This is a genomic window from Rhodohalobacter sp. 614A (assembly GCF_021462415.1).
Classification (GTDB): domain Bacteria; phylum Bacteroidota; class Rhodothermia; order Balneolales; family Balneolaceae; genus Rhodohalobacter.
Map to the genome: position 1 here is coordinate 57,672 of NZ_JAKEDS010000005.1, position 57,671 is coordinate 115,342.

Below are 57,671 nucleotides of genomic sequence, written 5' to 3' on the forward strand. Positions count from 1 at the left end.
CTTATAATGGAGACGTGAATTATTACATCGTTGATGAGCAAGATCCGGTTCTGAAAGTTTACCGGGAAATTTTTCCCGACCTGTTTAAACCGTTGAACGAGCTGCCTTCCGGAATGGAAAATCATTTCCGTTATCCACAGGATCTGTTTGAAATCCAGATTGAAACCTTTTCACGTTATCACATGACACAGCCGCAGGTCTTCTATAACCAAGAGGATCTCTGGACGCGCCCGAATGAAAAATACGGCGGACAGCAATTGACGATGGAACCCTATTATGTTCTTGCGAGGCTGCCTGAAGAAGAGAAACTGGAATTTATGCTCATCAGTCCGCTCACACCCGAAAATCGTGATAACATGATTTCATGGATGACGGCAAAATCGGATGCGGAAAATTATGGTGACCTGCTTGTCTACAAACTTCCGAAGGAACGCCTGATCTATGGCCCGGCACAAATCGAAGCCCGGATTGACCAGGACCCGGAAATTTCGCGGCAAATTGCGCTTTGGGATCAAAGGGGATCTCGCGTCATCCGCGGAAACCTGATGGTTATTCCCATCGAAAATTCCTTTTTATATGTTGAACCGGTTTTTCTCCTGGCTGAGGGAGTTGATATTCCACAGCTTCAGCGGGTCATTGTTGCCGTGGGGGATGACATATCCATGCAACCAACCATTGAACAGGCTATTTTTGACCTCTTCGGTGGAGATGCCGATTTCATTGTCCCGGAAACAGCTACGGAAATGGCACAACGCCAGCTTGCCGCCCAAACTCCCGGCGACAGCTTGGTTGTTGATCCTCAAATTCGTCAACAACTAAACGAAATCCGATCTATTTGGAGTGATTTGAGATCTGCTCTCGAAGAAGGTGATTATGCCCGATACGGTGAGCTATTAAACGAGCTGGATGAATTGATTAATAATGAGTAGTGAGGTTTGAAACTGCCTGTGCTAAAATTAAATTAATGCAGGTAGATACCAATACAGAGTAGAATAAACTGTGAATCCGTCACTGCGAGAAGGAGTAGAATAACGACACACAATCTCCAATCGTAAAGAAAAGCTCAATCGAAATAATGGTTGGAGATTGCCACACTTCACTCCCGCTGTTTGTTACATTCGCAATGACCAACTCTGACTCAAATCTCAAACTTAGTGACTCAACTCGGACACCACATCCTTCGCTACCTGCATCCCGATGGCAATTCCCATGCCGCTTAAACCGGCTGCGGCCCAAACATCTTTCTCGACTTCTTTGATGATCGGTTCTTTGTTCTCAGTCATTCCCATAATCCCGCTCCACTCCATATCAATTTCCCATCCGGATGGCACTTTTAAAACGTTCTCTGCAAAATCGATGAGGTAGTTTTTGATTTTTGGATTGATCCTGAACTCATCACTGGTCTCCTCCTCAATCGCCTGATCCCGGCCGCCTCCCAATAACAACCGGTCTCCAACATTTCGGAAATAGACATATCCTTCATTGTGATGAAAAATAGCCTTCCATTTGAAGTCAGGGATCGGTTTCGTGATAAACACATATCCCCGGGCAGGCTTAACAGGAATCTCTGCAAGTTTCGAGACAAAACCATTTACTGCCAGTACAACTTTTTTAGGATTCACTTCAACCGAATCAGTCAAAATAACCTGATTTGATTTTACCCTAGAAACCGGGCAATTCCACCAAACACGTACGCCGGCTTTCATCAGCTTTTCGTGAAGATACCTCATCAATTTACCACTGTTGATGGCACCTTCTACCCTGTTTTTGATGGCCGGATATCCCTGGAAAGTCGTTGAGGAATAAACGCCTTCAACCCCAATTCGATCTTTAAGAATTTGATTCATCCACGCAATCTTCTCTCTTGACCGATCAAACTTCTCTTCATCCGTAAAAATTTCAAATCCGCCTGTGTGGTGGTAATCCATATTTTCATCACCAACAGTTTTTCTGAGGAGTTGCAAACCTTTCCATCGGCGCTCAATCCGGTTTAAAACCGTTTCCTCACCGGCTTTTTTGATATCAGCCAAATGCTCGGAAATGGACCCAATGCATGCAAACCCGGCGTTTCGGGTACTGGCTCCATAAGGTGCAAAACCACGATCCGTAACCACGACGTCATGATCCGGGAATCGTTCTTTATAAAACAGTGCTGTTGAGGCACCGACAATTCCGGCCCCAACAATAAACAGGTCAGGTGATTTGAGCCACTCTTCGCGTTCCCAAAAAGAGAATTCAGGCATAATTTGTTTTATGATTTGAATTTGAAGATTGTCCAATACTTTTCAGAAGTTCTTACTCAAACAACTCAATTGCAATCTTGAGATAATCGATCACACCAAGCGTATGTGGATAACTTTGTGGAAAAGTTGTGGGAAAATAGTTGGGTTTGAGTATTGACAACAATTCCGGAATTGTGCTAATTACAATTGAACACACATGACGAGAACACTACGGTGGGACCGTCATTAGGTCGAAATAATAGTCCGCGGCCTTTTTGTGAAACTCTTCCAACTCGGAAGGTGATCAGATGTGTTCCGGGCGATTTTTTAATTTGCCCTCCAATCAGTTCCCTCCCCCATTCCAAATCTTTTACACGTTCCAAAAAACCGCCTTGGAAAAAAGGAATTGAAACGGAATTTCAGAAATGCAATCCAACAGGAACCTTTGGATTTAGAAAGTCATTGCGAACAACGCGAAGCAATCTCATGGTTAACTCCACGGAAGTAAATTGCCACACTCCATTCACTTCGCTCATTCCTATTAAAGAACTAATTCATTCCACCTTCAAAGGGAATTTACTTCAACTCAAAATATACTCTTCAGGAATTTTCACCATTTCGCCGGTTTTGGTTGCCTGTTCGGCGAGAAGTGTCCAGATGCCGGCGTTATATCCTTCTTGGGTAAGTTTTTCGGGCGCACTTCCTTTTTTAATGAAGTTTACAAATCCTTCCAAATAAAGGAGTGTGTCATTCATATCATATCCCGGAGAAATGAATTCACCTCCCATTCGAACCGGAGAATTAAGAACCCAGGTTGCCCCGCCAATCGGAATTGCTTCATTCTTATTTTGCTCAATACACTCAACCAATTTTTGCATAGCCGGTGGTTCGGGTGGATTTTCCTGGAATTCCATGTTCGACTCCAATTCCAGTGTTCCGTCATTTCCCATTACTTGTACCTGCACACCATTGTGTTTATTGCTGGTAATACAGTCATATATAAAATGAACTTTCTCGGGATACCGGAAAATTAAACCAAAATTATCGTATACCTCGCGGCCGTCATCAAAAAAGTTAATACTTCCGCTTCCCATTACCGATTCTGGCGGCGAGCCCAGTACCCAGTTTGCCACTTGAATATGATGTGAACCCAGTTCGGAAATCATTCCCGCCGACAAATCATCATAAAAACGCCAGTTGAGTTTACGGTCGAGTTCCGTCCCGCGTCCGCCGGTATTTTCATAAAATACCCAATCCGTATTTCGGGTCCACCAACCACGCATCATAACAATTGGCCCCAACTCCCCTTTCTTGATTTTTTCCAGCGATTGCAGATAAACCGGGTTGAACAGACGCTGGTGGCCTATCAACAAAATCTTGTCCTCTTCCAAATGTGTGTCGTACATCGCTTTCACATCCTCAAGGCGACGCGCCATCGATTTTTCGCAATATACATGCAGGCCGGCTTTTAAGACATCAATCGTAATATGAGCGTGTTCATACAAAGGTGTGGCAATCACAACTCCGTCCAGCTCCACTTCGTCAATCATCTTGCGATAGTCATAGAATGCCTTGGCTTTTCCACCGGTCAGTTCAATTGCACGCTCATAATGAGGTTCATAATTATCACAAACGGCGGCAATTTCCATGTTCATCGTTTTTTCCAGTTCCTGGAGATTTTGAACAAGCCCGGTTCCTCTCGATCCTACCCCAATAATTCCCAGCCTGACTCTGTCTGAAGCGCCGGTACCATTTGGCGCCGGATTATTAAAAATGGAAAACCAAGGCATGGTCGTTGTCATTACTGATGAGCCGGCAAGGGCCGCCGTCATCTCCAAAAATTGTTTTCGATTAATAGTCATTGGATTGTGCTATAGATTATACTTGGAATTGTAATTGTCATTACGAGGAAGTTTGCGTCCGTCGCAATCTTCGGCGATTGTTTCGCTGTACTTGCAATGACTTAATTTTCATTTTTGAACAAAATCACTTCAGGTTCATCCGGTTCGTAATCAACCTTTATCACTTCAATATCTTCATATTTTTTGACCAGATTATGAATTTTTTCATCCGGCAAAATCAAACAGGCTGTAGATAGTATTTCTGCCAAAACGGGAGATTCTGCCGCTACACTAACCGCCGTAAACTCTTCATGAATATGACCTGTTTTTGGATTAATAACATGTCTGTGATTTTGCAACTCGCCGTCATCATTCAAAAAGAAGTTGCTGGATGTAGAAACCGAACCGTTCGATAATTCAAATTCGTGAACGGACTTGCCGGGATTTTTATAATTGTTGATTCCGATTTTCCAATCACCTCCGGCCGGATGCTCACCCATTGCCAAAACGGAACTCTCGCCAAAACTGATGAACGCACTTTTTGCAGATGAACTTTCCAGTATCTGTTTTACTTTTTCGAGAGCGTATCCTTTCCCAAAACCACCCAAGTCCAGACTCATTGTTTCATTCTTAAAATGAACCGTTTGGTTCTCATCATCCAATTCCATGTATTGTATGCCTACAGAATCACTGAGCTTTTGAAAGTCATCTTCTGAATAATTTTCCGGGTGTTTCCAATATTCCATCAGCGGACGGAGAGTAATATCAAATGCACCGTTTGTTAATTCCCAACCGTAAGTACAGGCTTTGAGGATATCAAAAATTTCCTCGTCAGTTTTTACACCCAACTGAAATGCCTGCTGATTAATTTTCGAAATCTCACTCTCTTTAATAAACCGGCTCAGACGGGATTCAACCCGGCTAACTTCTCCTTTTATCTTCTGAAAAAGTTCATCACCTACCGCATCTTCCAAGCCGGGAAGCAGTGCATAAAACCGGGTAGCCATTGCATAAAATCCGTTCTTGTACAGGCTGAGAGCGTTAGACATTATTCAGGTTGACGAACTTTTGGACAATTGAAATTCTTCCGAAATATATGTGGATGGATTGATGGCAGAATGTTTTCTGCAGGAATCGTAAATAGCCTCAACGGCTGCCAGAGATTGCAATGCCTCCATCCCCGAAACCGGCGGCTGTTCATTATTCAAAATGGCATCAACAATTTCTCTGAACTGTTTGGTGTGAAAATTCACTTCATCTTTTTTGGCATTTTCTGAATACTCTTCTTCATCAAACGAGAGCATGAATTCATTTCCTTTTAATAAAGCTGTTCCCTTGCTGCCATTAATTTCAATGGTTCTGGGCTGTGCCGGGATGATGGAGGTAGACGCCTCAAACAAACCAAGTGCCCCATTCTCAAACTTCAGGGAGGCAACAAGATTGTCTTCCGCTTCAATGCCCGGATGTGTAACGGTGGCTTTCAAACCAAAAACGGTCATTAAATCACCAAGAATCCACGTGAGAAGATCAAGAGTATGAATGGATTGATTAATCAATGCTCCGCCTCCATCCAAATCCAGCGTTCCGCGCCAGCCGGAGTTCATATAATAACCCTGATCGCGATACCACTTCACGCTTCCGCGGGCCATCACCGGCTTGCCGATTTTTCCGGAATGCACCGCATCCTTTAATTTCAAAACAGCATTGGAATATCGGTTTTGATAGATCACGGCCAACTTTACGTTGTTCTTTTCACAAGCTTCCACAAGTTTCTGTCCCCGTTCAACGGAAACGTCTATCGGCTTCTCTACGATAACATGCTTGCCCGCTTCCGCCGCTTTAATGCCGTATTCAAGATGGGTTCCGCTTGGTGTGCAAATGCTTACAGCCTGGAGGCCATCCCGCTTCAGCATTTCACCATATTCTGCATGCATCGGGATTTTAAACCGTTTTGAAAATTTCTTTCGGTTCTTCTCCGTACGGCTGCTCGCCGCGATCAGTTTGGCATTTTCCGTATCCAAAATTGACTGTGCATGCTGATAGGAAATCACACCGCATCCAACAATTCCGATACCTAATTTTTCTGATTTTTGACTCATGTACGATTTCTCAATTCCCTTTATGATGAGAAATTATAAGGACTCAATCCAGTTTTGTGCCTCAACACTCCCTTCTTCGGGCGACCATTCCGCAAATGTCTTGTCTGTCTGAGCATTATAGGGTCCTTTTTTACACTCGAATAAAATGGTGTCGTCTTCCAGAACGATGAATGAATGCCACACCCGCGGCTCTATATCCAAAACTCCGGGCACCGGTTTTGAGCTGATTTCATTTTTAGAAAGAACAGTTCCGTTTTCATCAAAAGTAAAAAACCGGATACTTCCATTGATCAGGATTAACGACTCTGAAGCGTGTGCCAATGGATGTTTATGCGGACGAATATAAGTTCCGGGCTGAAGAAAATTGATCATTCGCTGAACCTCGGCATCCTGCTTTCGATGAATGGGAAGTATAATTCGTTTCCGGTCACTTTCCCGTGAAGCTTGTATGCCCTCTTTTATCATCCCTTCAGTCAGTTCAAACAGATCACCGGAAACGTTATCGAATGCCAATTTCGACATGATTACGATTCCAAAGCAAGCCCTGCCATCAGAGCACAGCCGGTTTTTAAACCTTGTTCGTCAATGTTATATCGCGGATGGTGCCAGCTCCATTGTGAATCAGCCTCTTCGCTACCGGTTCCCAAAAAGAAAAAAGTTCCGGGAAATTCCTGTTGATAAAAAGCAAAGTCTTCGCCGGCCATTACCGGTTTTTTGAGATTGATGACGTTCTCTTCTCCTAAAATTTTCCGGGCCGCCTGAACTACATTTTGGGTACATTTTTCATCGTTGATCACGGCAGGATATCCCTCCGTAAAATCAAATTTATAGGTGGCTCCGGCCGCTTCTGTTGCGCCTTTAATCACATCTTCCATTCGTTTTTTCATGAACCGTACGGTTTCGAGTGAAAAAGCGCGGACGGTTCCCATCATATGGGCGTTTTCAGGAATCACGTTAAACGCCGATCCGGCCTCAATTTTTCCAACGGTAATCACGGCCGGTTCCGTCGGATCAATAGAACGGCTCACAATGGTTTGAAACTGGGTGATAATTTGCGAAGCCAGCACAATCGGATCCACAGTGGTATGAGGAGCCGCAGCATGTCCGCCTTTTCCGAGAATTTCAACTTCGAACTCCACCGTGCAAGCCATTAACGGACCTGATTTCACAGCTACCTGGCCTGGTGCAAAATATGGATTGGAGTGAAGTCCGTAAACCTGCTGAACGCCAAGATCCTGCAATGCGCCTGTTTGAATCAGCAGATTCCCACCGCCCGGTAATTTTTCCTCACCGGGTTGAAAGATGAGAACAATCGTGCCGTCAATCTGGTCTTTCAGGTCGGTTAATATTTTTGCCGTGCCCAAAAGGTTGGCGGTATGGCCGTCGTGTCCGCAGCAGTGAGCCGCCCCGGCACGCTCAGAAAGAAAGTTCGCTTTTGCCTCGCCTTCTTCTTCCATTGGGAGAGCATCAATATCTGAACGGAGGCCAATCACACGGTCGGAGTCTTTTCCTTTAATAATTCCCAAACAGCCGGTTTCCATGGGCCGCCGGGTTTCGATTTTCATCTTCTTCAGTTCATGGAGGATGTAATCGGTAGTATCAAACTCCTGGAAACTTACTTCGGGATTCTTATGCAGATGCCGCCGGATCTGCACCATGTATTCAAAATATTCGTCTGCTTTTTTTTGTATCGTCTTCTGTAAATCGGTAGTCATAGATATAATTTACCTTCAATTTCTAATGCCTGTAAAATGGTGGGAAAATTAATGATCTGCAACGACTATTGAATTTTCCAGAGAAAAAATGAATGATTCCAATTATCTTGTTTTCAAGCTTTGAAACACAAATATATAAAGCATTCAGCAACCAGCCGTTAGAAAAACTGATAGCTGAATGTTGACAGCCGATAGCCAATAATATGCACTATCTATTAATCTACGATTTAGCGCCTGATTATCTTGAACGCCGTGGCGAATTCCGGGATGAGCATCTGAAAATGGCATGGGACTCTCATCAAAATAACGAACTGGTTTTAGGCGGGGCGTTGCAGGATCCCTCGGATAAAGCGTATCTTCTGTTCGAATGTGATTCGCCGGAATCTGCAGAAGAATTTGCACGGAATGATCCCTATGTAAAAAACGGGATCGTGAAGAGCTGGGAAGTTCGTCCGTGGATGACTGTGGTGGGAAAAGACGCGGCGAATCCGGTTCGGTAATATTTGATAACAAAATTATACTTCAACTACGTCATCCTGAACTTGATTCAGGATCTCACGGCTTAACTACATTTCATAAAATAAAATCCTGAGATACGCTCAGGATTATGATTCAAGCACTTATTTTTACACATGACGATGAAATCATCAAAACCCATCATCAAGAAAACCGGTGACGGATCAACGTCTCTCTATTCGCCGAAATACGACCAACTGTACCACAATCCGCATGGTGCGGTAACGGAGAGCCGGCATGTTTTTTTCGAAACCAATGATCTTCTAAAGGCCCTGAAAGAGAAAAAATCCGTCAATATTTTTGAGGTTGGATTTGGAACCGGACTGAATCTTCTTTTAACTCTCGACTATCTTCGGCAAAACGATCTTCAAACGACTATCAATTTCTACAGTGTAGAAGCTTTCCCTATCGATCCGGAAATTACCGAAGAATTTGAGTTTAAGAATGAACCGGGACTTCGAAAATCTCTCCTGATTCTACAATCCATCCTTCAGGATTTAACTCCGGGCATGAACCGCATTCAGCTAACTGACCACCTCTCGCTGCACCTCTGGTTTGGCTTTTTTGATGAACTGTTTGAAGAACCTTCAAACACTTCTCTCATCACTCATAAAATCGATTTTATTTTCCAGGATGCATTCTCACCCGAAGTAAACGAAGAGCTGTGGACTCCCGATACGTTCAAAAAACTCGCCTCCATTTCGAATGATGACGCTGTTCTTTCTACCTACTGCGCGGCATCATCCGCCCGGGCGGCAATGGCTGTTGCCGGATGGAAAGTGGCCCGTGCTCCGGGCGCCGTCGGCAAACGCGAAATGACCCTCGCCTCTCTTGATACGGACAAACTTGAAGCCTTCAAACGCGTCAACGAAAATCGCCTCGCTGAGCGGTTTGAGCGGGGAGATTTTGATGAGTAGAATTTAACCGCAGAGGCGCAGAGAAAGTTTTGCCTGTTCTGAGAACCTTCGGTGAGAGAACTGCATTCATCAAGCAGAATACGAATCATTTGGATGTGACAGTTCGTTTTTGAGATCTCTCATTCAGAGCGATCGCCTGTTCTCGTTTTACGAAGTGGAAATCTCTCCTAAATTTCCACTGGCACCTCTCCCTAACTCTTCTCATTTTGTCGAGTGAGAATTATCATATTGATACTACACACATGCAGGAATTTGATGGTTTAGCGAAATCACTTCAGCCGCATTATTCTCAGTTTAATGTAGCCAACCGGTTGCTGTTTACCGGTCACTCGCACCAGGCCTGGCCGGATGCGGCGTTTGAAGGGATGCAGGAATATATGCGGGTTGTAGCGGAACAAGTTGGCAATAAATGGAATTTCGGTTTCGAAAAAACGGAGATCATGCGTGACTACCTGCGTAATTATTATGATGATCCCCACGGAAGGTACTGCCGTGAGCAGAATACTCACGTGCTGTTGGTTTCCTGGCTTTCCTCGCTGGACTTAAAGAACAAACCAAAAATCATCACCACAACCGGCGAGTTTCATTCCATGTATCGTCAGCTTCGCCGGCTGGAAGAGGAAGGATTGGAAATTGTGTATCTGCCTCATGAAAATGATGAAAAATTGCTGGAAACCGTCCGCCAAAACCTGGATGAGCGAACCGCTGCCGTGATGCTCTCTCGTGTTTATTTTAGAACATCAGAAATCAATACCAGGATTTCCGAAATTTCTGACGCAGCAAAACAAGCGGAGGTGCCCATTCTGATTGATGATTATCACGGCACGAACGTTGTTCCGCTCTCACTTCAGGAAAAAAATATGGAGCATGTGTATCTGCTTGTCGGCGGATATAAATATATGCAGTGGGGCGAAGGAAATTGCTTTTTGCGCTTTCCGGAGAATTGTGAATTTAGGCCCGTCATTACCGGATGGTTTTCTGCGTTTAAGCAGTTGGATCATACAAGAGATAATCAGCCCGTTTCGTTTGATGATGGTGACCAGAAGTTTGCCACCGCAACTTACGATCCGATTTCCCAATTTCGTTCGGCCGCTGTCACGCAGTTTTTCCAAAAACAGGGACTCACGCCTGAGGTTCTTAGAAATCAGTATTCATCGCAACTAAAATATCTCCGGGAATTGTTCGATGAGCAAAATTTTGAGGGATCAGAAATTGAACATGCAAATACAAGACCGGTGGAAGAATCCGGAGGATTTTTGGCATTGCGATCAGAGAATGCAAGAAAACTGCAAGCGATGTTATTAGAGAAAAATATTTTCACTGATGCACGGGATGATATCTTGCGAATTGGTCCGGCTCCGTATACAACGTCGGAGCAGTGTGAGAAGGTGATAGATGCACTTTTTGAGTGTATAAAACAGAAAAACTGACTAACCGATAACTGTTAAAGTTATGCGGAACTGAATGTTTGCCGTGATAAAAACGCTTTATCATTTTTCAGTTTCACGGTTGCCCTGTTTCTCTGTTCAAAACTATTTCTGTAAGGGTTTTAATTTTCTTGGTTCCTATAAATGTAGGATTAAAAAGGAATGCAGTGAATTAATTGCGATCTTTGTGAAAAGTATTCAAATGGCGAAGAGAAGTGGCAAAACAGATCAACGGAAAAACTTACTAACCGATTAACTGTTAAAGTTACGCGGAACTGAATGTTTGCCATGATAAAAACACTTTATCATTTTTCGGTTTCACGGTTGATCTGTTTCACGGTTTTTCGGGTGGTCTGTTCTTCTGTTTGAATCTTTTTTTTTGTAAGGAATCACGAAAATTTGGTTCATACATATAATGCACATATATTTCAATTATCTTGTTATTGAATAATATCCGATAGATTTTGTGCAATTGATAAAAGTGGAAAACAGGGATGACATGAAGTTGACACTCACCCTTTGTACTTTATCATTAAATAAATTGTAAACACGTAAACTGAACATTATGGCATCATCCAAAGACGACAGAAAAAAGGCAATTGATATTGCCATCGGGCAAATCGAGAAACAGCATGGAAAGGGAACCATCATGCGTTTGGGAGATCACACAGAAAACGATGTCCCCACTATTTCTACCGGTTCCATCATGGTGGATTATGCCCTGGGAGTCAAAGGAATTCCAAGAGGGAGAATCACAGAAATTTATGGCCCTGAAGCAAGTGGTAAAACCACCCTTGCCTTGCAGGTGATTGCACAAGCGCAGAAAGCCGGCGGATATGCCGCTTTTGTGGATGCCGAGCACGCTTTTGATCCCAAGTACGCCCGAAATCTTGGAATCAATACCGATGAACTTTTGGTTTCACAACCCGACAGCGGAGAACAGGCTCTTGAGATTACCGAAACATTGATTCGTTCCGGCGCGCTTGATGTGATTGTTGTTGACTCTGTGGCCGCCCTGGTCCCCCGCGCAGAACTCGAAGGCGAAATGGGCGATTCCCACATGGGGCTCCAGGCCCGGTTAATGTCACAGGCATTGAGAAAAATCACCGGTGTTGTGAGCAAAACACGTACGGCATGTGTTTTCATTAACCAGGTTCGTGAAAAAATTGGTGTCATGTTTGGAAACCCGGAAACGACAACCGGTGGACGCGCACTGAAGTTCTATTCCTCTGTTCGAATTGATATCCGAAGAATCGGCTCCATCAAAAAAGGAGATGAAGTGATGGGGAACCGAACCAAAGTAAAAATTGCCAAGAACAAAGTGGCTCCTCCATTCAAAGTTGTAGAGTTCAATATTCTCTACGGACAAGGTATTTCGCGAATCTCGGAAGTATTGGATCTTGCCGTTGAGTACGACATCATTGAAAAACGCGGAAGCTGGTATAGATACGATGGAGAACCTATTGGCCAGGGAACCGATGCGGCGATGCAATTCCTTGAAGAAGACGAGGAACTTTGCAACAAGATTGAAAAAACGGTCCGTGAAAAACTGATGCCATCGGAACAAAAAGAAGAAGCGAAGGACGAAGAGAAGAAAGAGAAAGAACCGGCCGAGCAGGATGAATAAAATAGAACGGGCTTCAGAAAATGCGGATTCAGATTCTATTGAAAGGAAACTGCCGCTGCCCGTTACAAAAATCACGGTTCAAAAAAAGAATCAGGACCGGTATTCGCTGTTCCATGACAAACTGTTTCTGATTGGAATTAGTCGCAAAACCCGGAATGATTTTTCCATCGAAGAAGGCGTCGAATTGACGCCTTCTTTGTATCGCCAATTGAATGATGCGGAAGACCTCGTAGCCATTCGAGACGCCTGTTTTCGATATTTATCAAGAAGAGACCACTCTTCCTTTGAGCTCAAACAAAAGGTTGGAAAAAAGGGATTTAAAACGAGTGATATTGAACAGGTTATCCAGAACCTATCCGATAGCGGATATCTGGATGATGAGACATTTGCAGCAAAATTTGTTGAGGAAAAGACTGAATTAAATCAGTGGGGACCAAAGAAAATCAAGTCTCATCTTTATAAAAAAGGCATTGACCGGAAAATTATTGATAAAGTTCTTACCCACAAAACTGATGATTTACAGCTACAACAGATTTGTGTAGATTTAGTAATGAAACGGAAGCGTCATTTTTTGAGAGAAAATGACGATTATAAAAGAAAGCAAAAGATTTACCGTTACCTTGCAGGACGCGGATTTTCAGGTTCTGTAATAAAAAAATCATTACCTCGCATTACCGAAAAACTACATGCTTAGAAATCTCACATTAGAAAAGGTTGTAAAATCCATCCTCTTTACAGCGGGTGTTTTGATTATTGGGCTGATTTTGTACAACTACAGCAGCCTGGCGATATACGCAATCATTGCACTTATTTTTAGTTATCTGCTTGAACCCTTGGTTAATAGAATGCAGGCTGCCGGTATCCCCCGAACGCTTTCTATTATCGTTACACTTACCACCGTACTTCTTATTGTAATTTGGATTTCAACCAGCATTATTCCCATTGTAGCGAATAGAATGGCAATTCTGACGAGACAACTTCAAAGTGAAAACCTGATTGTAATTGCCCAACAGGTAGAAACTCATCTCAGAAATTATTTCGATTTCATTCCTCCCGGATATCTTGAACAGAATGTTGCCGGCTTTATCGATGACATTTTTAATTTTGGACGGGTATCAAATGTAGTGGGTAATGTGATAGCTATTTTCACAAATCTCTTCGCCGCATTTCTGGTAATTCCATTTGCTACTTTTTTCTTTTTGAAAGACGGTTATAAAATCCGGCGAGATTTAATGACCCTCATCCCAAATAAATATTTTGAAACTACGCTGAGTTTGATTGACAAAATTGAGAGTCGCCTCGGCTATTATTTCAGGAGTGTGTTATTACAGTGTAGCCTTGTTGGAGTAGCATCGTGGCTGGCACTGAGCATTGCCGGACTGAACAATGCAGCCACGGTTGGAATCATCATCGGTGTGGCAAACACCATTCCCTATTTTGGCCCTGTGATGGGTTACGTGATTTCGATCCTTGTTTCCATCATCGAAACGGGTGATTTTACACTGGTAATTCCATGTATTCTGGCTGTAATGTTTGCCCAAATTTTGGATAACATCATCCTTCAGCCCCTTATCTTTTCAAAATCGGCAGATATGCACCCGGTGGCTATCCTGTTTATCATTTTGATTGGAGCCCAAACGGCCGGAGTTCTGGGAATGCTTGTAGCCATTCCTATTGCCACCATTGTAAAAATTACCGTAAACCAGATTATTTGGTCCTTTAATAATTACCAAGTGTTCAAGAAAAACAGGCGATCACTCGAACAGATTGTTCCGAAATCGGATGTATCGGAGATTCAGCCCTGAAAAACATCGGGCAGTCAAATCCTGTTAAATTTGCTGTTTAAAGAGATTAGTAATTCTCTCAAGGGATTTTTTCCAAACCGGCCTGCCATTCCATCGGTGTCCGTCAATTCTCTCACAAAATTCAAGATCACTTTCGAAATGGGTGTTAAGAAGAGTGGCCAGATCGTCATCAATCACTACCATATTCACTTCATCGTCTTTCAACATTGAACGGTGATTAAAATTGGCCGAACCAATACAGCTTACTTTATCATCGATGGTGATAACTTTGGAGTGAAGCATGGTTTTCTGGTAATACCAAAGTTTTACACCTCCTTCAAGAAGGCTATCGAAAGCATCTTCGCCCGCCAGCCTGGCTACTTGTTTATCGATGTATTTACCAGGCATCATGATATTTACTTCAACTCCCCGCTCAACAGCTTCCGTTAGCAGTTGGATAATATTCGAATTTGGATTGAAATAGGCTGTAGTGATGTAAATATTCTTTTGAGCAACTCGTATCAGGGTTTGATAAAGCATAATAATATCACTCCACCGGACAGATGCAGCTGTACGTAAACACTGGATAAGCGTATCACCTTTTCCATCGGAGGATGGCAACACATGATCATTCTCCCAATCAGGATCGATTGGGAGAAATCCCATCGTTTCAATCCAGTTCTCCATAAAAGCAGCCTGCAGGCCGCTTACTGCTTCTCCCCTGATTCTGAAATGAGTATCCCTCCATTCAGATGGGTTCCTCGCATCGCCTTCCCACTCTTTGGCAATTCCCACTCCGCCCGTAAAAGCGACTTCTTTGTCACAGATTAGTACTTTACGATGGGTACGGTTATCCGTTTTCCAGATTTTCCACCGGGCCAGAGGACGAAACCATTTCAGATCAACCCCTTTTTTTTCCATCAGCTTAGGAAGTTCAGGGGGCATGAAGTGAGCGCCATAGCAATCGAGAATAACCCTCACTTTTACACCTTGTTCTGCTTTTCGTGCAAGAGCTTTTGCAAATTTCACAGCCACATCTCCTGACCAATAGACAAATGTCAAAAAATCAATTTGTCTTTCGGCCTGCTCAATGGCATGAAGCATTGCGGGAAAAATCTCGTCTCCGTTAACCAATACATCAATATTATTGTTTCTGCTAAAAGGAATACCGAGGGCATTCTCTAAAACATTTTTGTATTGATTACTTTCTTTAGGCAAACCTTCAGTTAGTTACGATGAGAGTTAATGCTTTCTCTGCATCATAAATATAAAAGAACTCCTCATATTTAAAACCGGATTTGATTGATTTTCAAACTCTGGTTCTTCTGCCAAAAATTAATGAAATGACAAACAACACAAGGAACAGGTAAAACAAAATTTCAGCAATACCTGCTGCGGCGCCTGCCAGTCCGCCAAATCCAAAAATGGCTGCAATAATTGCGATAATCAAAAAAGTAATGCTCCATCTTAACATAATAGTCTTCCTCTTCTTTGTTTTATTTTAGGTTAATCTAGTCTTTTGTTCTCAGCAGGATTACTCCTATTACCAGTACAAATGCCGAAATTATCATGGGGATCGGATCTCCCTTGCTTACCACTACATCAGCTCCAAGAAAACCAAAACTTTCAGTGTCGTTGATGTAATTAATTCCAGTATATATAAGGGCAATTAATCCACCTATCGTAAATATTGATCCAATAGTTTTTTTCATTTGCCTTTGAACTTTTGTTGATTTTAGTTACTAGTTAAGACAGTAAAATCATACATTTGTTCCCTAACTTTTCTAAGTGCAAGGCTCGTAGCCTTTCAGACAGATCGAGTTACAGGAATGATCGCTGGCAATATTCTCCTCTCTGCAAGCCCAAAAAAATGATTACCACAGAGAACTTTAAGAAACATGAATCACAATGATCAGAAATGTCAAAACCTCAGATGCAGAACAAATCTGTGCCATTTACAACAATTATATAACCCGTACGCAGGTAACATTTGAGGAGGAACCGCTCGCTGTTGGCGATATTATTTCCAGGATAAATTCAGTCACTCAAAATTATCCCTGGCTTGTTTATGAAGAAGATGAAACGGTACTTGGATATACATATGCAAATCAATGGAAAGAGAGGTCGGCGTATCGAAATACTGTAGAGACAGGAATTTATCTTGATTCAGATCTTCTGGGAAAAGGCATTGGCTCAGAATTAAAAGCCGTAATGATTGATGAGCTAAAAGCACGGGGCTTTCATTCTGTGATTTCCGGTATCGCCTTGCCGAATCCGGCCAGCATTGCTATGTGTGAAAAATTTGGGTTCAAAAAAATAGCACACTTCAAAGAGGTTGGATACAAATTTGGCGAATGGATTGATGTAGCATATTGGCAACTGATTTTAGATGAAAATTCATAGAATTCCTTCAAATAATCCGCTTCATATTCATTATCTTTCCCGCGACAAAAAGGAAATTCCTAAAACAACCATTTGTGAAAAAACTGGTTATTTTTGCGTCCGGGTCGGGCACAAACATGCAGGCTATTATTGATGAGATTGAAGGAGAACGCATACAGGCGGAAATTGTCGGGCTCATCACAAATAAGAATCACATTCAAGCCATCGAACGGGCAAAAAAATTTAGCATTCCGGTTTGTGTTATTACAGAAACGGATGAAAAAGTCTATGCCTCAACACTTGAAAAACAACTCTCGGAATGGCGGCCAGACTTGATTGTACTTGCAGGATTTTTAAAAAAGATACCTGATTCAATCATCAGAACGCACAAAAACAAAATCATCAATATCCATCCGGCTCTGTTACCAAAATATGGCGGAAAAGGATTTTACGGAATCAATGTTCACAAAGCTGTTTTGGAATCCGGCGACAAGGAAACCGGTTGCACCGTTCATTTCGTGAATGAAGAGTACGACAAAGGCCCGATCATAAGCCAGGCTAAAGTAAGAGTTTTTCCTTCGGATACACCGGAAATTTTAGCAAAACGTGTTTTAAAAGCGGAACATGAATTGCTTCCTTCAGTCATAAAAAAACTAATTAATCAAAAATAATCGTAACCAACTGTGTCTCTACAACCTCTCTCTTCTTTGCCCCAGAATTCTTTAAAAATTAAACGTGCCCTGCTTTCTGTTTCCGATAAAACAGGTATTGCAGAATTGGCAAAAGCACTACACGAAGCCGGTGTGGAAATTGTAAGTACGGGTGGAACTGCTAAAGCCATTCGTGAAAAAGATATTCCGGTAACGGATGTAAGCGACATCACTGATTTTCCCGAATGCCTTGATGGGCGCGTGAAAACATTGCACCCGAAAATTCACGGCGGCATTTTGGCGAGAACAAGCCACCAGCCTGATAATGACGAGATTGACGAACTTGGTATTTCGCCTTTTGAATTGGTTGTTGTAAATCTCTATCCATTTAAAGACGTTGTAAAAGATGGAGATATCACCCCTGCGGTTGCAACCGAAAATATTGATATCGGCGGCCCTACCATGGTACGTGCGGCGGCAAAAAACTTTGCTCATGTTTGTATTCTGACCAACCCGGATCAATATGAGTCTTTTCAATCCGAACTTTCATCCAATAATCAGATTCAGTATTCAACACGATTAAAGCTTGCCCGCAAGGCATTTGAACATACAGCTGATTATGACGCAGCCATCAGCCGGTATTTCAATCAGCTTGATGAGCAGGATTTGCCCGATCAGCTGAATATTTCTATCCCGAAATTTGCAGGCTTGCGATATGGAGAAAATCCACATCAAAAAGCCTCTGTTTATGGAGAGCAAGGCCAGTTTATCGACTGTTTTCACGGCAAAGAGCTCAGCTACAACAACTATCTCGACATTGACAGCGCCCTTCGTTTAATGGCAGATTTCAAAGATGAAGATCCCACAGTTGCCATTTTTAAGCACACGGTTCCATGTGGAATCTCTACAAAATCGAATTTAAATGAAGCCTATAACCGAGCATTTGCTACAGACAAGGTTTCTCCATTTGGCGGAATTGTGATTGTAAATCGTCCGTTAGACATGGAAACGGCCGAATCAATTGATTCCATTTTTACGGAAATCATCTTAGCACCTGATTATGAAGATGGAGTTGCAGACTTTTTAAAGGAGAAGAAGAACCGACGTTTGATAAAAGTGCTTAAATTCCCCGGCAGCAATGACGATTTTTCTGTTCGGTCCATCATCGGCGGAGCGCTTTACCAACAGGCAGACAACAAAGTGATAACGGCTGACGACCTCGAAGTTGTTACTGAACGAAAACCATCAGAAAAAGAGATATCTGATCTTCTTTTTGGATGGAAAGTGGTAAAACATGTAAAATCGAATGCCATCGTTTACGCCAAAGATCAGGCCACCTGTGGAATTGGTACTGGCCAGACAAGCCGGGTCGAAAGTTCGGTTATTGCCGTACGAAAAGCTATGAATGAAGATCTCTCTTTGAAAGGAAGTATTATTGCATCTGATGCATTTTTTCCTTTTGCTGATGGTGTCATTGCAGCGGCCCAGTCAGGAGCAACAGCCGTTATTCAACCCGGTGGAAGTGTGAGAGACAAGGAAGTGATTCACGCCGCAAATAAGTATAAAATGGCGATGGTATTTACCGGAATTCGTCATTTTAAACACTGAAAAAAACCGTTTATTTTCTAAAACAAATGTTCGCAACTGCATCACTAAACATGTATTTTTGGTGGTGCCCTGAAAAAATTAATTTTTTGTAAAGAAATTCACCCTAATGTCCAATCCATACACAAAATCAAAGCCTCGGAAGAAAAAAAATCAGAAAAAAAACGGGCTTTTTGATTTTCTTTACACAGACATTGCGATTGACCTTGGAACTGCAAACACTCTTGTTTATGCACGCGGGCAAGGTATTGTTCTGAATGAACCGTCCATCGTTGCATTGAACAATCGTAACGAACCTGTGGCTACCGGCCATGAAGCCCGTCTGATGCACGAAAAGACGCACGGTAACATCAGAACCGTGCGGCCACTTCGCGACGGCGTTATTGCCGATTTTGAAGTTGCCGAGCAGTTGATCAGGGACATGATCCAGAAAGTAAAAATGAAATGGTATTCCACAACCCGACAAATGGTGGTTTGTGTGCCGAGTGGTATTACCGAGGTAGAAAGACGTGCCGTTCGAGATAGCGCTGAACATGCCGGTGCTAAAGAAGTTTACCTTGTGGATGAACCCATGGCCGCTGCAATTGGAATTGGCCTGGACGTTCACGAACCCGTCGGAAATATGATTGTGGATATCGGTGGCGGAACAACGGAAATTGCAGTAATTGCGCTTTCGGGAATTGTACATGCACAATCCGTGCGGCTTGGCGGCGATGAATTGAACGATGATATTGTTAACTACTTCCGGAGAAATCATAATCTTCTGATTGGTGAACGAACATCGGAAAAAATTAAATGCGAAATCGGTTCAGCCGCCCCACTCGATGAAGAGCTGGAGATGATTACAAAAGGCCGCGACCTTGTCAACGGTGTACCCCGAACCCGTCAGGTTACGTCCAAAGATGTGAGAGAAGCTATTTCAGAATCTGTAAATACTATTGTTGAATCCATAACAAAATCTCTTGAGCAAACCCCACCAGAGCTTTCTGCAGATATTCTGGATCGCGGAATTATGCTTACGGGCGGTGGCGCTCTGCTAAAAAATCTCGACAAACTGATTATGGAAACAACCGATCTTCCCGTTCATATTGCCGAAGATCCGCTAACCGCTGTTGTTCGCGGAACAGGTGAAATTCTTGAAGATCTCGACTTTTACAGAACTGTAATTACGTAAAATTCTCCATACATGTGAATGCGACGATTAACGGGTGTTAAGGACTACATCATAACCGCTATTCTTCTGTTAATTGCCATTGTTTTGATGGTAAACAGGCATGAGGGTGGTCTTCAGAATCTTCGAAAAGCTTCCATTACCGTTCTCAGTTATCTTGAACAACCTCTTTCCAATTTCCGCATCTATCGCCAGGCTATTTCCACGAATACGTATTTGCATCAGCAGAATATTTTACTGCAGGATGAACTGAATCGTTTGCGCTCGGTTGAAGAACAGAACAGGGTTCTTCGGGATCTGTTGAACTTGCGGGAAGAAAGTTCCTACCCATTAATTCCGGTTCAAATCGTGGCAAAGGATTTGACGAACATCAACAGCTCTATTACGGTAAGTGCCGGTACGAATGACGGAGTAAAAGTTGGAATGCCGGTTATTAACTCTGACGGACTCATCGGCCAGGTGATTCTTGCTTCAGGCAACTATTCTCAAGTACTTCCTTATTCCAATTCGATGTTCAGGGTAAGTGCGCAAATTGAAAATAATCGATCCTACGGAATTGTTTCATGGCCGGCAAGGGCAAATAAAGAACTCGTGCTGAGATTCATTCCGGAAACTGTAGAGGTTGAACCCGGACAAAGGGTTTATACTTCTGGTTTCAGTAACCAGTACCCTGCGGGCATTCCTATTGGGGAAGTTACTGAAACCGATACAGACACAGGAATTGAAACCCAAACCATTTACCTGGAAGCTTTTGCCGATTTGGCTTCAGCCGCCGAAGCTTTTATTGTTCAGTTTGAACCCGATACCACTGTGCAAAATCTTAATGAAGCACAAGAGGATCTGTTTTGATGAGGTCTGAAAACATACGACAAATCTTATTCGGTCTTGGAATCGTTGGTATCCAAACCATATTGCTAAAGCATCTTGAAATATTCGGAGCTGAAGCCGATCTCGTGCTTGTTTTTCTTCTTTGGATTTGCACAAAAAGGCCCAAAACCGACGCACTTTTATTTGCCGCTTTTTTAGGTTTTTTACAGGATGCAATGACCGACCTGTGGGGGCTCCATATGTTTTCAAAAATATTGCTGGTCTTCATACTACACGCTTATTTGAATCGTATTTCTAAAACAAGGTTTATTTTTTGGCAGGTGTTTGTGATCATCCTGTCAGCTGCTTTCTTACATAATGTAATTTTTTATGGAGTCAGCCTGTTTTCCGGACTTTATACTTCCGGCGCAATCCTTTGGAGCCTGCTATTGGTAAGCCCGTTATTTACGGCAATTGTGGGCAGTTTTCTACATCTCGTTAGAGAAGATTCATAAACGTTTCATGACAAATCACCGACAATCAGATAGAATTCGTACTTCTGCTAAAATACTTCAAGGTATTGTAGTGCTGGGTCTGCTTATCCTTTTGGGGCGAATTTTCCAGCTTCAAATCATAGAATACGAAACATACACGCCGCTTAGCATGCAGAATTCCCTGCGCCTGGAAGTGGTAAATCCTGCACGGGGACTTATCTATGATAAAAACGGTACGATTCTGGTCGAAAATCAACCCATTTATTCCATTACCATTACGCCTGCCCGCTTCGAAGAGGAAAAAATTCCACTGCTCGCAGAATTGCTCCAGGTAGAAGAAACAGAGGTTCGCGAAAAAGTCAATGAAGCTCAAAACTATTCCTGGCATCGAACGTCACGGCTGTTTGCAGAAGTCTCATTTGAATCATTCTCTGCCATTCAGGAAAATTTGTGGCAGTTACCCGGCATCGGGCATCAGATTGAAAGTAAGCGCCATTACCCTACTGAAGTTAAAGCTTCTCATGTGATGGGCTACCTGCGGGAGGCAACTCGTGAAGAATATCTCGCAAACGACGCTCTCAGGCTTGGAGATAAGATCGGAAAAAGTGGGCTGGAAATGGTTTATGACAATTATCTTCGCGGAGAAGTGGGTACGGAGTATATTCGGGTAAATGCATTTGGTCAGGAGTTAGGCTCTTATGAGAGTGGATCGCTTGATATCCCGCCCACAAAGGGATCTGATCTGATCACAACCCTTGATGCCGATCTCCAACTGCTTGCAGAACAACTGATGCAAAACAAACGGGGCGGGTTGGTAGCTATTGATCCTCAAACCGGCGGCATTTTAAGTATGGTGAGTGCGCCTCAATATGACCTTTCCAAACTGGCCGGCCGGATGGATATAGAATACTGGCAACAAATCAATTCACACCCCCACACGCCTCTTTACAACCGGGCAATTTCAACCAGACAACCACCAGGCTCTACTTTTAAACCTTTTATGGGGATGGTGGCTATGGAACTCGGACTAATCACACCTCAAACCGAAATCTACAATCCCGGCTATTACTCCAGGGGACGACGATATGGAGACCTGGCCGATCCGGGAAATTATAACCTTGAAAAAGCAATAACGTATTCGAGCAATACCTTTTTCTTTTGGATCATGGATCGAATAGCCAGCCGTGGACTGCTCAACAACTGGTCCAGATTGATTAAAGATTTCGGGATTGGCCCGGAAAACAACATCGATCTTCCGTACGAGGTATCCGGAATTGTTCCAGACAGTACCTACATGAATGAACGGTTTGGTGACAGATATTGGGGGGTCGGGGATTTGATGAGTTTGGGAATCGGGCAGGGAATGGTTTCAGCATCGCCCCTGCAGATGGCTGTGGCAGCAGCCACCATTGCTAATGGAGGATATCGCGTTCAGCCGCATGTTGTAAGTGCTATAAAAGACAGGAATGAACAATTTCAATACACCAACCCTGTTTTTGACAAAATTGATTGGCTTGATCAAAATCAAATTGAAACCGTAAAAAAAGGAATGAGAGGTGTAGTAACTACCGGTGGTGGAAGATATTACGCCAACCTCCCCGATATTGAAGTAGCCGGAAAAACCGGAACCGCACAAAATCCCTATGGGGAAGATCACGGTTGGTTTATTGCTTTTGCCCCGTTGGACAATCCCCAGATTGCCGTAGCAGTTCTGACCGAAAACTCAGGATATGGCTCCATATCTGCCGCTCCGATTGCTTCACTTGTTATTGAAAAGTATTTGACGGGTGAGTTAAACAGGCAACGTGTGCTGGATTATGTTTTAAACTTTACACCGAAGGATAATGCAAGCGGGGTAGCCGGACAATGATTAACGCAAAAGATTTTAGCTGGTCGGTTATCGTTCTCTGGGTAGGAATCTTTACAATTGGATTAGCTGCAATCTACAGTGCTACACAAGGACCCGTTTCTCAGTTTCTACCTGAGTACATTCAGAATAACTTCTTTAAACAAGCTGTTTGGGTTGCTCTTTCTATTGTTATTCTGGTCGCTACGCAATTTATTTCTCCACGAACATTCCAGGGCGGAGCCTATCTCTTCTACGCTGTTTGTATATTATTAATGATCATCACTCTCTTTTTTGGGGTTGAGGTGAGTGGTTCTCACAGTTGGCTGCGAATTGGACCTTTGAATTTCCAGGCCGGTGAAATTACAAAAATAGCCACTATACTTGCCGCGGCCAACTATCTTACAAGCCGCCGCGATATTTCAGCCGAAAATTTAAAAACAGCCTTAACCACCGTTGCCATTTTTATGCTTCCGGTGGTGTTGCTTTTACTTCAAAATGAAGCTGGTGTAGCCATTGTATACCTTACAATTCTTCCGGTAGTACTGTTCTGGTCAGGACTACCATATGGAATTTCTCTGTTGATGATTTCTCCGGCTTTAATCGGTTATTTCTCGATACTAAATTGGTTTTGGGGAGTGATTATGATCGTCATCATAACCATTGCCATATTTTTGATACAGCGGCGTACCTGGTTAACCGTTACCAGTCTGGCTTTGGGAATTTTGGTAGTTGTTGGAACGGAGGTTGCACTTCAAAAAGTACTTCAACCACACCAGCGTGCACGTATCGAATCGTTTGCAAATCCAACGCTAGACCCACTGGGCGCTGGATGGAATGTATTGCAGGCCAAAACAGCTATTGGGTCGGGAGGATTGCAAGGCAAAGGATTTATGGAAGGCACTCAAACACAGTTGAGATTTTTGCCTGCGCAATGGACAGACTTTATTTTCTGCGTAGTCGGAGAGGAATTTGGATTTATTGGAGCCTCAATTGTTCTTATACTCTTCAGTCTCCTGTTTTTGAGGCTTCTCTACATGGCCTCGAATCATAAACATCCGTTTGCTCAACTGGTAATAGTAAGCATCACCTTTCTATTTTTTATGCATTTCATTATCAATATTGGAAGTGCAACAGCTATTCTGCCAATTATTGGAATTCCGCTTCCGTTTATGAGTTATGGCGGATCCGCTTTTCTCACCAATACAATTATGTTGGCGATTTGCCTCAATCTTGATTCTCACAAGCGATCGTTTAGTATTTATAGTTAATTTGATTTAATTGAGAACGGATGTATCTTTTAAAATCCAATCTTGATTCGTTCTCAGACAAACAGATCAGCTGATTTTACAACATCCAAAAATTACTCAGATCGCTCAAATACTTTTGTTGTACGAAGGCTAAAACTCAACCGATGATGTTCGGTATAGCCGTGCTTTTCTAATCCTGCGAAATGTTCCTTTGTAGCATATCCAACGTTCGTTTTCCAACCAAATACAGGATATTCTTCATGCAATTTCTTCATGAGATTGTCGCGGTGAACTTTTGCTAATATGGAAGCTGCCGCAATAGATGCCGATTTATCATCTCCTTTCACAATGCAACTATGAGGAATTACCGTTGGACTGAACATATTTCCGTCAACCAACAAGTAATCGGGTTCTGCTCCGTCTGCTTCGGAACAGCGTATCATCGCTTTAAAAGAAGCTTTTAAAATATTGATGTCATCTATCTCTTTTACCGAACATTGTTGAATCGTCCAAAAACTTGCTTTCTCTTTGATTTCTACAGCCAACCTAACTCTGTCTTTCTCATCAAGGGTTTTGCTGTCGGCAATCTCTTCACTTAGCTGGGTATGTGGTTTCAATATCACTCCTGCAGCTACGACAGGCCCACATAGGCAGCCACGTCCTACTTCATCCAGCCCCATAACTCTTTGATAACCTTGTACCCAAAGATTCTTTTCGTAGTGATATCTATCCATCAATAATTTTCGTTTCAAATTTCAGGTAACAATGATTACTATTCCCTTGCCGTCACGTAAAAAATCATGCAATGATTTGCTTCAATTCGCGGTTATAAAGATAAATAAATCTTCAACGGAAGTCAGTTTATGCATTTCATTTATTCTAAATGGGACGATCGGTTTAATCAGTCTGGAAAATCCCCATTTGAAACTCTTTGGGATCTATTCCAGGAACTTTTAACCATTTCGGGTGGAGACGTCTCCCAGGCCTTACGATGGCTGAACCAAATTGACCAAGAGTATAAAATTACCGATCAGTTTGAAGACGGCTACGGCCTTGGAGATTTTATCGATGAAATGAAAGAACGTGGGTATCTCCGGTTTGATGAGGAACAATCTATTATGGTTCCTACCTCTAAAACGGACCGGAGCATCCGCCAAAAATCATTGAAGGAAATTTTTACCCAGTTAAAAAAAGGAGGTGAAGGCCATCACAAAACAAATTATTCCGGAAAGGGACTCGAACGCCAACCGGAAACGCGTCCGTGGAAATCAGGAGATGACACATCTCATATTGACAGCACGGGAACGATGATGAATATGCTGAAACACAGTTCTCTTGATCAGTTTCAATTGAGAGAAGACGATCTTCAGGTTTATGACACCGATCATTATACGTCTGTATCTACAGTGCTTTTGATTGATGTGAGCCACTCCATGATTCTCTACGGTGAAGATCGAATCACACCGGCAAAAAAAGTGGCTATGGCTTTGTCTGAACTTATTATGAATAATTTTGCCAAAGATTCGCTGGACATCGTCGCGTTTGGAAATGAAGCCTGGGATATTGAAGTAAAAGATCTCCCCTATTTGAAAGTCGGCCCATATCACACCAATACCCTTCAGGGATTACAGAAGGCGAGACATATTCTGCAACGGAAGAAATTCTCGAACAAACAGATTTTTATGATTACAGACGGAAAGCCATCGTGTATGATTGAAAATGGACGGCTCTATAAAAACAGTTTTGGGCTGGATCGAAAAATTGTTAACAAGGTTCTTGATGAAGCGGTGGTCTGCCGGAGAGAACAGATCGATATCACAACCTTTATGATTGCGAGAGATCCTTACCTGCAAAATTTTGTACGGGAACTTACAGAAGCAAACAAAGGCCGAGCCTACTACTCTTCACTTAATAAATTGGGTGGATATATCTTTGAGGATTATATCCGTAACCGGCGAAAACGCGTGCAATAAAAAAGGCGACTTGTTTCTGCAACAAATCGCCTTTCAAATCAATTAAAAAAATTACTCGCTAGATGCCAAGATTTTGCATGACGGCATCGGTAATGTCATAGTTAGACTGAACTTCCGGAGAAACGTAAAGAATAATCACATCTCCGGTAGAAGTTGTGGTGTTCAGCACATAATCCAACCCTCGCTCGGCTGCAACAGCATTGATTGATTCCTGCATTTGCTGTAAAAGCGGAGCCATCAATTCTGCTCGTTGTTGTTGTAGCTCTTGTTGAGCCTGTGAAGTTAATTGACGGTATTCCTGGTCTAACTGCGTCAATCTTTCCTCTTCAGTCTGGCGGGCTTGTTCAGAAATAACACCAACTTTTTGCTGGTAGAGTTCCATTTCCGTCTGGAGTTCTCGTTCCTTTTCAGTCAGTTCATTTTGCTTTCTCTCAGCAAAATTTTGAAGGCGTTGTTGAACGGCTCTCATTTCAGGCATTCGCTGCAAAATAGCCGTGGGATCCACAAAACCGATCTCCATGTCGCCACTGGCCTGGGCATTTGCTGATGGAACAGCCATCATAGCTGAAAGAATAAAAAGGGTTACAATAGATAGTATATTTAATTTTTTCATGATACGGTTCGGTCGAATTAATTTTGAGTAAGTTTATCTATAACATTTTGTGTGATATCCGGCGCCCGTTCTGAGGTGTAATAAACAATCGGATCGCCTGTATTCGAGGCTTTGTTGATTACGTAATCCAATCCCATCTCTTCGGATACTTCCGCCATTGCTTCTTCAACCCGGACAAGAAGCGGATTAAAAAGTTCGGTTTGCCTTTGCTGAATCTGCTGCTGAATTCTTTGTTGTAAACTGTTGAGTTCCTGTTGCATTTCGCTAAGCCTTGCCTCTTCTTCCTGCTGCTCAGTCTCGCTTAAATTACCGGCTTCTGCCTGTTCAGAATACTCTGTCATTTGGTTAATCCAATCCTGGTAGCGGGCTTGAAATGCACTTTGGCGTTCCTGCATATATTCTTCCAGATCTGTTTGAACCTGCTGCGTTTCCGGCAAAGCATCCAGTACGGAATCGGGGTTCATAACCGCTACTTTCAACTGGGCAGACGCTACAATGGGCACCAGTAAAAGCAGTAATGTAATTGATAGTCTTTTCATAGAGTTCGATTTTTTTAAAGCACCAAAATTAACATTTATATTTTTCAATTTCCTGTTTCATTAATTCCCAATTCCAACATTACTTCTTCAGTCAAATTCCACTCCTCTCTGACGAAAAGAAATCTGGTATCTTCGGCACGGTCAAACACAAAATCATAAGAATCTCGTGTTGCCACACGGGTTAACGCATCAAATACTAATCTTTGTATAGGCTCCAGTAATTCTTGCTGCCGTGTGAAATATTCACCCTGCGGCCCAAACCTTTCTTCTATGAATCGATCCAGGTCTGTTCTTTTTTGTTCGATTTCATCAAGCCTTTGCTGGCGGATTTCTTCCGTAAAAAGTATTTCCCTGGCTTCAAATTCTCTTTCCAGTTCGGTGATTTCATCCTCCATTTCCTGGATTTCCTGTTGCCAATTATCGGATAGCAGGTTTAATCGTTGTTCGATACCGGTATATTCCGGCATTTGCTGCATAATAACATCCGAATCTATAAACCCGATTTTTTGATCCTGTGCACCGGCAACATCAACAAACAGAAACGTGAGTATGAAGATGTAATATGTGCACGTTTTTCCCAACATTTTTAAAACGGTGTTCCAATGTTAAATAAGAACTCCCATTCGCCTGCCTGCAAACCTGATTGATTATAAAATGACGGCTCGGTTCCATCCAAACGATAACCGTAACTTAAGTCAACCAATCCAAGAATCGGTAAGAAAATACGAGCACCGAAACCGACAGCACGTTTCACTTCAAACGGATCAAACTCTTTTAAAGTATTGAATGCATTTCCGGCATCCATAAATACATACGGAATTAACTGGACTTGATCGGAACTGACCGCCGGGTATCTGAGTTCCATCGAATATTTGTTGAATACACGACCGCCAACCTGGAATTGATTTTCATCTACGGGTGATATTACACCATCCTGTCCACCAGGATAGCCGCGCAAGTCAATATTGTCGTTCAAAAAGTTCTGACGCTGCTGGATTTGAGTACCACCTAAATAGAACCGCTGGAAATTACTTCGCTTATTATCGCTAAAGTATCCCATATAACCATAATCTACACTACCGCTTAATACCAGTTTATCGACAATGGTATAGTGGTGCTGATAACCGGTTTTAATTTTATAGAACTGTGCAAATCCAGGAATAGGCAGGGCAAATTCTGCTGAAAGGTCGAACTCTGAACCTGCACTTGGAGAAATGGGATTATTCAATGAATTTCGTGAAAGAACTCCACGGAGAGTTAAAATATCTGCCCGGCCGTCTTCAAAAATTCCACTGAAATTACGCACATTAAAACGGTTGTACGTTAAGATCAAACGCTGTGAAAAATAGTCATCCGGCCAGTCTAATTGCTTTCCTAAGCTTACACTGGTTGTAAAAAGCTCGTTTCTTCTATCGGCTACCTGTGACAGACTACCGTAATACGTGTTGCTATAATTATAAAAATTGTACGACATGCTTACACCAAGCGAAGTAGGTCTGCCCTTCAACCAGGGCTCTGTAAAACTAAAGCTATAGCTCTGATACCCACGACCGGTAACCTGCACACCCAACGATAATTTTTGCCCATCCCCTGAAGGAATCGGGCTCCAACCACCGGGTTCGAACACCCGCCCAATTGAAAAGTTATTGAAATTCACCCGGGCAGATAAAATGATACCGATCTGACGTCCTCCAAAACCACCTGAAAACTCAAAGTTATCCGTGCCCTGTGATTCGTCCAATTCGTAACTGATATCTACGGTTCCTTCCTCACGATTGGGGTTTATATTCGGAGAAATTCCTTCCGGACTAAAATATCCAAGCGTACCAAGTTCCCGAATTGACCGTACAATGGCAGAACGACTGTACGTATTGCCGGGTACCGTTCGAAGAGTACGGCGTACTACATCATCGTGAGTTTTAGTATTTCCGCTGAATGAAACACGCCGTATGGTGGCAATCTCGTCTTCAATAATTTCAAATGTTACATCCAGTGAATCTCCCTGAACAATTTCCATATTTGGGTAGATCTGGAAAAACAAGTACCCGATATTATTGTAAAGGCTGGTAATATCCGTTTCAGATCTATTGTATTCGACGTTTTCATTGAATTTCGTTTCGTTAAAAACATCGCCCTTTTCAAATTCAAGGAAATTGGTAAGTTCTTCGTCCGTATAAACGGTATTTCCTTCCCACTCTATATTGCGAATATGATATTGCGGCCCCTCCTGGATCTGAATATCAAAATACACGCCTTCCTTTCTTCTCCAGTCATCAACATACACAGAATCTTCGAGCACCCTTACATCTCTGTAGCCGTTATTCCGGTAAAACTGGAGAATATTGTCAATTCCTTCCTGATATTTTTCCTGCGTATATACGTGGCGTTTGAAGAGTCTCCACCAGCGGTCTTGTTTGATCGTATCAAACTCTTTTCTCAGTTTCCGGTCGCTGAATTCTTCATTGCCTTCAAAGTTAAACTCCCTCACTTTGGTACGGTCTCCCGGATCGATATCAAAAACCAGAGTCAGACGATTCCGTTCGTCATCCGAGATTTCTTCATAAATTTCAATATCCGTGCCCCAATATCCTTTTTCGCGGTAAAATCTTCGTATCGTAATCAGTGCCTGCTCCCGGATGGAATTGGTTACGGCAAAACCGCGAAGCAAATTCAATTGCTCACGTAAATCCCTTCGTTGAGATCGTTTAATACCTCTCAATTCGTAACTCTGGAGCCGGGGCTCTTCTTCCACCACAATATTGATTATGGCTTCATTCACGCCAACAGGTTCGTATGTAATCTGAACATCAGAAAAAATACCTGTTCTGTATATCTGGCGAATAGCTGAGGCGATATCGTCACCCGGAATTTGAATAGTATCCCCAACATCGAGACCGCTGCTGCTTAGCAGGTAGGTTTCCCTGGCGGTAACAAGACCTGAAATGTTAATCTCCCGGATTTCATACTCGCGGGTAGTGATTGTTGTAGGATCCTGAATTTCAAATGCAGTGCTATCACTTTCCTGTGCAGAACTTTGCCGAGGAATGAAAGAAATTGAAATAAGTAAGAGTAGTAAAAAGAAGAAGTGCTTGGAATTGAACACGTGATACAATCTTAACTTCTGTTTTATGATGTAATTTGATTTATAACTGATGTGGATAGGCTTTTGTTATATCCGTTTTTAACTTTTCCGTATCTTCTATCACGCTTTTGAAATGAAAATATTGCCTGATATAGCTCATCCCTTCTAAAATCAGGCCAGTAAGTCTCTGTTATATATAGTTCTGAGTAAGCAAGCTGCCATAAAAGAAAATTGCTGATTCGATATTCGCCACTGGTTCTGATAATCAGATCCGGGTCGGGTATCCTGGCCGTTGAAAGAAACGAACTGATTCGTTCATCATCAATTTCATCGGGTTGGATGTTTCCATTCTGAACTTCTCTGGCAATACTTTTTACAGCTTCTTTAATATCCCATCGCCCCGAATAACTTAGAGCCAAACACAACTGCATCCTTTGATTATCTTTGGTAAGATCAATCACTTCCTGCAATTGTTCCTGGCACTTACCGGGTAACCTGTTCGTCTGCCCGATTGTTACTAATTTTATATCATTTCGATTCAAACGTTCAGCTTCATTGCGGAGAGTCTGAACCAGGAGTTTCATCAAGCCATTAATTTCTGAAGAAGGGCGGCTCCAATTCTCGGTCGAAAAAGCGTAAAGTGTCAGATAACCAACGCCAAGTTGTGCACATGATTCCGTAATATCCCGTACCGACTCTACTCCGGCTTTGTGACCAAACAGACGAATATTTCCTTTCTTCTGTGCCCATCGTCCATTGCCATCCATTATAATCGCTATGTGTTCGGGTATAGCACCGGATGCTTTTACCCGTTCCTGAAGCTTTTTATCTTCTTCTGTTTGGCTGTTATCTGTTATTGATAAAGGTTTTAAAGACATTTTAAAATAATTCTTTCCAACTCTCTATATTAGAGGTATTATCATCATATATCAAGGTGTTTTTTGCTCTGACAAGCTGCGGACAGATCTCTGGATTACAAGCATTTCACAGAGTGCAAGAGCTGCTTCGGCACCTTTATTTCCCTTCTCCTCACTGGCCCGTTCTCTGGCCTGCTCAACAGTATCGGTTGTTAAAACACCAAAAGATACCGGTTTACCTGAGGAAAGGTTTAAATCTGTAATGCCTCTTGTTACAGCATCACAAACATAATCAAAGTGTGGCGTGCCTCCACGAATAACTGCCCCAATTGCTATAACTCCATCAACCCCCAAGTGTTCCAGGCACCATTTGCAGGTTAAAGGTATTTCGAAGGCGCCGGGACATCGCGTTGTCAGAATATTCTTGTCCTGGATTCCCTTTGCCCGCAATGCCTGAACAGCCGCTTCCAGCATCTCATCGGTTATAAAAGAATTCCAGCGGGCAGCCACAACAGCTACTTTTATATCTGACCAGTTTATATCGTTCTTATGTTCTATTACCGTCATAATTATTGGTGAATCATCATTTTTTTTGAGCGAGCGGATCGTTTTAGGGCTTCCACAAATTGGTTGCCAATAGTAACAACACCCAAGTATGGATCATAATCCGATTTTCTGGAACCATGAAAATCGCTCCCGCCAGTTACCAACAGGTTATTTGCGCGGGCCAAATCCAGAAATATTTTCTGAACTTTATAGCTGTGACTTGGATGGATGCACTCAATGCCGTCGAAGGAATGCCGGAGCAATTCCTTAACCTCATCCTGAGAATATAATGGCCCCGGGTGCGCAATAGACATTACTCCGCCGGCTTTATGCACCGTAGAAATCACATCATCCACATCCGCATATTCTGTTTTAATATCTTTGATTTTTTCGGTGGAAAGATAACGTATAAATGCCTCAGATACAGACGCCACATAACCCTTATTTATTAATACGGATGCAGCGTGCGGTCTTCCGATATTTCCTGGATGAGATTCGGCCCGAACTTCTTCATAATCAATATCCAATCCCTCACTTTTCAGCACTTCCACAATGGCTTTCATTCGCTTGCGGCGCGCATTTTTTTGATTATGAATGAGTTTTAAAAACCCATCGTCTTCTTCATCAAAAGCGTATGCCAGAACGTGAATTTCCCGATTATTCCAAACTGTTGAAATTTCTACACCTGGAATAAGTTCGATTTCATTTTCTTCGGCTAAATCCCGTGCCAGCTCATAGCCTTTTATCGTATCATGATCTGTGATGGAAATGGTTTTCAGGCCTTTTTGAGCAACCTTTTTAATAAGGTCTTCAGGCGACAGATCTCCATCCGACGCATTTGTGTGGATATGTAAATCAGCTTTCCCCAAAAGTTATGGTCTCAACTCAGTGCGGTACTGGTATGGATTGTCCAGAAAGTCCTGTGCAGCGTTAACAAGTTCATCCAGCTCAAGAATGGCCTTAATCCGTTCATCGTCTTCCATTGTTTGGGAAATCCATTCCAGCTTTAATTTTTTTTCAATTGACTCTTCATTCTCAAAAATTTGTGAGATTTTGTAGTCTCTTAATAATGCGTTTAATTCTTCAAGGTTTTCTCGTGCTGAACGTTCCTGTGAAAAATTTCTGATGTTTGTCTCAATAGCAGACAAGTGCTGATCGACGGGCGTTTCGAAGGTAAAATCATCCTCAATCAAATAGGTTGTAAAATCATCAAAAAGATCGGCCGGTATTGTGTTTCTTTCCGAATCCGATGTATTTGCGAGCTTGTCATTCACATAAAAGAAATAGCGATTGTTTTTTTGCAATGCAAGATCGAGCAAGGAGGAAGGCTGATCAGAAACTTCAACATCCGGCTCTATTCCCTGACCGTCGTAAACAACTCTTCCATTTTTAGTTTTGAATGCCCTTCGAAGAGAATCCGGTACAATCCTGTCATTTTCCGAATCGGAATGAAGATATTCGATGGACTGAATACTACGTCCGCTGGGTATATAATATTTAGAAACCGTAATTTTCAGGGATGTGTTGTATGATAACGGACGAACAGTTTGAACCAATCCTTTTCCGAAGCTTCGTTCGCCCATAACCAGTGCGCGGTCCAAATCTTGTAATGCACCGGCAACAACTTCTGAAGCACTGGCACTTCCGTTATTAATGAGTACGACCATGGGCAGTTCATCAAACATAGCCGGTTCCTGCGAAACAAGTGTGCTATTATGAGACTGCAAACGTCCTCTTGTTTCGACAATGGTTACGCCCGGTTCAATAAATTTATCAACCAGGTCAACAGCCTCATTAAGAAGTCCGCCGGGATTATTTCTGAGGTCGAGAATCAACCCTTCAAATGAACCTGAATCTCGCATTTCAATGAGAGTCTGGCGTATTTCTTCTGCTGCGCCGTGCCCAAAACGAACCAGTTGTATATATCCGAAATTTTGATCTTCTCCTACTTTTGCCGCGTAACGAATATTCTTCACTTCAATTCGCTCGCGCGTCAGCGTAAAGTCCATATCCTGATCAAATCCCGGGCGCCGAATTTTTATCTCAATTTCCGTTCCGATATCTCCAACCGTAAGCTGCTGAACTTCTTCAGGAGTCAGCCCTTCAACACTTACTCCATTGATCTCTTTAATTATATCCCCGGGGCGTAATCCCGCGCGTTGAGCCGGATATCCCTCAAGTGGAGCAATAATCACAATCTGATCTCCACGATAGCCCGCATCAATCCCGATTCCGCCGTATGAACCAGACGAAAGAATTTCCATCTGGCGCTGCTCCCCTTCATCAATAAAAACCGTATAGGGATCGAGCGTTTCCAGCATAGCATGAATGCTGCGCTCCATCAAGGTTTTAGGGCTGACCTCATCTACATATTGGATAGCTACTTCTTTGTAGACATCACTAAAAATAGTCAGGTTCTTTTTGATCTGGAAAAACAGGTCACTCTGATAAACAAAGGCCGCAGATGTGAATAAAAATGCGGCCAGTATCAACCCTGTTAAAATTTTACGGGCATGTTTCATGCACTAAATTACCTCTTTCTAATCTTCAGCGTTTGCCCGGCATAAATTCGGGAACTGCTCAGATTATTTTCATTCTTAATATCATCAATCGAAACACCATATCGATTGGCTATACCTGTTAACGTATCATTCCGGCGTACAGTGTATGTAACGATATCACCGGAACCGGAAGAGCTACCTACTTCAAGATCATAAATGTTTTCGCCGGATCTCTGCCGCCGTTCCAGCTCCTGTTTCTTCGCATAAGAAAGACCATCAACATTTTGGTAGTAGCTTGATCTCTTGTTAGGTACATGTAAGGTTAACCGCTGGCCCACTCGTATGGTATTTCCAATGCCATTCCATGAACGAATTTGCCACGCACGAACATCAAACCATTCTGCAACATGGCCAACCGTATCGCCACTTTTTACGGTATAGGTAACATCACTTGTATTGGATGGAGCCGGTGCTTTCCGACGGCTACTGCTGGAAGATGAAGTTCCCTGATTAGACGGCTGGCTTGAAGAAATCTGCTCTTCCGAACCGGACGCAACAGGAACGACAATTGTTTGACCCGGATAAATCGTACTGCTTAAACCCTCATTTGATGCAAAAAGAGAGCGAACCGATGTTCCATATCGCTGAGCAATGTACCCGAGCGTTTCGCCACGGCTAACCGTGTGCATTGCTACATTTGTAGTTCTTTCTTCCTGTGGAATTTCCTGGTAAGCCGCCAAAAACTCATCCCTGGTTCCAGAAGGAATCTTCAATGGATATTTACTGCCGGGAGGTGTTGCCCATCGAAGCAGTTCAGGGTTTAGATCTTTCAATTCTTCAACGGATATGTTAGCGGCTTCGGCCAGTTTCTCTAACGGCATCAGGCCGTCAACTTCTGCAATTTCATATGAGTAAGCTTCTTTTCCATAATTCCGGCGGAAACCAAATTCTTCGGGATTCGTTGCAATCATGGTTGCCGCAATAAAACCCGGCACGTAACCTCTTGTCTCACGGGGAAGATAGGGATAAGCCACCCAGTAATTTTCTTCGCCTCCGGCTGCGTTAATAGCTCTTCTCAAACCACGCGGGCTAATATTATAATTAGCCATGGCAAGGTGCCAGTCGCCCCAAACTTCATAGAGATCCTTTAAGTGGCGTGCTGCTGCCCGGGTTGATTTGATCGGGTCACGTCGTTCATCAATCCACCAGTTGTTTTCAAGTCCGTAAACAGAGCCGGTTGCACGGATAAACTGCCACATTCCCACTGCGGCGGCCCAACTTCTTGCGGTGGGGACCAATCCACTTTCAATCATTGAAAGATGAATCAGCTCTTTCGGTACTCCTTCTTCTTCAAAAATTTCTTCCATCATTGGAAAGTAGTATTCAGAACGCTCCAGCCATCGCTCCATCACATCGGGTCTGCGTTGGGTGTAGTAGATCAGGTGGCGATTTACATGCTGATTCTCAACAAGCGGAACTTCTGTTTTATTGATGGTCAGATTCTCAGGTAGTGCATATCCCTCGGCAATCCAGTCATTTTCTTCAGAAAAAAGCTCTTCGCGAATCTCAAAAATTTCTCCTTCAGCTCCTTGCCTTACCTGTTCAATGCCGTAAAACTCGCTATGCTCAGCCATTACAGACCTATAAAGTTCATTGAAGCGCCGGTTGCTCTGAACTTCCGGAAAATCATCCATCATGGTCTGAATAGACGCAAACGCTTTATTGATATATTCTTCTGCCTGAACCAAATCCCCCTGTACCTGCGCATCAATAGCCAAAACATGCATTTTATATGCATTCGAAATTCTTCTCAGAATCTCCTTATCCATCTCGGCAACATTTTGCGTATCGGTCTCAACTTCCACCTCATCTCTGCTCTCAATCAATGGATTGGTGTAGGGTAGCAATTTAACAGGAACCTCAGCCTCAGTCTCTCCTGCTTGATTTTGAGCGTGTAAAACGTTTGCAATCAGGCAAAAAGGGAGAAGTAGCAGTAACTGTTTCATTGATCTGTAAATATTGGATTATGAGATTTTGGCTTGTTTGGCGATATAAAAGGCTTTCGATCTTAACAAAGTATCAATCAAAGGTGGAAAAACGCAAAAAAAGTCAAACCAATTGCATAGAATTTTCAACTTTTGCTGTTTGCCGTCCATTTTTGAACAATTGGCCAACGGCGACCAATGCCAAATGCTTTTGAGCTGACCTTTAAAATGGGAGCCGCCTGATATCGCTTGAATTCGTTTGCTTCTACCATGCGAATCACTTTCTTTACCGTCTGTTCATCGTAACCATCATCGATGATATATTGGGCTCCCTCCTGCAATTCAATATAACGATAAAGAATGTCATCCAACACATCATATTCCGGAAGCGTGTCTGTGTCTTTCTGATCAGGCCTCAATTCCGCACTCGGTGGTTTGGTAATAATAGGCTCCGGAATCATCTCTTTTTGATAATACTCGTCATTCAGCCAGCGCGCCATTTCATAGACCTGGGTTTTGTAAAGATCGCCAATCACAACCAGCGCTCCATTCATGTCGCCATATAGAGTAGAATATCCAACGGCATATTCGGATTTATTTCCGGTAACCATCAAAAAGTAATTAAACTTATTGGCACAGGCCATCAAAAGAACTCCCCGAATTCTGCTTTGGAGATTTTCTTCCGCCACCCCAAAATCAGTTCCTTCAAAAATGGGCCCAAGCTCTTGGTTAAATGTGTTAAATATGGACTGAATCGGAACATCCATCAGTTCAATTCCCAGATTTTCGGCAAGTTTTTCGGAGTCCGAAATACTTCCTTCACTCGAAAATGCACTGGGCATATTCAACGCTTTAACATTTTTTGCGCCAAGTGCTTCCACCGCGATTGCACAAACCAGAGCAGAATCAATCCCGCCGCTAAGCCCAAGAATCACAGTATCGGCAATGCCGAGCTTTTGGACATAATCGTAAACACCCATTTTCAATGCTTCAAACATTCGCTCAGGACCTTTTTGAGGATAAGTATGCTGCTGTCTGGCATCGCCCGAAATTTCCTTTTCAGTCACATTCCATTTTACATCAAAGTGCCCCTCAGAAAATGCTTTTAATGACGCTATTACTTCCGCATCGGAATTTACAGCCATAGAATCACCATCAAACAAAACTTCAGTCTGAGCACCTACCTGATTACAATACAAAACCGGAAGGTTCAATTTCCTGGCATGATTTTGCAGCATTAGCTCCCGGTTTTCATGCTTGGTTTTTGTGAATGGAGATGCTGAAATATTTATGATTATTTGAGCTCCATCTTCTTCCAGAAGTTTTGCGGGATCCGTTTCGTAGGTGTGATACTGAACTTCATTTTCGTTGTACCAAATATCCTCACAAATAGTCACACCGAGTTTGGCACCATTCAACTCCATGCATTTAAACGTATCGTTTGGCTCAAAATATCTCAGATCATCAAATACATCGTAGGTTGGAAGCAATGTCTTATGAACAACATCCATCAAATTGCCGCCCCGGGCTAAAAGTGCAGAGTTGTACATCTGGCGACCAACCCCTTCGTTTTTTGTAATGGATCCAAAAAGAAGAGCCGTCTCTTTGGTGGCTTGAATAATCTTCTCATTATGCCTGTAAGCAGAACGCTGAAAAGCTTTATTCTCCAAAATATCCTGCGCTGGATAACCGATAAGTACCATTTCCGGCAAAATCAGTAAATCAATACCGTCGGATTCTGCTTTATCCAGTGACTTCAGAATTTTGGAGGTGTTGCCTGTTAAATCGCCAACAATCGGGTTTAACTGCTCAATTCGAATCTGCATATTCACTTCTATTTTTTATATACATTTTCTCCGGCAACCCACGTTTCGAGCACTTCAATTTGCCAAATTTCGGAAGCTGGCACTTCGAAAAAGTCACGATCAATAAGAATGAAATCCGCCCACTTTCCAGGCTCAAGAGTTCCCATCACATTTTCCTGGTGGCCAGCATAGGCAGCGTCAATTGTAAACGCGCGTAATGCTTCCATTCTGCTCATCGCCTGTTCACTGTACCATCCTTCCGGCGGCCGTCCTTCATGGTCTTTTCTTGTAACTGCCGAATAGAGACCATAAAATGGATTGACATGCTCAACGGGAAAATCCGAACCTCCGGCAATCACTGTTTCCTGGTCTAAAAATCGCTGCCAGGCATAAGCCCCCTGGATTCTCTCCGTCCCCACTCTGTCCTCCGCCATATTCATATCGCTAGTGGCATGTGTGGGCTGCATGGATGCTATCAGGCAAAGTTCCTGAAACCTGGGAATATCTTCCAGCGAAACAACCTGCGCGTGTTCAATTCGATGCCTCAAATCACACTGCCCGCCAAGTTGATTCATAACATATTTAAACCCTTCCAAAACCTGGTGATTGCCCGCATCCCCAATGGCATGTACATTCATTTGATATCCTGCGGAAGCTCCTTTCAGTAACATCTCGTTCATCTCCTCCTGCGTGTTAAACAGTAATCCACGGTTTCCGGGATCATCACTGTAATCTTCAAGCATGGCTGCACCACGGCTTCCCAGAGCGCCATCGGAGTATAGTTTTACGCTACGTAACGCCAGCATATCATCCGCATAACTTTCAATAGGACCGTCTTTTGACAGCTCATCAAATGTGCTTCCGGTTCCTGAAATCATCGCATAAATCCGTGTAATCAGGCTGTCGTTGTCAGCAAAATTTGTGTAGAGTTGCCACGTTTGGCTGTCGATTCCCGCATCATGAACAGAAGTGATCCCATGTTTCGACATCTCTCCCATTGCCAGCCGGAATGCTTCACGATAATCTTGCCCTGTTTTTTCGGGGATTACATTGCGTATCAAACTCATCGCCGCATCGATAAAAATACCGGTAGCCCCGCCATTTGAATTTCGAATGATCCGTCCGCCGTTGGGATCTTCCGTATCCCTGTCAATTCCGGCCAGTTCCAACGCTTTGCTGTTGGCCCAACCTGCGTGGCCGTCAATTCTTGTTAAGAAAACCGGGCGATCCGATACAATCTCATCCAAATCCGAAGCAGTTGGAAATTCATTTTCTTCCCATAACACCTGGTTCCATCCGCGGCCGGTAATCCATTCACGATCAGCCTGCTGACTGGCAAACTCTTCCACTCTTTGAAGCGTCCCGGCAAGGGATTCGAGTCCGGCAACATTTACATCCAATTCCTGGATTCCGAGTCCCATTACATGGGCATGGGCATCAATCAAACCAGGTAAAAGTGTATTGCCTTCGCCGTCAATTCGTTCGAAATCAGGATATGCATCCAGAATTTCATCTGCCGGACCGGTGGTAATAATTTTCCCACTCTGAACAGCTAACGCCTCGAATTGATGGAGTTTGCCATCCATTAAGGTATACCCGTTCACATTGTGATATACAAAACCGGTTTCTGTTTGACGGGTACAAGCTGATAACAGAAGAGCCATTATCAGTAAAAAAAATGTTCGCATAAATTTTGTGGGCTTTGAATTGATTCAAATATAAAGAAAAGGTGTGCGGAGTACCATTGCTAAAAGCTATTAATTGAACTCATCCAGGAATACAAACACTACTTTTGTGAGATGATATGCCGAACGCTATCAAAAAACTGTCCACCATTCTCACAAAACTCTTTGATGAATTTCGGTTCGATATCCATTCCAACAGCTTCCTTAAATGGAATGAATGAAAGGTCGGTAAGCATTTGCTGATCGGGTTTGAGCTCAGGATCGGCGCCTTTTGTTAACTCGCCGCCTGTTACTTCACACCTGAAATAAAATTCAATAGCGTGATACGGTTTTTCAATAAACTCATGAATCCAAAGCAGTTGCCGTTTTTCGACTTGAAGTGCTGTTTCTTCTCTGATTTCCCGAATCAGGGCTTCCTCCAGGGATTCCCCCAATTCCACTCCTCCGCCCGGAGGCATCCAAATGGGATTTTTTCGGGTAGGTGAATTCATCTTGGCAAGCAGAACGGATGAATTTTGCACAATGACTGCACAGGCCCTGACTCGCACTTTATGTGAGAATGGTTTATTTGTCACGAAATAAACTTTCCAAATATCTGAGAGAATGAGAATCGTCCCCTCTCATGAGGGGATTTCGGTTCTCTATGAAACAGCTTCTTTCGATTCTTCTGATGTGACAGATTTGCCCTGGCTTTTGGCAAGAGCCGCCTCAACGAATGACACAAATAACGGATGGGGTTCATTGACCGTACTCTTCAGTTCGGGATGAAACTGAACGCCCACAAACCAGGGGTGATCTTCAATTTCAATAATCTCTACCAGATCACGCTCGGGATTAACTCCGGCGATCATTAAACCGTTATCAAAAAGCTTTTCCCGCCATTCATTGTTTACTTCAAACCGATGGCGATGCCGCTCATCAATCATTTCCTGTCCATATGCCGCTATCGCTTTTGTGCCGCCGGTGAGCTTGCAATCATATTTTCCAAGACGCATGGTTCCGCCTTTATTTTCGATCTTACGCTGATCGGGCATAAAATCAATCACAGGATATTTGCACTTATCATCAAATTCCGTGCTGTTGGCATTTTCCAATCCGGCACAATTTCGGGCAAATTCAATAACTGCGCATTGCATTCCCAAACAGATACCAAAAAACGGTATTCCATTTTCGCGTGCGAACTTAACAGCAGCTAATTTTCCACCGATACCTCTGCCTCCAAAACCCGGAGCCACGAGAATGCTGGAAACTTGTCCAAGCCGTTGTTCTACATTATCAGCGGTAATAAAATCAGATTGTATCCATTTAATATTTACACGGGTATCGTTCATGGCGCCGCCGTGAATCAAAGCCTCGGCAATGGATTTATACGCATCATGATGCTCCACGTATTTACCAACAAGAGCAATGCTTATTTCATGAGAAGGATTTTTAATCTTATCAACAAAACCTTTCCATTTCTTTAAATCAGCATTTTTGGCGGGAAGGTTCAGTTTATCAATCACACGGCTGTCCAACCCTTCGGCCTGCATCAAAAGCGGAACTTCATAAATACTTTCCGCATCCAGCGACGCCACCACATCTTCGTATTCTACATTACAGAAAAGGGCAATTTTTTTGCGAATGGATTCATCCAACTGATATTCGGAACGGCATACCAACAAATCGGGACTCATTCCACTTTCCGATAACGTTTTCACGGAGTGCTGTGTCGGCTTCGTTTTCAATTCGCCAGCGGCGGCAAGATAAGGAACAAGAGTCAGGTGAATGGAAAGCGTATTCTTTCGGCCCACTTCATACCGAAGCTGTCTCATCGCCTCAATATATGGCAAGCTCTCGATATCACCCACGGTCCCGCCAACCTCAACAATTACCACATCAAAATTTTCCGACTCTCCGAGATTCAGCACGTGAGATTTAATTTCATCCGTAATGTGAGGAATCACCTGTACAGTTTTTCCGAGATACTCGCCATGCCGCTCCTTTGTAATTACGTCATAATAGACCCGGCCGGTCGTTACATTATTTTGCTGAGACGTTCGAATTCCCAAAAATCGTTCGTAGTGCCCAAGATCGAGGTCTGTCTCCGCACCATCATCCGTCACATACACTTCCCCGTGTTCGTACGGATTCATGGTTCCGGGATCAACATTGATGTAGGGGTCCAATTTCTGAATGGTTACCCGAAGGCCGCGAGCAACTAAAAGCCTTCCGAGAGATGCGCAAATAATTCCCTTTCCAAGGGACGATGTAACTCCTCCTGTTATAAAGATATATTTCGTAGCCATAAGATGGGTGAGGGACTTGGTTAGTGGTAACTATGAAAATAGCAGGCTCGCGATTCCCATTCAAACCAAAACAGCAATCTTTGAAAAAAAACTTCTTTTTTTAGGCAGATGCTTCAAAAATTTCTGCAGCAACTTTTCGAAGCACATCCGGTTTGTCAGAAAAAATTCCCCAGGCCCCGTTCTCAATCCATTTCTGCATCGTTTTCTTGCGATTCACAGTATAAATCAGGTATCGTTTCTGAGCATCGTATAGCTGACTTCGCCATTTTTTCCCCATCTCTGATTTACTGCAATGAAAGAAATCAGCCTGGTAATCCTGAAGCAATTCTACCGGGCCGCGTTTGGTGGAGCTTTTTTTCTCGTAGAGAAGACCCGTTAACAGATCCGGTGCCATTTTTTTGATACGATCTATCGCCCGGTAATCAAAACTGGAAATTATCACCGACTTCTCCATTGCAGTTTCTCTCACCCAATAAATCACCTTTTGTTCGATCCCGCCTTCCGGCGATTCATTTACCGCTTCTGTTTTGATCTCAATATTAACCAGAATTTTTCCGGAAGCCCATTTCAAAACCTGTTCCAGAGACGGAATTTTCTCACCCATAAACTCAACTGAAAACCATTTACCTGCATCCAGTTGCTGGAGTTCATCAAACAAAAATGAAGAAACGAGGCCTTTTCCGTTGGAATGTTTATCCAGCCTTGCATCGTGAAAAACAACTGGAATTCCATCCTTCGAAAGCTGAACATCAAGTTCTATCATATCCGCCTTCATCTGCCAGGCCATCCTGAAAGCTGCCATTGTATTTTCCGGAGCGTAGTGGCTTGCTCCGCGATGTGCAATCACAAGAAATTGTTTTTCTAATAAAGATGTATGAGATAATTTCGACATGCTAGCAAAACTCAAGCCCCGGAAGAACCGGACTCAACTCTCTCTTTCAAATAAGCTGACAGGTCCTCGATCTGGTTTTTCTGCCAATAAAGAAGAACCACATTCAAAACAAAAATAAACGCAAGAACATAATAAACCCAATCGGCAAAGGGTCGGTAACCGGCGTAGTAGGCATATCCCAAACCGGTAATAATAACAACGTTAAAAATGATCTGAATCCATTTTGAACGGTGTTTGTTTACCAATTTGGAGATTTTATCTTCATCGGGCAAATCCGCAGCCGACCGAAGATGAACCCTCTCATACATTTCATACCGGTCTTTATCATTCATAACAACTTACTGTCTTTCATTCATCGAAAATATTTAAACTTCGCATCGCTACGAATGAAGTCGAAAACAAATTCATTTCCTGCAGCGCTTTAATTCTGATTATCAACTACGCGGCGAATTGCTTTGTTAATCAAAGAATCAAAAGTACCATGCGATGAGACGGTTTGATAAATTAGAAACACCCCGACCATACTGGATATGCTGCCGAGTAAACTTAACATTCCCGAGATCCAAAATGGAGGAATGAATCCCAAAATGCTTATACTTACCAACACTAAACCAGTAACAATAAGCAGAACTCCCGACAGAATTGGAATGAAGGTATGCACATTCAGCAGCAGGTATCGGAAACGGTTTAACGGACTCCGGTGAGATCTGCCGGCCTGCAATTGCAAATCGTTAAAAGACGAGCTTGTTTTTTTAGGATGTTCTGTCATAAGGCACTGATTTTAAAACTCCGTCATTCATTATACGAAGTGTTCATCATTAAGAAAAGTTTTTGAAAACATTGGACGATACAAATCAATTTATTTACGGACGAAACCCTGTTGAAGAATTGCTTCAAAACCGGGCAGACCAGGTTGAGAAGATTTACATCAACAGGAAATTAAATAAACAATCTTTTTCAACAATTCTCTCCCTTGCCTCTGATAACAGAGTACCTGTCGCGGAGGTGCCGGGATCGAAGCTGTACGAACTTGTAGGAAAAGTGAACGATCAGGGGGTTGTTGCGGCCATCAGCCAGATTAAATACGAAGAATTTGAGGATTGGCTGGACAGAATTGAGCCAACTGAAAACACCGGTATTTTACTGCTGGATGAGATCGAAGATCCGCACAATTTCGGCGCCATTTTACGAACCGCCGCCGCTTCGGGAATGAATGCGGTCATTGTTCCCAAACACCGGCAGGCGCCGGTCAGCGCTGCAGTTTACAAAACCAGCGCCGGTACAGCCGGACGAATTCCGATTGTCCGGGCTGTTAATCTGAACCAGGCCATTCTGACATTGAAAGAAAACAAATTCTGGATTGCCGGCCTGGATATGGAAGGTGATTCACTCCTCTGGGAACAAACGTTCGATGTCCCCATGGCTTTCGTGATTGGAAATGAAGGGCGCGGCATGAGACGGAAAACCGGCGAACACTGCGATTTTCTATTGTCAATCCCGATGTACAACGGTGTGGAATCTCTGAATGCATCTGTAAGCGCCGCATTGGTTTGCTATGAATGGCGCCGGCAAAAACTGAAGTGATTTTACCGGATAGGCGCGGAGGCACAAATTTTATTGGTTTCATTCTGAGCTTGACTCAGGATCTCCATTTGTCTTCAAGTTTGGGGATTCTGAATTGAATTCAGAATGACGCCTTTCTTTTTAATAATCTCTCTGTCTCCGCGGTTAGTACAGCAGGTACTGCTCACGTTTCTCAAGAAAGTCGTCCAGTTCAAAGTCGAGTTCATCAACGGATAATTCTCCGCTCATCAGTTGATCAATTTCTGTAGAGCCGGTCAGGTTATAGATAAAATCTCTTTTCTCATAATCCGGAGTTGCCTGAACGAGTGTTGCAAATATTTGAAGGCCTGATTTCACCGGGTCGAAATCATACGATTCCACTTCGATTTTTACACCGTGGCAAACTGCATCCTGGTGTTTGGGCGCAATGGCAACCCCGGAAATGGAAACCGGGGCAAATTCGGCTTCTTCAACCCGAAAATCTTCTGAAATGGCTTCGAGGCTTTCCAGATTTTCGGAAGATAAATTAGTAGCAGGTGCACCCATTGTTAAAAACGGATCATTTGTTCCACGCCCTTCCGATAAAGATGTCCCCTCAAAAAACACAGTCCCTAAATACATGAATGCGTGATCAAAAGTTGGCAGATTCGGAGACGGTGCTACCCATTCGAGGCCGGTATCCGGCCATTTCATATCGCGAGTCCAGTTTTTCATTTCGATGACACGAACATCTGGTTGAGCGTCCGTATCCAGCCAATTTTCACCCACAGCCATTTGGGCCAATTCGCCCAAGGTTAATCCATGAGCGATGGGAATGGGGTACGCCCCCACAAACGATTGATATTCATCCTCCATCAGCCAGCCGCTCACATAATCGCCACCAGCGGGATTCGGCCGATCCAAAATCCATACGGGAATACCGGCATCGGCTGCCGCTTCAATTAGCAAGCCCATTGTGGCATTGTAGGTATAAAAACGGGCGCCAACATCCTGCATATCAAACAGAAGCAAATCTACTTCATTTAACATTTCCGGGGTGGGTTTTCGGGTTTCTCCATACAAAGAAAAAACGGGCAGACCTGTTTGCTGATCCACTCCGTCTTCAATCTTTTCGCCGGCTCCGGCTTCACCACGGAATCCATGTTCCGGCGCAAAAAGTGCCGATACATTAACCTCCAACGCCATCAATGTATCCAGCATATGCGTATCGCCAATTCGCGCGGTAGGATTCATCACCAATCCAATACGCTTTCCTTCCAACTCTTCCAGGTGATTTTCAATCAACATTTCTGCCCCGGTTTTGACTTTCGTCGGTTGGGTCTCTTCTGCCGTTGTTTCCTCAGGCTGACTACATGAGATGAGTGAAAAAGCAATAACCGAGAATAGAAGAAGTCTTCGTTGGATACGCATGAAATCAGATTTTAGATAATGAAAATCCCCTCCTTTCTATGTCTCTTTGATCCAGACTTTCGGGGGAGGGGTGGGATGATTATGCCTTATTCGCTACCACTTCAGATTCCGCAAAGAAGTAAGCTGCTTCAATTTTTCCATTTTCAACGGAATCGGAACCATGAACGATGTTTTCTCCAACACTATCTGCAAAATCTGCGCGGATGGTTCCTTCATCAGCTTCTTCCGGATTGGTTGCGCCAATCAATTCACGGAAATCCGCAATGGCATTCTCTTTTTCGAGGATCATCGGTACACATGCGCCGCTGCTCATAAATTCAACCAACTCGCCAAAAAACGGTCTCTCTTTGTGAACCGCATAAAATCCACCAGCGGTGTCTTCGGTAAGTCGTGTCATTTTCATTGCTAAGATTTTAAATCCCGCTTCCTGAATTCGTTTGGTTACTTCACCGATCAGATTTTTTCGTACACAATCGGGTTTCAGGATGGTTAATGTTCGTTCTACTGCCATGGTCAATACTTAATTTTAATGATCAATTTCTGTGATTTTTTCAGTCAGGAAATATACTGTTTAATGCAGAAAATCACGAAATGAGTTTGATTGTGATGGCGCAAGCGTCCCGCTTGTGCCCCAATTTTTTAAAGAAGCACAAACGAGACGTTTGCGCTATCGCATACTGGAAGCACGAGCAAAATGCTCGCGCCATCTAATTTTTATCTTTTTTATATCCTTTCTCAATAATCAATCACAACATCTAACAATCCTCTTCTACCAGCATAATTCACAGCGCTACTATAGATGTATTCTTGAGGTTCAAACACAAACCCGGCTTTGACAGGGTTATGATGGATATACTTTATTTTTTCTTCAAAAAATTTATGACTGGTTATTTCAATCGGGTGATAATTTCGTTTCCACAACTGAAATCCTTTATTTGAACTCCGTTTATTTCTCTCATGGTGAAATAGCTTCAGCATCCATCTTTTCCGGCTTTCCAAAGGACTGGATTCAATCATTTTTCGTAACTCTCTCGATGTAAATCCCCTAAAATCTCTGATAATATCTTCGATTCTGGAATTACCATTCGAACTGATAATCATATGTATATGATTGGTCATGATACAAAATGAATAGATCACCAATCCTTTCTTTTCCTGACAAAATTTTAAACTTTCAATAATAACATTTCTGTATTCATTTCTGGTAAATAAATCTATCCACTGAACAATTGTGAACGTGACAAAGTAAGGACTCCTTTGATCGTATATTTTGTATTTCTCGCTCATATTTTCATCTATTCTGTTTATTTGTATGAACCGGATGAATGGCAGTCCTTACAGCTTTTTAACTTAAAGATGAATTGGAGTAGTTTATTTTCAAACATAAAAACGGATGGCGCGAGCGTCTCACTCGTGCCCTTCGTCATTATTTAAAGCACAAACGAGACGTTTGCGCTATCTTATACTGACCTTTATAAAAACCTATTGCCTATGTCTACGCAAAAACCACATCCAAGTATTGCTTCCCGCACATCCAAAATGGGAAAGAAAAAGAAAATCGGTTTGGTTGCCCACGATTATCGTAAACGCGATTTGATCGATTGGGTTGATTATAACCGCGGAACTCTAAAAAACCATGAACTTTACGGCACCGGAACCACTGGTGGTTTGATTGAGGAGAAGCTCGGACTTGAAGTCCACCGCTTTATGAGTGGACCGCTGGGCGGAGATTTACAACTCGGAGCTGCCATTGCGGATGAAAAACTCGACATCCTCATTTTCTTTTGGGATCCGCTACAGGCCCAACCCCACGATGTGGATGTAAAAGCGCTCCTTCGAATTTGTGTAGTGTACAATATTCCACTGGCTTGCAACCGGTCATCGGCAGATTTTTTGATTTCATCCGAACTGCTGGAAAAACCGTATGAACGATTTATTGTAGATTATGGAGAGAGATTGAGGAATTTGAAAACGGAGGAATGATGAATAGCGAACAGGGATTTTAGAATGCAGAAGTTTAGTTCATTATTCGGAATTCCTTGTTCAATATTCGATATTCATTAACCACAAGCTTCTATGGTTTCCGAAGTTAAGATGAGAATATTAAACAAGGCTATTCTATAGGTATTTCTTTCGGATTTCATCCCATGATCTACCATTGAGCTTATCTTCTTCTAACGACTCTAATCGACTTTTCAGAATGGTTTTATGATGGTTCGGCACTTCAACCTGACCGGGATCTGAAGCAATAGAATCCCACAAAGCTTCCACCAACATTATTTTTTCATTTTTGCTGAGTTGAGATAACTCTTTGATTAGTGTGTCTTCCATAGCATTTTCGTTAAATTCATAAACAATTTGGGTAAAAAGTAGTTTGTATGCAATTGTTGGATTTGGAATATAAACAGCTATAAAATTCTGCTGGCGTACAATCGCTCCTCGGTAGATTTCCTAATCTCTTCCGAACTACTGGATAGACCGTATGAAGTTTTTTTGTGAATTATGGTGAGAGGTGATATGAATTTGAAGATGGAGGAATAAAGAATAGCGAACAAGAATATTAGAAATCTTGTTTAATAGTAGTTTATTATAGATTGAGATTCTTACACTTTATTTGACTTTGCATAAATCGAAAAAACATCTCAATATTTATATATCAAATAATTTAATTTTCAACCATAGAGTATTTAACGCATGTCAGAGTATGGCCAAAAAATTGGTGAAAAATTTCAAGAATACTATCCTCAACTAATCCATGAAAATGATCGTGGATCAGTAATTATAACATCAGTTATTTTAGAAGAGACTCTCCAAAAGATGTTAAAAAAAAACCTTATTCCTTCACCTGGCAAAAGTGATGAATTGTTTAAATCACCGTATGCACCTCTAAACAATTTTTCAGCTAAAATTGATATGGCTTATCGTGTAGGTCTCATTCGCCATCATATTCGTTCCACTCTACATTTAATAAGAAAAATTAGGAATGATTTCGCTCATTCTAAATTAGTAGATGGATTTGAATCAAACGAAGTAAAGAGTCGAATCAATGAAATATTTAAACTGAATCAGAATATATTGGACACAGTTTGGGGGATTCTAAGAGATGATCTTTCAAAACATTTTTTAGATCATGGCGATAATGTTTTAAAAAGTGAAGATGGCTTAAAATCATTGGTTGAAATTTTAGATTGGAGAGGGACATTTGATTTACTTGCTGCGATAACCTGTGCAGGATTAAATTTAGCAGTTGATGAAATAATACCTCTAAAGCCTCTCGATAAAGAATCAGCTTAATACATAATTTTTATGAAAAATTATTTCTCTACAATTCTATCCATCCTCACTATCACCGCCCTCTTAACCGGCTGCGCCACCACTCAACCCGAAATCACAAATAACAACTTTAACAGCACGCTTTGGGTTCAGACGGCGGCGGAGTATGAGGCGAATTCTATCCAAGCTTATAACAGTGCCGAAAGTAACATCGATATGGCTCTGAGGGATAAATCGTGGACGGCAGCGTTGGAGCAGGGATCGAATTATTCACTGCTTCCTCCAGCTATTATCCTGGATATCGATGAGACGGTGTTAGATAATTCTCAGTACCAGGCTCAGGCGGTTTTGGACGGCACAGGATTTAATCCAGAAACCTGGGATGAGTGGATTGCGATGGAATCTGCGCCGGAAGTTCCTGGGGCCGTTGATTTTATCAATGGTGTAGAAAAACTGGGAGTGGAAGTCATTTATATCACCAATCGTGAATGTATGGCGAGAACCGACGGCGGACCAGAATGTCCCCAGAAGCAGGATACAATTGACAACCTGTTAAAAGCCGGAATTGAAAAAGCAGATCCGGAACACATCATGTTGAAAGGCGAAAAGCCGGACTGGACTTCCGAGAAAAAATCGCGCAGAGAAGAAATTGCCAAAGAGTACCGAATCATCATGCTCTTCGGCGATGATCTTGGAGATTTTCTGCCAGATGTGAAAAACAATATTACCCCGAAAGAGCGGTCTGAACTGGTTGAAGAATACAGCGAGCACTGGGGACGTAAATGGTTTATCCTGAGCAACCCCACTTATGGTTCCTGGGAGAGTATTTTGAGTGATCCGAAGTCGGAATATCTCAGGGGTATCGAATAGAGTTCCATCCGTGTTACTTTTGTACCGTCAAAAGTAACCAAAACCTCTTAGCTGTGATTGACGCCCATACTCATATTGATCAATACGGCGATGATCTGCCGAAAGCTCTCGCCCAAATCAGGAAATTTTCCATTCGCACACTGGCCGTTTCGATGGATATTCCATCCTATCGAAAAACTCAACAAATCGCCGACGAAGAGCCATTGATTATTACTTCGTTTGGCATTCATCCATGGAAAGCTCCGGAATATGCAGATCGGTTGGATGAACTTGCTGAACCGTTGGAAAACGCAAAAGCAATTGGGGAAATCGGACTTTGTCACCGGTTTGTGGATGATGAATCCCAGTATCCGGCGCAGCGAACTATCTTCAACTATTTTTTGGATGCGGCTGAACGAACCGGCAAACTGATCAATCTTCATACATCAGGAGCCGAAGCCGAAATTTTAGATGGATTGGCGGGACGCAATCTTTCGGCGATTATCATTCACTGGTATTCGGGTCCGCCAAAATTGGTTCGGGATTTTCTCGACCTCGGAGCTTATTTCACCATTGGAGTGGAAGTTCTTCAATCCAAAAAAATCCAGAAACTCGCCAAAGAACTGCCGACAAATCGCATTCTCACAGAAACGGATAATCCCAGCGGCTGGCATTGGCTGAATGGTGAGACCGGATTTCCGAATTTAATAGAACCTGTGGAAAAGAAAATTGCTGAAATTCGGGGAGTTTCAAGAGCCGTTCTTTCGGAAAATATCTGTTTAAATTTTAACAGGCTTATGCAAGCGGGTGGGCTTTCTCAAAAATAACAGCCGTTCAATCCTTCCTTAAATATCACTTCTTTTTACACAAATAGGTTGCAAAAACACCGTCGTTCATTTCTTTATTCTCGATGGCGAATCCTGTCCGTTCCAACAGTCCTTCCATTATCCAATCATACGTTGAAAACTCTTCACCAAAATGTTGTTCAGCATCTTCTCTGAGAAAATCCCCTCCAGCCACTTCCTGCTGATCAATAAATGACTGAATAGTTTCCACCGGGCTTTCAGTTCCAATCACAACATCGCGTAAGAAAAGGGTACCTCCTTGTTTTAACATCCGGAACATGCGTTGCAAAGCCAGACCTTTCCAAAAATCCGGCAAGTGATGAAATGCCAAACTGGTAACGATAGTATCAACGGGCTCATCCTCATGCTGGTAGGTTAAAAATCCTGCGTGGAAAAATTCAATATTGGTTCTTCCCGATTTTTCCACTTTGGTTTGTGCAAAATGGATCATAGGCTCTGAAACATCCACAGCGATTACTTTTGTACAGCGGCTAGCAGCCTGGATGGCAAACGCACCTGTACCGGATCCAAAATCGATAATTACATCGCTCTTTTTAAGATTGATAGCTTTAAGAATAGCTTCATTTTCCTTTTCTACATCGCGAAAATCGGAGTGAGTGGAATCGTAAACATCTACCTCTTCCTGGCGGGTGTAATCTTTGCCCACCTGTTTAAATTCATTGTACTGCCATGAAAGATTGTTATGCATTGGTTTCTTAATCTTTTCTTTTTTACCGAACTCGTTTTGCAATAAAATCTGCTTTTTCTTCGAGAGTTGGTTCTTCATTTTCTACCTCTTTGAGGTGTAATTGTATTTTCTTTTCCTCTTCACCTGACTGAATAGCGTCCCAGGCTTCGCTCGTAACAATCGCCTCCAGGTTTTCGAGCCGACGTAAAATCCGTTGTTGCTGCTCTTGGTGTTCATTCAATGTCTTGAGGAGTTCACGAGTACTCCCTTCTAAATGAGAAGCGGATGAATCCAGATTCTTTTGAAGGTTTGACATCTTTTTCTGGCTTTTAACACTATAAATAATGATGCCAAATATCAGCAAGGTTGTAATCAGGCTAAAAGCCAGTACAAAAAAGGGCATATTTTATCCATTGAGTTTTGTTTAGCGAAATGTACTAAATAGAATGTTTTCCTTACAGCTAAAGATTCAAAAGAAGTTTTAATCCGGCCAATGAGGAATCATTATTTTCAGCGACAGAGAATAGACGGCAAAAAAGAATAAAGGGGCTATAAAATGAGCCGGGTATAAATCCGCTTCGTGATAAAGAGGATGAATGGCAACCAGTGGCACAACCACAAAAATCATCAATACAGAAAACCACACAAACTTTTTCAATTGAAACAGTAAAACAGCTATAGCAACTATAAAAAGAACACCCAGAAATAATACTATTAGAATAACCAGAAACATTATTCTCCCTGGTAGAATCCATAAAATGAATGCTGATGTCCAGGAAAAATGGATCTCAATATTTAACAACGATTCAAGCTGTATCAGCTTTTTCTCGTGAACAGGTTTGCCTTTTACTTCAAATGTTTCCATGGATATTTTTTTAAATAGCACGAGTATTTCTCGTTCACCACTGAATTCTGTTTTACTTTTATTCTGATAATAAATAAAAGCACTTCTCAATTGTATTAGAATAATCTTACACATCTCGATTCACGAGTGATAGTTAGTATCTTGCTTATAAAGAAACGATCTAATAAGCTGTTAATGAACCTTCTCTCTCATTCAAAAAGCCCGTATTTACTGCAACACGCTGAAAATCCAGTAAACTGGTATCCGTGGGGAGATGAAGCATTTACTAAAGCCAAAGAAGAAGACAAGCCGATTTTTCTCTCCATTGGTTATGCCACCTGCCATTGGTGCCATGTAATGGCTCACGAAAGTTTTGAAGATGAGAAAGTGGCCCAATTGATGAACGATACGTTTATTAATATTAAAGTAGATCGTGAAGAGCGGCCCGATATCGACCATACATACATGACGATCTGCCAGATGATAACCGGGCAAGGTGGTTGGCCATTGACAATCGTTATGACCCCGGATAAACAACCATTTTACGCCGCCACCTATCTTCCAAAGACGTCGCGACAAAATCAGCCCGGAATGCTCGACTTCGTCCCTGCAATCAAAAAAGCGTGGGAGAATGACTGGGAGAATGTCTTGCAATCAGCTGAAAAGATTAAGCAAGGCTTTTCAAAAACGCTTGATTTGGGAAAACAGAAGGGATTACTGCCTGAAGATCTTGCAGATCAAACATTCAGGGAACTGGAAAAACGTTATGATTCTGCAGAAGGTGGTTTTTCATCCGAGCCGAAGTTTCCGTCTCCACACAATCTTCTTTTTTTGTTGAACTACCATAAACTAACCGGGAATGCAAAAGCCTTGGAGATGGCCCACCATACTTTGCGAAAAATGCGTCTTGGCGGATTATGGGATCACATCGGCTTTGGATTTCATCGCTATTCTACAGATCACAAATGGCTGCTGCCTCATTTTGAAAAAATGCTTTATGATCAAGCCATGCTTTTGCTGGCATACGCTGAGGGCTGGCGGGTGACCAAGGATCCACTTCTTAAAAAAACAGCTTATCAACTTGTTGAATATGTGGATGATTGCCTGACCTCCAAAGAGGGAGCCTTCTACTCTGCCGAAGATGCGGACAGCGAGGGTGAAGAAGGAAAATTCTATGTTTGGAAAAATCGTGAAATTGACGCTGTTCTCAGTGAGTCGGAAGCAACTCTGTTTAAACGACTTTTTAATATTGAGGAAGAAGGAAATTTTCACGATGAAGCCACTCAGAAGAAAACAGGCAAGAACATTCCTCACCTCAATCGGTCCCTTACAGATGAAGCAGAGAAATATAAAATCCCGGCTGAAGACCTGATAAATAAAACTGAAGTTGTTCTCAAAAAACTGAGAAATAAGAGAGACGAACGAGTCCGCCCACTGCTGGATGATAAAATTCTGACGGACTGGAATGGCCTGATGATTGCAGCTCTTGCCAGGGCCGGGGTCATTTTCAATGAAGATTCGTTTATTATGAAGGCCAAGAAAGCTTGGTCTGTGCTCGAAAAAAAATGTTTAAAGGCAGACTGTACTCTCCTGCACCGGCTGAAAGATGGCGAAGCAGAAATTGAAGGAATGGCGGATGATTACGCATTTGTGATTTGGGGATTAACGGAGCTGTACGATGCCTCATTTCGCCCGAAGTATCTGCAGCTTGCTGTTGATATTCAAAATCGTTTCGACAAGAATTTTAAGGATTATGAATTCGGAGGCTATTTCTTTACATCGTCGCAAGGGGAAAAACTTTTGGGCCGACAAAAAGAAATTTATGATGGAGCCATTCCCTCTTCAAATTCGGTAGCGGCTTTAAACCTGGTACGTTTATCGAGGCGATCTGGCAAACCAGTGTTTGAAAACAGGGCAATGAAAGTTTTTAGCACTTTTTCAGACCAAATCAAGGATGCGCCCACAGGATATACATTTGCCGTACACGCTTTTCAGATCTTGCAATCAAAACTAACTGAAGTTGTCATCACCTCGCCAAAAGGCAATAGCATTCTCGACAAATCGGTTGAAATTTGCAGGGAACTTACATCTTTAGGTTCCGCCATTATCATTAAAACCAACAAGAATGCGAGAAGGCTGCAAGAGGTTGCACCTTTTACAGAAAATTACCCGGTAAAAGACCTTCTCATGATCTATGTGTGCGAAAATTTCCAATGCAAAGCACCGGTTCATACTCTTCCAAAATTAAAAATTCTGCTTGCCGGGTAGAAAGCTCTTCGCCTGAAATACTCCCCGTTTTCCTCTTCAGAGATTCCGAACGCCGGAACCTCGCAATAGCTTCATGAAGCCTCTCTGTCCAGTTGAATCCTGAACAAAAACTCTTTGTTTTATAACATACATACACGAACTTGAAAAAATGAACGGCCTGAAATCTTTCAATCTACCATGACAAATAGCGGAAACGGATACGTAACCTATACTACGAACAATAATATTGGAACGATCGAATTCTATCATCCGAAAGGAAATTCATTACCGGGAAATATTCTTCGGCAGTTGGCTGACGCGATTACAAAAGCAGGGCTTGATGATAAAAGCAATGTCCTGGTTATAAAAAGTGGCGGGGAGGGTGCTTTTTGTGCCGGTGCTTCTTTCGACGAAATGAAGAAAATCAGCACCGAACAAGAAGGCAAAGATTTTTTTATGGGATTCGCCAACGTAATTAATGCCATGAGAACGTGTCCCAAAATTATCATCTGCCGGGTTCACGGAAAAACTGTTGGTGGAGGAATCGGTATTGTTGCGGCATCTGATTTTAGTATAGCACATACAAAAGCTTCTGTTCGGCTGAGTGAAATCTCGCTGGGAATTGGGCCTTTTGTGGTGGGGCCTGCAGTGGGCCGAAAGCTCGGAAAAGCTGCCTTTTCCACCCTCGCGTTTGATGCAAAGAACTGGTACGATTCGGAATGGGCGTTGCATAATGGTTTGTACAATAAGGTTGTAGATACGGTGGAAGATCTTAACTCTGCTGTGGATGAAATTTCATCAGACCTGGCTTCTGCAAATCCGGATGCGCTCACTCAAATGAAAGATATTATGTGGCAGAGCACTGGCCATTGGGGCCCCACACTTGAACAGCGTGCAGAAATCAGCGGACGGCTTGTCCTTTCAGATTTTACGAAAAACTATATTAAGAGCTTTGAGGAAAAGTAAACTTATTTGCCAGCGGGACCACAACTCTTACGAATAAGAAGTTCCGGTTTCAGGTTAACGTGCCGGACTTCCGGGTCTTTCTTCTGGATTTTGTCGATCAGCATAAGGGCGGCCTGTTCACCCTTTTTGTATGTTGGTTGTGCAATCGTTGTCAAAGGAGGAATCATATACCGGGAAATCGGGAGGCCGTCAAATCCCACAACTGAAAACTGATCTGGCACACAAATGTCATTTTCATACAAAGCAAGCAGGGCGCCCATTGCCAGTGTATCGCTTGCACAAAATACTGCTGTCATTTCAGGAAATTTTTCAATCCAGCCCAACATCGTATCGTGTCCGTCATGTTGCGAGTAACTTCCCACAACCGTATGATCTTCAGTGGGTTTCAGCCCTGCATCAAGCATGGCATCCCGGTACCCCCTCATCCGGTGTTCTGTTTCTTCCACATTTTGGTCGCCAAACATCCCGCCAATATTTGTATGCCCCAAATTTGCAAGATGCTCAACAGCTTTATAGGCACCGTCGTAATTGTCGACATCCACAGAACATATATCGGGATATTTTGGATTGTGCCCGACCAGTACGATCGGTATATCTTTATCCGTGAAGGTATCTAAGGTAAACTCTGTCACTTCTTCGTTCAGGCATATTACGCCGTCCAGGTGATGTTCATTCAGTATCAGATCATGCAGCTCTTTATTCATATCTGCGCTGTAAAAAGAAAGGCGAACGTAGTAACCGCGGCGAATACATTCTTCAAAAATTCCGAGATAGAGAAGTGTCCAATAACCGTTTCCCAAACTCTCTTCTCCAAAAATTCCGGACAGCACCCCAATTTGATATGTACTGCTGGTTGCAAGACTGCGAGCAACAGAATTTGGGCGATAGTTGTATTTCTCCACAATGTCCATCACCCGATTTCGGGCTTCGTCACTCACATTGGGATGATTATTCAAAACCCGTGAAACGACCGATCTCGATACATGAGCAAGCTTGGCAACTTTGTCGATATTTAATCTTTCCATACTTCTCAATTATCCGTTGAACCCTTCCCCATTTTTCAGATTCTTTAATCAGGTAACTGTTAAGGTATGAAATAAATTGCGCACAGTTAATCAGATTGTGTGACCTGAATCGTAACACTTCTGCCTGATCGACCCTGGGAATTAAAAATTGCAAGAGTTACTGATTCTGCACCCGAAACATCAACTGGCCTTGTATAAATATCAGATTGTGAATTAGGTGTATCACCGCTCAACTCATATCGAATGTCCAATCCGGGAAATGCACTGTTAGCCTTGAGCATACCTTCTTCGATAACAGCTCCGGGAACCGGAATACGATAATTTATATCCCTAAAATTGTCAGAAAGTCTGTTTAATTCAAATTGTCCAAGCCGATTTGCAAATTCATTCCATGCTTCATCACGTTGGGTTTCTCTTTGAGAAGCATTTTCAATATTACCCCAGGACGGATTTCCAACCCAGGCTCTTTCAGCCAGGCCTAACAGCCGGGGAAGCACCATAAATTCCCACCGATGAGGCTCATTCACCGTTTCAGACCATAGTTGTCCCTGAATACCGAGAATATTTTCTCTTCCCGCATCCGTCAGCTGAATGGCATCAGTATAATTTTCCGGGCTAACAGGATTGCCATAATTATCATGATCGGCATTTTTGTAAAGATCATACGGGATGAATGAATAGGTGTCTTTGGTTTCAAACATAGCCGCCCAGTAGAAACCCGGTTCCTGCCATGATTTGTTATAAGCCATATCCAAATAAAGGTTGGATGCGTTAGACATGACTACCTTATAACCGGCATTGGCCAGCATGTACGCGTAGTCTTCTCTTCCCGAACCCCAATT

The 57,671-nt window shown here is 42.7% G+C and carries 59 protein-coding genes (2 of these 59 cut by a window edge); 23 read left to right on the forward strand and 36 right to left on the reverse strand.

What is annotated here, in order from left to right; translation table 11 throughout:
• Positions 1-929, forward strand: partial view of a UPF0182 family membrane protein gene (locus L0B18_RS18240; protein WP_234573351.1) — the final stretch only. Its footprint begins 1,801 nt before the window's first position; 929 of the gene's 2,730 nt are visible here — the last part of the coding sequence; its start codon lies beyond the left edge, outside the window; the stop codon is at positions 927-929.
• 79 nt (positions 930-1,008) lie between these two features.
• On the opposite strand, the gene L0B18_RS18245 is transcribed toward L0B18_RS18240, so the two are convergent.
• The 7 genes from L0B18_RS18245 to L0B18_RS18275 all read right to left on the reverse strand — a co-directional run bounded on the left by L0B18_RS18245 (position 1,009) and on the right by L0B18_RS18275 (position 7,877).
• Positions 1,009-1,149 (reverse strand): hypothetical protein, encoded by a 141-nt coding sequence (locus tag L0B18_RS18245; RefSeq protein ID WP_234573352.1) that lies wholly within the window; start codon positions 1,147-1,149, stop codon positions 1,009-1,011.
• A 2-nt stretch (positions 1,150-1,151) separates the two neighbouring features.
• Complete coding sequence (locus L0B18_RS18250) at positions 1,152-2,243, reverse strand: NAD(P)/FAD-dependent oxidoreductase (protein WP_234573353.1); 1,092 nt, start codon at positions 2,241-2,243, stop codon at positions 1,152-1,154.
• Between the two features lie 560 nt (positions 2,244-2,803).
• On the reverse strand, positions 2,804-4,084 hold the full coding sequence (locus L0B18_RS18255; RefSeq protein ID WP_234573354.1) for a Gfo/Idh/MocA family protein: 1,281 nt from the start codon (positions 4,082-4,084) through the stop codon (positions 2,804-2,806).
• A 101-nt stretch (positions 4,085-4,185) separates the two neighbouring features.
• On the reverse strand, positions 4,186-5,112 hold the full coding sequence (locus tag L0B18_RS18260) for an FAD:protein FMN transferase (protein WP_234573355.1): 927 nt from the start codon (positions 5,110-5,112) through the stop codon (positions 4,186-4,188).
• Positions 5,113-5,115: 3 nt separating this feature from the next.
• The gene (locus L0B18_RS18265; RefSeq protein ID WP_234573356.1) at positions 5,116-6,162 is read right to left on the reverse strand and encodes a Gfo/Idh/MocA family protein; all 1,047 of its coding nucleotides are present in this window, start codon (positions 6,160-6,162) and stop codon (positions 5,116-5,118) included.
• 33 nt (positions 6,163-6,195) lie between these two features.
• On the reverse strand, positions 6,196-6,684 hold the full coding sequence (locus L0B18_RS18270; protein WP_234573357.1) for a WbuC family cupin fold metalloprotein: 489 nt from the start codon (positions 6,682-6,684) through the stop codon (positions 6,196-6,198).
• A 2-nt stretch (positions 6,685-6,686) separates the two neighbouring features.
• Complete coding sequence (locus tag L0B18_RS18275) at positions 6,687-7,877, reverse strand: M20 metallopeptidase family protein (RefSeq protein WP_234573358.1); 1,191 nt, start codon at positions 7,875-7,877, stop codon at positions 6,687-6,689.
• 203 nt (positions 7,878-8,080) lie between these two features.
• Between L0B18_RS18275 and L0B18_RS18280 the strand changes: the two genes are divergently transcribed.
• The 6 genes from L0B18_RS18280 to L0B18_RS18305 all read left to right on the forward strand — a co-directional run bounded on the left by L0B18_RS18280 (position 8,081) and on the right by L0B18_RS18305 (position 14,169).
• Positions 8,081-8,377, forward strand: coding sequence for a YciI-like protein (locus L0B18_RS18280; protein WP_234573359.1), 297 nt, complete (start codon positions 8,081-8,083; stop codon positions 8,375-8,377).
• A 138-nt stretch (positions 8,378-8,515) separates the two neighbouring features.
• A complete protein-coding gene (gene mnmD / locus L0B18_RS18285; RefSeq protein ID WP_234573360.1) occupies positions 8,516-9,310 on the forward strand; it encodes a tRNA (5-methylaminomethyl-2-thiouridine)(34)-methyltransferase MnmD in 795 nt (264 codons plus the stop codon).
• 242 nt (positions 9,311-9,552) lie between these two features.
• The gene (locus tag L0B18_RS18290; protein WP_234573361.1) at positions 9,553-10,740 is read left to right on the forward strand and encodes a kynureninase/PvdN C-terminal domain-containing protein; all 1,188 of its coding nucleotides are present in this window, start codon (positions 9,553-9,555) and stop codon (positions 10,738-10,740) included.
• A 562-nt stretch (positions 10,741-11,302) separates the two neighbouring features.
• Entirely contained in the window at positions 11,303-12,364 is a 1,062-nt protein-coding gene (recA, locus tag L0B18_RS18295) for a recombinase RecA (protein ID WP_234573362.1), read from the forward strand.
• Positions 12,357-13,058: a regulatory protein RecX gene (locus L0B18_RS18300; protein WP_234573363.1), complete on the forward strand. Its 702-nt coding sequence runs from the start codon at positions 12,357-12,359 to the stop codon at positions 13,056-13,058. The genes recA and L0B18_RS18300 overlap by 8 nt, the downstream gene beginning before the upstream one ends.
• Positions 13,051-14,169 carry an AI-2E family transporter gene (locus L0B18_RS18305; RefSeq protein ID WP_234573365.1) on the forward strand — a complete coding sequence of 373 codons (1,119 nt, stop codon included), beginning with the start codon at positions 13,051-13,053 and terminating at the stop codon, positions 14,167-14,169. Before L0B18_RS18300 ends, L0B18_RS18305 begins: the two co-directional genes overlap by 8 nt.
• A gap of 24 nt (positions 14,170-14,193) precedes the next feature.
• Here L0B18_RS18305 and L0B18_RS18310 read toward each other — a convergent pair whose 3' ends face one another.
• The 3 genes from L0B18_RS18310 to L0B18_RS18320 all read right to left on the reverse strand — a co-directional run bounded on the left by L0B18_RS18310 (position 14,194) and on the right by L0B18_RS18320 (position 15,860).
• The gene (locus tag L0B18_RS18310) at positions 14,194-15,366 is read right to left on the reverse strand and encodes a phospholipase D-like domain-containing protein (RefSeq protein ID WP_234573367.1); all 1,173 of its coding nucleotides are present in this window, start codon (positions 15,364-15,366) and stop codon (positions 14,194-14,196) included.
• Between the two features lie 91 nt (positions 15,367-15,457).
• A complete protein-coding gene (locus L0B18_RS18315; RefSeq protein WP_234573368.1) occupies positions 15,458-15,622 on the reverse strand; it encodes a DUF1328 family protein in 165 nt (54 codons plus the stop codon).
• Positions 15,623-15,659: 37 nt separating this feature from the next.
• On the reverse strand, positions 15,660-15,860 hold the full coding sequence (locus tag L0B18_RS18320) for a hypothetical protein (RefSeq protein WP_234573369.1): 201 nt from the start codon (positions 15,858-15,860) through the stop codon (positions 15,660-15,662).
• A gap of 196 nt (positions 15,861-16,056) precedes the next feature.
• Here L0B18_RS18320 and L0B18_RS18325 point away from each other — a divergent pair, with 196 nt between their 5' ends.
• The 8 genes from L0B18_RS18325 to rodA all read left to right on the forward strand — a co-directional run bounded on the left by L0B18_RS18325 (position 16,057) and on the right by rodA (position 24,374).
• The gene (locus L0B18_RS18325; RefSeq protein WP_234573370.1) at positions 16,057-16,551 is read left to right on the forward strand and encodes a GNAT family N-acetyltransferase; all 495 of its coding nucleotides are present in this window, start codon (positions 16,057-16,059) and stop codon (positions 16,549-16,551) included.
• Positions 16,552-16,625: 74 nt separating this feature from the next.
• Positions 16,626-17,201 (forward strand): phosphoribosylglycinamide formyltransferase, encoded by a 576-nt coding sequence (gene purN / locus L0B18_RS18330; RefSeq protein WP_234573371.1) that lies wholly within the window; start codon positions 16,626-16,628, stop codon positions 17,199-17,201.
• A 12-nt stretch (positions 17,202-17,213) separates the two neighbouring features.
• Entirely contained in the window at positions 17,214-18,788 is a 1,575-nt protein-coding gene (gene purH / locus L0B18_RS18335; RefSeq protein ID WP_234573373.1) for a bifunctional phosphoribosylaminoimidazolecarboxamide formyltransferase/IMP cyclohydrolase, read from the forward strand.
• A 106-nt stretch (positions 18,789-18,894) separates the two neighbouring features.
• On the forward strand, positions 18,895-19,959 hold the full coding sequence (locus tag L0B18_RS18340) for a rod shape-determining protein (protein ID WP_234573374.1): 1,065 nt from the start codon (positions 18,895-18,897) through the stop codon (positions 19,957-19,959).
• 18 nt (positions 19,960-19,977) lie between these two features.
• Positions 19,978-20,805, forward strand: coding sequence for a rod shape-determining protein MreC (mreC, locus tag L0B18_RS18345; RefSeq protein ID WP_234573376.1), 828 nt, complete (start codon positions 19,978-19,980; stop codon positions 20,803-20,805).
• On the forward strand, positions 20,805-21,278 hold the full coding sequence (mreD, locus tag L0B18_RS18350; RefSeq protein ID WP_234573378.1) for a rod shape-determining protein MreD: 474 nt from the start codon (positions 20,805-20,807) through the stop codon (positions 21,276-21,278). Before mreC ends, mreD begins: the two co-directional genes overlap by 1 nt.
• A 7-nt stretch (positions 21,279-21,285) precedes the next feature.
• Positions 21,286-23,127: a penicillin-binding protein 2 gene (mrdA, locus tag L0B18_RS18355; protein WP_234573380.1), complete on the forward strand. Its 1,842-nt coding sequence runs from the start codon at positions 21,286-21,288 to the stop codon at positions 23,125-23,127.
• The gene (gene rodA / locus L0B18_RS18360) at positions 23,124-24,374 is read left to right on the forward strand and encodes a rod shape-determining protein RodA (RefSeq protein WP_234573382.1); all 1,251 of its coding nucleotides are present in this window, start codon (positions 23,124-23,126) and stop codon (positions 24,372-24,374) included. The genes mrdA and rodA overlap by 4 nt, the downstream gene beginning before the upstream one ends.
• 92 nt (positions 24,375-24,466) lie before the next feature.
• Here the strand turns inward: rodA and L0B18_RS18365 are convergent, their stop codons facing one another.
• Positions 24,467-25,087 carry a ribonuclease HII gene (locus L0B18_RS18365; protein WP_234573383.1) on the reverse strand — a complete coding sequence of 207 codons (621 nt, stop codon included), beginning with the start codon at positions 25,085-25,087 and terminating at the stop codon, positions 24,467-24,469.
• 129 nt (positions 25,088-25,216) lie between these two features.
• Here L0B18_RS18365 and L0B18_RS18370 point away from each other — a divergent pair, with 129 nt between their 5' ends.
• Complete coding sequence (locus L0B18_RS18370) at positions 25,217-26,326, forward strand: vWA domain-containing protein (protein ID WP_234573385.1); 1,110 nt, start codon at positions 25,217-25,219, stop codon at positions 26,324-26,326.
• Positions 26,327-26,384: 58 nt separating this feature from the next.
• Here the strand turns inward: L0B18_RS18370 and L0B18_RS18375 are convergent, their stop codons facing one another.
• From L0B18_RS18375 to L0B18_RS18450, 16 genes are all read right to left on the reverse strand, one after another.
• A complete protein-coding gene (locus L0B18_RS18375; protein WP_234573387.1) occupies positions 26,385-26,939 on the reverse strand; it encodes an OmpH family outer membrane protein in 555 nt (184 codons plus the stop codon).
• A gap of 17 nt (positions 26,940-26,956) precedes the next feature.
• On the reverse strand, positions 26,957-27,478 hold the full coding sequence (locus L0B18_RS18380) for an OmpH family outer membrane protein (RefSeq protein ID WP_234573389.1): 522 nt from the start codon (positions 27,476-27,478) through the stop codon (positions 26,957-26,959).
• A gap of 44 nt (positions 27,479-27,522) precedes the next feature.
• A complete protein-coding gene (locus L0B18_RS18385; protein WP_234573390.1) occupies positions 27,523-28,062 on the reverse strand; it encodes an OmpH family outer membrane protein in 540 nt (179 codons plus the stop codon).
• A gap of 2 nt (positions 28,063-28,064) precedes the next feature.
• The gene (gene bamA, locus L0B18_RS18390) at positions 28,065-30,581 is read right to left on the reverse strand and encodes an outer membrane protein assembly factor BamA (protein ID WP_234573392.1); all 2,517 of its coding nucleotides are present in this window, start codon (positions 30,579-30,581) and stop codon (positions 28,065-28,067) included.
• A 23-nt stretch (positions 30,582-30,604) separates the two neighbouring features.
• A complete protein-coding gene (locus L0B18_RS18395; protein ID WP_234573394.1) occupies positions 30,605-31,438 on the reverse strand; it encodes an isoprenyl transferase in 834 nt (277 codons plus the stop codon).
• Between the two features lie 51 nt (positions 31,439-31,489).
• The gene (ribH, locus tag L0B18_RS18400; protein WP_234573395.1) at positions 31,490-31,984 is read right to left on the reverse strand and encodes a 6,7-dimethyl-8-ribityllumazine synthase; all 495 of its coding nucleotides are present in this window, start codon (positions 31,982-31,984) and stop codon (positions 31,490-31,492) included.
• Between the two features lie 2 nt (positions 31,985-31,986).
• Positions 31,987-32,832: a PHP domain-containing protein gene (locus L0B18_RS18405; RefSeq protein ID WP_234573396.1), complete on the reverse strand. Its 846-nt coding sequence runs from the start codon at positions 32,830-32,832 to the stop codon at positions 31,987-31,989.
• 3 nt (positions 32,833-32,835) lie between these two features.
• Complete coding sequence (locus L0B18_RS18410) at positions 32,836-34,485, reverse strand: S41 family peptidase (protein ID WP_234573398.1); 1,650 nt, start codon at positions 34,483-34,485, stop codon at positions 32,836-32,838.
• An 8-nt stretch (positions 34,486-34,493) separates the two neighbouring features.
• Positions 34,494-36,470, reverse strand: a complete 1,977-nt coding sequence (locus L0B18_RS18415) for a LysM peptidoglycan-binding domain-containing protein (RefSeq protein ID WP_234573400.1) — start codon at positions 36,468-36,470, stop codon at positions 34,494-34,496.
• A gap of 125 nt (positions 36,471-36,595) precedes the next feature.
• Entirely contained in the window at positions 36,596-38,275 is a 1,680-nt protein-coding gene (locus L0B18_RS18420; RefSeq protein WP_234573401.1) for an NAD+ synthase, read from the reverse strand.
• Positions 38,276-38,283: 8 nt separating this feature from the next.
• Positions 38,284-39,918, reverse strand: a complete 1,635-nt coding sequence (locus tag L0B18_RS18425) for an amidohydrolase (RefSeq protein WP_234573403.1) — start codon at positions 39,916-39,918, stop codon at positions 38,284-38,286.
• A 122-nt stretch (positions 39,919-40,040) separates the two neighbouring features.
• Positions 40,041-40,430 carry an NUDIX domain-containing protein gene (locus tag L0B18_RS18430; RefSeq protein WP_234573404.1) on the reverse strand — a complete coding sequence of 130 codons (390 nt, stop codon included), beginning with the start codon at positions 40,428-40,430 and terminating at the stop codon, positions 40,041-40,043.
• 150 nt (positions 40,431-40,580) lie between these two features.
• Positions 40,581-42,227, reverse strand: coding sequence for a CTP synthase (locus tag L0B18_RS18435; RefSeq protein ID WP_234573406.1), 1,647 nt, complete (start codon positions 42,225-42,227; stop codon positions 40,581-40,583).
• A gap of 100 nt (positions 42,228-42,327) precedes the next feature.
• Positions 42,328-43,119 carry a glycerophosphodiester phosphodiesterase gene (locus L0B18_RS18440; protein WP_234573408.1) on the reverse strand — a complete coding sequence of 264 codons (792 nt, stop codon included), beginning with the start codon at positions 43,117-43,119 and terminating at the stop codon, positions 42,328-42,330.
• Between the two features lie 11 nt (positions 43,120-43,130).
• Positions 43,131-43,451: a hypothetical protein gene (locus L0B18_RS18445; RefSeq protein ID WP_234573410.1), complete on the reverse strand. Its 321-nt coding sequence runs from the start codon at positions 43,449-43,451 to the stop codon at positions 43,131-43,133.
• 89 nt (positions 43,452-43,540) lie between these two features.
• Positions 43,541-43,888 (reverse strand): hypothetical protein, encoded by a 348-nt coding sequence (locus L0B18_RS18450; protein ID WP_234573412.1) that lies wholly within the window; start codon positions 43,886-43,888, stop codon positions 43,541-43,543.
• Positions 43,889-43,950: 62 nt separating this feature from the next.
• Between L0B18_RS18450 and rlmB the strand changes: the two genes are divergently transcribed.
• The gene (rlmB, locus tag L0B18_RS18455; RefSeq protein WP_234573414.1) at positions 43,951-44,703 is read left to right on the forward strand and encodes a 23S rRNA (guanosine(2251)-2'-O)-methyltransferase RlmB; all 753 of its coding nucleotides are present in this window, start codon (positions 43,951-43,953) and stop codon (positions 44,701-44,703) included.
• Between the two features lie 144 nt (positions 44,704-44,847).
• Here rlmB and L0B18_RS18460 read toward each other — a convergent pair whose 3' ends face one another.
• The 3 genes from L0B18_RS18460 to L0B18_RS18470 all read right to left on the reverse strand — a co-directional run bounded on the left by L0B18_RS18460 (position 44,848) and on the right by L0B18_RS18470 (position 47,379).
• Complete coding sequence (locus L0B18_RS18460; RefSeq protein WP_234573415.1) at positions 44,848-46,092, reverse strand: exo-beta-N-acetylmuramidase NamZ family protein; 1,245 nt, start codon at positions 46,090-46,092, stop codon at positions 44,848-44,850.
• Between the two features lie 79 nt (positions 46,093-46,171).
• Positions 46,172-46,603, reverse strand: a complete 432-nt coding sequence (ndk, locus tag L0B18_RS18465; RefSeq protein WP_234573417.1) for a nucleoside-diphosphate kinase — start codon at positions 46,601-46,603, stop codon at positions 46,172-46,174.
• A 224-nt stretch (positions 46,604-46,827) separates the two neighbouring features.
• Positions 46,828-47,379, reverse strand: coding sequence for an REP-associated tyrosine transposase (locus L0B18_RS18470; protein ID WP_234573418.1), 552 nt, complete (start codon positions 47,377-47,379; stop codon positions 46,828-46,830).
• A gap of 204 nt (positions 47,380-47,583) precedes the next feature.
• Here L0B18_RS18470 and L0B18_RS18475 point away from each other — a divergent pair, with 204 nt between their 5' ends.
• Positions 47,584-48,075, forward strand: coding sequence for a methylglyoxal synthase (locus L0B18_RS18475; RefSeq protein ID WP_234573420.1), 492 nt, complete (start codon positions 47,584-47,586; stop codon positions 48,073-48,075).
• Positions 48,076-48,210: 135 nt separating this feature from the next.
• On the opposite strand, the gene L0B18_RS18480 is transcribed toward L0B18_RS18475, so the two are convergent.
• Entirely contained in the window at positions 48,211-48,423 is a 213-nt protein-coding gene (locus L0B18_RS18480) for an addiction module protein (protein ID WP_234573421.1), read from the reverse strand.
• Positions 48,424-48,786: 363 nt separating this feature from the next.
• On the opposite strand from L0B18_RS18480, the gene L0B18_RS18485 reads away from it, so the two are divergent.
• From L0B18_RS18485 to L0B18_RS18495, 3 genes are read left to right on the forward strand one after another with little or no spacing between them, the layout of a single operon-like run.
• Complete coding sequence (locus L0B18_RS18485; RefSeq protein WP_234573424.1) at positions 48,787-49,386, forward strand: hypothetical protein; 600 nt, start codon at positions 48,787-48,789, stop codon at positions 49,384-49,386.
• A 12-nt stretch (positions 49,387-49,398) separates the two neighbouring features.
• Positions 49,399-50,235: a 5'-nucleotidase, lipoprotein e(P4) family gene (locus tag L0B18_RS18490; protein ID WP_234573426.1), complete on the forward strand. Its 837-nt coding sequence runs from the start codon at positions 49,399-49,401 to the stop codon at positions 50,233-50,235.
• A 53-nt stretch (positions 50,236-50,288) separates the two neighbouring features.
• A complete protein-coding gene (locus tag L0B18_RS18495) occupies positions 50,289-51,041 on the forward strand; it encodes a TatD family hydrolase (RefSeq protein ID WP_234573427.1) in 753 nt (250 codons plus the stop codon).
• Positions 51,042-51,066: 25 nt separating this feature from the next.
• Here L0B18_RS18495 and L0B18_RS18500 read toward each other — a convergent pair whose 3' ends face one another.
• From L0B18_RS18500 to L0B18_RS18510, 3 genes are all read right to left on the reverse strand, one after another.
• On the reverse strand, positions 51,067-51,768 hold the full coding sequence (locus L0B18_RS18500; protein ID WP_234573430.1) for a class I SAM-dependent methyltransferase: 702 nt from the start codon (positions 51,766-51,768) through the stop codon (positions 51,067-51,069).
• A 22-nt stretch (positions 51,769-51,790) separates the two neighbouring features.
• A complete protein-coding gene (locus L0B18_RS18505; RefSeq protein WP_234573431.1) occupies positions 51,791-52,150 on the reverse strand; it encodes a hypothetical protein in 360 nt (119 codons plus the stop codon).
• A 78-nt stretch (positions 52,151-52,228) separates the two neighbouring features.
• A complete protein-coding gene (locus tag L0B18_RS18510; protein WP_234573432.1) occupies positions 52,229-52,612 on the reverse strand; it encodes a hypothetical protein in 384 nt (127 codons plus the stop codon).
• 174 nt (positions 52,613-52,786) lie between these two features.
• On the opposite strand from L0B18_RS18510, the gene L0B18_RS18515 reads away from it, so the two are divergent.
• Positions 52,787-54,859 (forward strand): thioredoxin domain-containing protein, encoded by a 2,073-nt coding sequence (locus L0B18_RS18515; RefSeq protein WP_234573433.1) that lies wholly within the window; start codon positions 52,787-52,789, stop codon positions 54,857-54,859.
• Between the two features lie 177 nt (positions 54,860-55,036).
• On the forward strand, positions 55,037-55,804 hold the full coding sequence (locus tag L0B18_RS18520; protein ID WP_234573434.1) for an enoyl-CoA hydratase/isomerase family protein: 768 nt from the start codon (positions 55,037-55,039) through the stop codon (positions 55,802-55,804).
• 2 nt (positions 55,805-55,806) lie between these two features.
• Here L0B18_RS18520 and L0B18_RS18525 read toward each other — a convergent pair whose 3' ends face one another.
• Together L0B18_RS18525 and L0B18_RS18530 are read right to left on the reverse strand one after the other, a co-directional pair.
• Positions 55,807-56,829: a LacI family DNA-binding transcriptional regulator gene (locus L0B18_RS18525; protein ID WP_234573435.1), complete on the reverse strand. Its 1,023-nt coding sequence runs from the start codon at positions 56,827-56,829 to the stop codon at positions 55,807-55,809.
• Between the two features lie 86 nt (positions 56,830-56,915).
• On the reverse strand, positions 56,916-57,671 hold the final stretch of the coding sequence (locus L0B18_RS18530) for a family 20 glycosylhydrolase (protein WP_234573436.1). Its footprint extends 1,848 nt past the window's final position; only the last 756 of its 2,604 coding nucleotides appear in the window; the start codon falls outside the window, past its right edge — the gene reads right to left on this strand; it ends in the stop codon at positions 56,916-56,918.

Excerpts from the sequence above, each read along its gene's own strand:
- L0B18_RS18250 (WP_234573353.1), bottom strand. The coding sequence starts at position 2,243 with ATGCCTGAATTCTCTTTTTGGGAACGCGAAGAGTGGCTCAAATCACCT.
- L0B18_RS18255 (WP_234573354.1), bottom strand. The coding sequence starts at position 4,084 with ATGACTATTAATCGAAAACAATTTTTGGAGATGACGGCGGCCCTTGCC.
- L0B18_RS18260 (WP_234573355.1), bottom strand. The coding sequence starts at position 5,112 with ATGTCTAACGCTCTCAGCCTGTACAAGAACGGATTTTATGCAATGGCT.
- L0B18_RS18265 (WP_234573356.1), bottom strand. The coding sequence starts at position 6,162 with ATGAGTCAAAAATCAGAAAAATTAGGTATCGGAATTGTTGGATGCGGT.
- L0B18_RS18270 (WP_234573357.1), bottom strand. The coding sequence starts at position 6,684 with ATGTCGAAATTGGCATTCGATAACGTTTCCGGTGATCTGTTTGAACTG.
- L0B18_RS18275 (WP_234573358.1), bottom strand. The coding sequence starts at position 7,877 with ATGACTACCGATTTACAGAAGACGATACAAAAAAAAGCAGACGAATAT.
- L0B18_RS18280 (WP_234573359.1), top strand. The coding sequence starts at position 8,081 with ATGCACTATCTATTAATCTACGATTTAGCGCCTGATTATCTTGAACGC.
- mnmD (WP_234573360.1), top strand. The coding sequence starts at position 8,516 with ATGAAATCATCAAAACCCATCATCAAGAAAACCGGTGACGGATCAACG.
- L0B18_RS18290 (WP_234573361.1), top strand. The coding sequence starts at position 9,553 with ATGCAGGAATTTGATGGTTTAGCGAAATCACTTCAGCCGCATTATTCT.
- recA (WP_234573362.1), top strand. The coding sequence starts at position 11,303 with ATGGCATCATCCAAAGACGACAGAAAAAAGGCAATTGATATTGCCATC.
- L0B18_RS18300 (WP_234573363.1), top strand. The coding sequence starts at position 12,357 with ATGAATAAAATAGAACGGGCTTCAGAAAATGCGGATTCAGATTCTATT.
- L0B18_RS18305 (WP_234573365.1), top strand. The coding sequence starts at position 13,051 with ATGCTTAGAAATCTCACATTAGAAAAGGTTGTAAAATCCATCCTCTTT.
- L0B18_RS18315 (WP_234573368.1), bottom strand. The coding sequence starts at position 15,622 with ATGTTAAGATGGAGCATTACTTTTTTGATTATCGCAATTATTGCAGCC.
- L0B18_RS18320 (WP_234573369.1), bottom strand. The coding sequence starts at position 15,860 with ATGAAAAAAACTATTGGATCAATATTTACGATAGGTGGATTAATTGCC.
- L0B18_RS18325 (WP_234573370.1), top strand. The coding sequence starts at position 16,057 with ATGATCAGAAATGTCAAAACCTCAGATGCAGAACAAATCTGTGCCATT.
- L0B18_RS18340 (WP_234573374.1), top strand. The coding sequence starts at position 18,895 with ATGTCCAATCCATACACAAAATCAAAGCCTCGGAAGAAAAAAAATCAG.
- mreC (WP_234573376.1), top strand. The coding sequence starts at position 19,978 with ATGCGACGATTAACGGGTGTTAAGGACTACATCATAACCGCTATTCTT.
- mreD (WP_234573378.1), top strand. The coding sequence starts at position 20,805 with ATGAGGTCTGAAAACATACGACAAATCTTATTCGGTCTTGGAATCGTT.
- mrdA (WP_234573380.1), top strand. The coding sequence starts at position 21,286 with ATGACAAATCACCGACAATCAGATAGAATTCGTACTTCTGCTAAAATA.
- rodA (WP_234573382.1), top strand. The coding sequence starts at position 23,124 with ATGATTAACGCAAAAGATTTTAGCTGGTCGGTTATCGTTCTCTGGGTA.
- L0B18_RS18365 (WP_234573383.1), bottom strand. The coding sequence starts at position 25,087 with ATGGATAGATATCACTACGAAAAGAATCTTTGGGTACAAGGTTATCAA.
- L0B18_RS18370 (WP_234573385.1), top strand. The coding sequence starts at position 25,217 with ATGCATTTCATTTATTCTAAATGGGACGATCGGTTTAATCAGTCTGGA.
- L0B18_RS18375 (WP_234573387.1), bottom strand. The coding sequence starts at position 26,939 with ATGAAAAAATTAAATATACTATCTATTGTAACCCTTTTTATTCTTTCA.
- L0B18_RS18380 (WP_234573389.1), bottom strand. The coding sequence starts at position 27,478 with ATGAAAAGACTATCAATTACATTACTGCTTTTACTGGTGCCCATTGTA.
- L0B18_RS18385 (WP_234573390.1), bottom strand. The coding sequence starts at position 28,062 with ATGTTGGGAAAAACGTGCACATATTACATCTTCATACTCACGTTTCTG.
- L0B18_RS18395 (WP_234573394.1), bottom strand. The coding sequence starts at position 31,438 with ATGTCTTTAAAACCTTTATCAATAACAGATAACAGCCAAACAGAAGAA.
- ribH (WP_234573395.1), bottom strand. The coding sequence starts at position 31,984 with ATGACGGTAATAGAACATAAGAACGATATAAACTGGTCAGATATAAAA.
- L0B18_RS18410 (WP_234573398.1), bottom strand. The coding sequence starts at position 34,485 with ATGAAACATGCCCGTAAAATTTTAACAGGGTTGATACTGGCCGCATTT.
- L0B18_RS18415 (WP_234573400.1), bottom strand. The coding sequence starts at position 36,470 with ATGAAACAGTTACTGCTACTTCTCCCTTTTTGCCTGATTGCAAACGTT.
- L0B18_RS18420 (WP_234573401.1), bottom strand. The coding sequence starts at position 38,275 with ATGCAGATTCGAATTGAGCAGTTAAACCCGATTGTTGGCGATTTAACA.
- L0B18_RS18425 (WP_234573403.1), bottom strand. The coding sequence starts at position 39,918 with ATGGCTCTTCTGTTATCAGCTTGTACCCGTCAAACAGAAACCGGTTTT.
- L0B18_RS18430 (WP_234573404.1), bottom strand. The coding sequence starts at position 40,430 with ATGAATTCACCTACCCGAAAAAATCCCATTTGGATGCCTCCGGGCGGA.
- L0B18_RS18435 (WP_234573406.1), bottom strand. The coding sequence starts at position 42,227 with ATGGCTACGAAATATATCTTTATAACAGGAGGAGTTACATCGTCCCTT.
- L0B18_RS18440 (WP_234573408.1), bottom strand. The coding sequence starts at position 43,119 with ATGTCGAAATTATCTCATACATCTTTATTAGAAAAACAATTTCTTGTG.
- L0B18_RS18445 (WP_234573410.1), bottom strand. The coding sequence starts at position 43,451 with ATGAATGATAAAGACCGGTATGAAATGTATGAGAGGGTTCATCTTCGG.
- L0B18_RS18450 (WP_234573412.1), bottom strand. The coding sequence starts at position 43,888 with ATGACAGAACATCCTAAAAAAACAAGCTCGTCTTTTAACGATTTGCAA.
- L0B18_RS18460 (WP_234573415.1), bottom strand. The coding sequence starts at position 46,092 with ATGCGTATCCAACGAAGACTTCTTCTATTCTCGGTTATTGCTTTTTCA.
- ndk (WP_234573417.1), bottom strand. The coding sequence starts at position 46,603 with ATGGCAGTAGAACGAACATTAACCATCCTGAAACCCGATTGTGTACGA.
- L0B18_RS18470 (WP_234573418.1), bottom strand. The coding sequence starts at position 47,379 with ATGAGCGAGAAATACAAAATATACGATCAAAGGAGTCCTTACTTTGTC.
- L0B18_RS18475 (WP_234573420.1), top strand. The coding sequence starts at position 47,584 with ATGTCTACGCAAAAACCACATCCAAGTATTGCTTCCCGCACATCCAAA.
- L0B18_RS18480 (WP_234573421.1), bottom strand. The coding sequence starts at position 48,423 with ATGGAAGACACACTAATCAAAGAGTTATCTCAACTCAGCAAAAATGAA.
- L0B18_RS18485 (WP_234573424.1), top strand. The coding sequence starts at position 48,787 with ATGTCAGAGTATGGCCAAAAAATTGGTGAAAAATTTCAAGAATACTAT.
- L0B18_RS18490 (WP_234573426.1), top strand. The coding sequence starts at position 49,399 with ATGAAAAATTATTTCTCTACAATTCTATCCATCCTCACTATCACCGCC.
- L0B18_RS18500 (WP_234573430.1), bottom strand. The coding sequence starts at position 51,768 with ATGCATAACAATCTTTCATGGCAGTACAATGAATTTAAACAGGTGGGC.
- L0B18_RS18505 (WP_234573431.1), bottom strand. The coding sequence starts at position 52,150 with ATGCCCTTTTTTGTACTGGCTTTTAGCCTGATTACAACCTTGCTGATA.
- L0B18_RS18510 (WP_234573432.1), bottom strand. The coding sequence starts at position 52,612 with ATGGAAACATTTGAAGTAAAAGGCAAACCTGTTCACGAGAAAAAGCTG.
- L0B18_RS18515 (WP_234573433.1), top strand. The coding sequence starts at position 52,787 with ATGAACCTTCTCTCTCATTCAAAAAGCCCGTATTTACTGCAACACGCT.
- L0B18_RS18520 (WP_234573434.1), top strand. The coding sequence starts at position 55,037 with ATGACAAATAGCGGAAACGGATACGTAACCTATACTACGAACAATAAT.
- L0B18_RS18525 (WP_234573435.1), bottom strand. The coding sequence starts at position 56,829 with ATGGAAAGATTAAATATCGACAAAGTTGCCAAGCTTGCTCATGTATCG.